We start from the raw sequence: 40,868 nt of genomic DNA, 5'->3' as shown, positions 1-40,868 counted from the left end.
TTGTGAGTAGTGTCTGATTAATCAGAGTGAAAGCATATAGGTTGAAGCAGTAAAATTCTCGATATGGGTATATTTGTCCATATTTCGAGTGGCAGAACACAAATGAGCTATAAAAGATTAACCCCCTGCATTTTCATCGATAAAGGAAAAGCAGTCCGGTGGTTCGACGATAAAGAAGTGATTGCAGACAATGTTATATCACTTGCAAAACACTACGGAGATATGGGCGCAGACGAGCTGATTGTCTTTGATTTGTCCGATTCCGATGAGGAGCATGAGCAGGCCTTTGACTTGATAAAAAGAATCAATCGTGTCATCAGTATCCCCATGATTGCCGGCGGGAATATCAGCAGGCAGGAAGATGTAAAGAAATTTCTGTATGCAGGCGCAAGAAGGGCTATGCTAAACTTTTCAAAGCCTGAGTCTATTGACCTGATTGAAGAGGTTTCCAAGCGGTTTGGCAAAGAACGGATTGCTGTGTCGCTAAATGATTTTGATGCCCTGTTCAAACAACAGCATCTCATAGAAGAGTGTGGCTCCGAAATTATATTCATGCACAGGCTGGATCTGAATTCTGTTATGAATGTGACTCAGGTTCCCTGTGTTGTAGTGACCGACACCATGGAGCAGGACGAAATATTGAAAATATTAAAAAATGAGGGCATAAAAGGTGTTTCAGGACTCTTTATCAGCCAGAAGGACATAGATTATCACGCATTTAAAGATATTTGTCTGGCAGAGGGCATCCATATGACTTCTTTTGAAAGTATGGTAGATTTTTCAGAGTTCAAATTAAATTCAGATGGTCTTTTGCCTGTAATTGTGCAGGACTATAAGACGAATGAAGTTTTGATGCTGGCGTATATGGATGAGGAAGCTTTTGACCACACCGTGAAATCGGGGAAAATGACTTACTATAGCAGAAGCAGAAAAGAGCAGTGGGTAAAGGGCGCCACTTCCGGCCATTTCCAGTATGTAAAGACCCTGACCATGGACTGCGATAATGACACACTCCTTGCAAAAGTAGAGCAGATAGGCGCCGCCTGTCATACAGGAAGCCATAGTTGTTTCTTCCAGCCTGTTGTAGGCAGCGAATATGATGTAAAGAATCCCCTTCAGGTGTTTGAATCTGTCTATGCCACAATTGCAGACAGAAAGCAAAATCCGAAGGAAGGCTCCTATACCAATTACCTGTTTGACAAAGGAATTGATAAAATTCTGAAAAAGGTAGGAGAGGAAGCAGCGGAAATCATCATAGCTGCCAAAAATTCTAATCCAGAAGAAGTTAAATACGAGATGTCAGATTTTCTGTATCATGCCATGGTATTGATGGTTGAAAAAGGAATTACCTGGGAAGACATCACAAATGAACTGGCAGACCGATAGTGATTAGCGAGGTCTTTTACGAGCTTAGCACGTAGGTCGTTCTTTGAGATTAGCGAGGTGTTTTCGAGCTTAGCGAAAAGAACTTCCTTACAGCGATAACGATTAGCGAGGTCTTTCACGAGCTTAGCACGTAGGTCGTTCTTTGAGATTAGCGAGGTGTTTTCGAGCTTAGCGAAAAGAACTTCCTTACAGCAATAACGATTAGCGAGGTCTTTCACGAGCTTAGCACGTAGGTCGTTCTTTGAGATTAGCAAGGTATTTTCGAGCTTAGCGAAGAACTTCCTTACAGTTACAACAAATTGCAGACAAGAAGTTCTAACAACTTCTCTGTGGACATAAGATAGGGTAGATTGATATAGCAGAGGTACATATCTTATGAATGAATCAGAAGAACGGCGCAGGGAACTTCTCCGACAGACAAGAAAACTTTATAATGAAGACGTTGGCATACCTGCAGTACATCCCCGGTATGGACATATTTATCACGACTTATACGGGGATGATGAAGAAAGAAGGCCCAAAAACAGTTTCTACTTTCGGCTGATTCTGGCTGTTCTGTGCTTTGTGTGCTATATATGGATAGATTATGGAAAAATTGATGTGGCAAATGTAAACAGTGAAAAGATAGTGAATCAGATAGAACACCAGCTGGAGTTAAAAGATATCCAGGCGGTGTGGAAAAATCTTTAAAAGGTTCTTCATCTCCGGGTGAAGAACCTTTTAAAAAATTAATTACATGATAAGATGTAGGGGTCAAAAGGTATTTTGCCCCCTCTAGGATAGGTTTAACTAGTGTGATACCAAACAAGCTATAAACTCTTTCGGTTTTTCTATGTGGATGCCATGCCCGCAGTCAAAGTGTACAACGCGGCAATCGGCAATCAGCTCCGTAACCTTTTTCAAATCTTCCTCGCTAAGTGCCGCCATTAAAATTCCGTCCTCATTGATATTGGTCTGCGCTTTCATAAACAGTGTTTGGCATTTTATATTCCGTAAGATGTCCTCATGTGCTATGCCGCAATGGAAACTGTCATTGTAGAAAGTCTCTCCAAATAGCGGATCGTAATGGTCCATGCCCTGAAAGCCGCTGAGTGCGGCTTTCGGCCAGAATGGAACTTTCAAATCTCTGTCCGGGTGCTTCGCTCTATATTTAGCGGCCATTTTTATCATGCTATGCTTTATCTTCTCCCGTGATTTTTCGGGAAAAAAATTCCACGCATATTGATTGCTGAAATAATACAACACAAAATCCTTATTTTCCGTCTGTTTGATAAAGCGGTGGCAAACTGTAGACAAGTCTATGTAATTAAAGCTACTCTTGCGGCGTTCTCCCTGTGAGGAAAAGAACGGTGAATCTTCCAAAACCAAATATCTGCACAGATCAGTCTTTGCAGCAATATAGGCGGTGATCAGACCACCGGAAGAATGTCCGAGAAGATAAACCTTTTCTTTTATGACATCTTCAATGAAGCGGATCACAGCGTTGCCTATATCCTCCACATTATATTTGCCTGCGTCGTGTAGACTGCCACCATGACCATAGCAGTCCACGGAATACACATGATATCTTTCGGAAAGCTGCTCCCATACATTTGCAAAGCTCTTTCCGTCAACGCCTTGGGCGTGAATGAGAAGTAGAGGCGGCGAGCTATTTTCAATTTCATAGTATTTCAGGCTGGCACCTTGATTTTGATAAAAACGTTCTATAATCATTTTGCAGTACCTCCGCAATAGCAGTAGCATTTTCCTCCATTTGGAAAACTTTCGTTACGCAACATATGTTATTTATTATACTCATACAACCCAGTAGTGTCAATAAACTTCAAATCTGCAGCTCTTTTTTTATCTGACGGCTCTGGCCCCAAAGATTGAGCTAATTCAAGATGCGATTGAAGAGAGAAAGCTTTTGCGCTTTCATTACTTTGCACCGAGTGGTTACAGTACCAGCAATGTCCATTGCTTTTTCTCCCCCTACCTTACATACTCCGGATAGTAACAGGATGAACTTATTAATTTTTCATACAGGATGAACTTATTAATTTTTCATATATGGCACAAGAACCGATTTTATGTTATACTTTTACTGTTATTTAGTTCTTTGCCTATATGAACAATAGGAGAATAATGGCAGAATTATACCAAAAAATAAAATAGTAATAATAGCATTAGACTTGAGTATGATTTACTAAGAATATTAAAGAAAGAAAAAGGCTACAACATGCGTAAATTAGCGTTAAATGATGATATATTATTAAAAGTTGAGAAACCGGCGCGTTATATCGGCAATGAGGTGAATTCGGTAAATAAGGATTCATCTAAGGTTGATATACGGTTTGCCATGTGTTTTCCAGACGTATATGAAATCGGAATGTCCCATCTGGGGATTCAGATTTTATACAATATGCTCAATCAACGTGAGGATGTGTGGTGTGAGAGAGTATATTCACCCTGGATTGATCTGGATAAAATCTTGCGTGAAGAGAATATCCCGCTGTTTGCGCTGGAGTCCCAGGATCCTGTAAAACAGTTTGATTTTCTGGGAATTACAATTCAGTATGAAATGTGCTACACCAATATTTTACAAATATTAGACTTAAGCCAGATTCCGATTCACAGTGAGGACCGTACCTGGGAGTACCCGATTGTGATCGGAGGCGGCCCCTGTACCTACAATCCGGAACCGCTGGCAGAATTTTTTGATTTGTTTTATATTGGCGAAGGCGAAACTGTATATGACGAGCTGCTGGATTTATATAAGACCTGCCGCGCTGAAGGGACAAGCCGTGAAGAGTTTTTGCAGAGGGCAGCCTGTATAGAGGGAATTTACGCTCCCGGGCTTTATGAAGCTTCCTACCATAAAGACGGGACGCTAAAGTCTTTTGTGCCCAGAATACCGGGGATACCCACAAAAATTAAAAAGCAGGTTTTCATGGATGTCACGAATGCCTCCTACCCCATGGCTCCTATTGTGCCTTTCATCAAGGCAACACAGGACAGGGTAGTGCTTGAAATACAGAGGGGCTGTATCCGGGGATGCAGATTCTGTCAGGCTGGTATGCTGTACCGCCCTACCAGAGAGCGGGATGTGGAAACCTTAAAGGAATATGCCCGCACCATGCTGAAGAATACCGGGCACGAGGAGATTTCTCTGAGTTCCTTAAGTTCCAGCGATTACTCTGAGCTGAAGGAGTTGGTAAATTTTCTGATAGAAGAATTCCAGGGCGAAGGGATAAATATCTCTTTGCCTTCACTGCGCATTGACGCCTTCTCACTGGATGTAATGAGTAAGGTGCAGGATATTAAAAAAAGCAGTCTTACATTTGCCCCGGAGGCAGGTTCTCAGAGGCTTCGGGACGTCATCAACAAAGGACTGACAGAGGAAAGTATTCTAGAGGGGGCCGGACAGGCTTTTGAAGGCGGCTGGTCTAAAGTAAAATTATATTTCATGCTGGGACTTCCTACGGAGGCGGATGAGGACATGAAGGGAATTGCGGTGCTTTCCGACAAAATCGCCAGAAAGTATTATGAAATACCAAAAGAGGAGCGACATGGGAAATGCCAGATTACCGCAAGCTCTTCCTTTTTCGTGCCCAAGCCTTTTACACCATTCCAGTGGGCGTCAATGTGCAGCAATGAGGAGTACATTCGACGGGCCTATGTGGTAAAGCATGCATTCCAGGAGCAGTTAAATAAAAAAAGCCTGAAATATAACTGGCATGACGCAGATGTCACTGTGCTGGAGGGTGTGTTTGCCCGTGGGGACAGACGTGTGGGAAAAGTCATTGAGGAGGCCTACAGACTGGGATGCCTTTATGATTCATGGACAGAGACATTCTCCAATGAAAAATGGATAGAAGCATTTTGCAATACGAAAACCGACATTGGATTTTATACAACCCGTAAGAGAGACCTGGATGAGTTATTTCCCTGGGATTTTATTGACATTGGTGTAAGTAGGAATTTCCTTAAGAAAGAGTGGGAGAGAGCAAAGCACGGCAGAATTACGCCCAATTGCAGGAGGGGATGTTCCGGCTGTGGTGCGGCACAATTTGGAGGAGGTGTCTGTTATGAAGGCGCGAATTAAATTCAGGAAATACGGAGCCTTAAGATTTATTGGACATCTGGATGTGATGCGTTTCTTTCAGAAGGCCATGAGACGGGCCGGGATCCCCATTGCCTTTACGGGCGGGTACAGCCCCCATATGATTATGTCCTTTGCAAGCCCTTTGGGGATAGGCCTTTCCAGCGATGGTGAATATTTCGATATTGAATTGAAAGAAGCTGTCTCCGGCAAGGAGGCCGTAAAACGTCTCAACAAAGTTATGGTGGAGGGCATGGAGATTATAAGTTTCCGACAGATTCCAGAGGAAAAGAAGCTGACAGGTATGGCAATTGTGGCGGCCGCTGATTACCTTACAACTTTGAAAAGAGGCTCTCTGCCGGAGAATTGGAGGGAAAAAACGTCTGTATTTTTAAAGCAGCCGGAAATCCGCATAGAAAAGCAGACAAAGCGTAGTGTAAATGAGGTGGATATCAGACCTATGATTTATAAATTTGAACCTTCCAAATCCGGCATCTATATGCAGCTTGCCGCAGGAAGTGTCCAGAATCTCAAGCCTGAGCTTGTTATGGAAGCTTTCTGCCGGTTTTTAAGCGTTGAATGGAAATCCGTAGATTTTCATCATCACCGGTTGGAAATGTATGCAGATGTGGGACAAGGCATTGAGAGAGAACTGAAGTCACTGGAAGATATGGGGTGGGAAATGGAGAAAGACACAGTATGATTTCAAGAAAAATTCTTATGATGAAGGAAGAAAATAAAATATGGATGTTCCTGCTGGAAGATGATGAAATTGTTGAGATACACTGCACTCCTGAAAGCAACAGAGGAGAACCCGTACAAACCCTGGGGAATATTTATGTAGGTAAAGTGAAAAATATTGTGTCCAATATAGGAGCTGCTTTTATTGAGATTGGAAACAAAGTGGAATGTTATTATGATATGAGCCAGGCCGACAGAGCCATATTTACTCACAAAAGTGGAAAAAAGGCACTTTGTGTCGGTGATGAGCTAGTTGTTCAGATCAGCAAAGAAGCTGTGAAGACAAAAGCCCCAACAGTCAGCAGTAATCTGAATTTTCACGGGCGTTATGCTATTTTGACTTCCGGAAATACAAGAATCGGAACCTCCGGCAAATTGCCGAAACATTTAAGAACACTGCTGAAAGAACAGCTTCAGCCCCTAAAAAATGAAGAGTATGGGATTATTATCCGTACCAATGCCAAGGATGCGCCCTTTTCTGATATCCTTGAGGAAATCAGAGAGCTGGAAAGTAAGTACTATGAAATAAAAAAAATTGCCCGGACAAGGACATGTTTTTCCTGTTTATCTCAGGAGCCTCCTGCCTATATATCATATTTAAAGAACGTCTACACGGAGGGACTGACAGAGATTATAGTTGAAGGAGATAAACTCTACGGCCAGGTCAGGGAATACTATGAAAAAGAACAGCCGGAATATTTAGTTAATCTCAGAAGGTATGACAGTAGTCAGCTTTCCCTGTCGAAACTATATAGTACCCATACTGTGCTGGACCGTGCCCTGGGACAGCGTGTATGGCTTAAAAACGGTGCCTATCTGGTGATTCAATATACAGAGGCACTGACAGTCATAGATGTGAATTCGGGAAAATTTGTTGCTAAAAGAGCCCCCTTGGAGACTTATTTAAAAATTAACCTGGAAGCGGCACAGGAAGTGGCAAAGCAAATACGACTCAGAAATCTCTCAGGTATCATTATTGTAGATTTTATTAATCTGGACGATGCAGCTGCAACCCATGAGCTGCTGAAAGATTTCCGCCATCATTTATCACAGGATCCCATTCAAACAACCTTGGTAGATATGACAGAGTTACAGCTTGTAGAGGTAACACGAAAAAAGGTCCGCAGGCCTCTCCATGAAAGTATTAAAGAGTAGTTATGTTTTACAAAATTGAACAGCCAGCCAAACTGCAGCAAATTTTTAGGCCTTTTATACAGGCTTGTTTATTTTCATTTTTTGGATTGTATACAATTATACATAAAATTTGGACTAGAGGATTTTTGTTGCGCTCACGCGAATTGGCCTGTAAATAGATTGAATTCTTGTATACAATCTGGCGTGGCGGCCACGTTAAGAGGAAAGATATGGCGCTTTTTTGAAAGTTATCCACAGAAGAATGCTAAAAACAAAATGTTATTCACAAAATGATTTGCTTTATGGAGGAATTGATATTATGAGTAAGAAAGAACTGAAAACAAATGCCATGCGTATTCTGGAAAAGCATAAAATTCCCTATGAATATCAAACGTATGAATGTGATGAGTTTATTGACGGCATTACAATCGCTGATAAAATGAATCTTCCCCACGACAGGGTGTACAAGACACTGGTGACTACCGGAAAGAGCGGAGAGCATTATGTATTTGTCATTCCCATTGAAGCAGAACTTCATCTGAAAAAGGCGGCCAAAGTGGTGGGAGAAAAATCTCTGGATATGCTTCCAGTAAAAGAAATTACCGCGGTGACCGGTTATATACGGGGAGGATGTACAGCTATAGGAATGAAGAAGGCTTTTTCCACCGTCATAGACGAAACTGTGGAAAACCTTGATTATATTTATGTCAGTGGTGGAAAACTTGGAATGCAGTTGAAACTTTCTCCCCAAGATTTGAAAAAGGCAGCAAATGCACAATATGCAGATATAATTGTATAAGTCTTCATAAAAGACAACTTTTTTGATAATAAATAAGAAAATATGCAGGATATCCTATTGAAATATAGTAACAGTTCAGCCATCAGCTCGATTCCGCTGCGCTTCATCTCACTGTGGCAGAGCGCCATATGAATTTTCGACAGCATATGCATACGAGAGCAAGCTTTCTTCTGCTTATGCTGTCAAAAATTCATATGGCTGAACTGTTGCAAAATATGCAGAAAAATGTAAAATAAGAGATTTACAAGAGAGAGTGACTGCGTTATAATAATGAACCAAGAACGCAGAAATCTTGCAAAGATGTTCTTTTGTCTGTATATTTGGAGGAAAATGCAATGAAAAAAGTAGTGAAATTTGGTGGAAGTTCTCTGGCAAGTGCCGATCAGTTCCAGAAGGCCGGCGAAATTATCCGCTCTGAGGAATCCAGAAGATATGTTGTGCCATCTGCTCCCGGAAAAAGATTTTCAAGGGATACAAAAGTGACAGATATGTTGTATAATTGTTATGATGCCGCAATGGGAAAGAAAGATTTTCAGGACATTCTTTCTGCAATTCAGGACAGATACAATGAAATTATAGAGGGACTTGGTCTTACTATTTCTCTGAACGAAGAATTTAAAATTATACGCGAGAACTTCATTAAAGAGGCGGGAAGGGATTATGCAGCCTCCAGAGGGGAATATTTAAATGGAATCATCATGTCTGCATATCTCGGATTTGAATTTGTGGATGCAGCAGAAGTGATCCGTTTTGACGAAGATGGAACTTTGAATGACACTGTTACGGGTAAACTGTTGTCCCGCCGCCTGGACAAGACTGAATTTGCAGTTATCCCAGGGTTCTATGGTGCAAAAAGGGACGGTACAATTGTCACATTTTCCAGAGGGGGGTCTGACATCACGGGTTCTCTCGTAGCATTGGCTATCTCTGCCGATGTGTATGAGAACTGGACCGACGTATCAGGTTTTCTGATTGCAGACCCCAGGATTGTTAGAGATGCAAAATCAATCGAAACTATCACATACAAGGAACTGCGGGAGCTTTCGTATATGGGAGCCAGTGTGCTTCATGAAGACGCAATTTTCCCTGTCAGAAAAGCAGGAATTCCGATTAATATCCGCAACACTAACGCGCCGGACGATGAAGGTACCTTGATCGTGGAAAGTACATGCAGAAAGCCCAAATATACAATTACCGGAATTGCTGGTACGGACGGCTTTGTGGCAGTCACAATTGAAAAGGCTATGATGAACTCTGAAATTGGATTTTGCCGCAAGGTACTGCAAGTGTTTGAGGATAATGATATTTCCATTGAACATATGCCTTCCGGAATTGATACAATGACAATCTTCGTTCACAAAGATGAATTTGAAGAAAAAGAACAGAAAGTCCTTGCAGGGATCCATAGTGCAGCCAACCCGGATCACGTTGAGCTAGAGTCTGACCTTTCCCTGATTGCTATTGTAGGCCGCGGTATGAGGGCAAACCGGGGCACGGCAGGAAGAATTTTTTCTGCACTGGCGCATGCTCATATTAATGTAAAAATGATTGACCAGGGCTCCAGTGAGCTGAATATTATTGTAGGAGTCCGGCATGATGATTTCAGAAGTGCCATAAAGGCATTGTATGAAATATTTGTAGTAACACAAATATAAAAAGAAAGGGAGCAAGTTCGAGATGAACATTTTGTTCTTTCTAAAACCTAAAAGTGAGGTCGCCTATATTTATGATGACTTTACACTTCGTCAGGTTCTTGAAACAATGGAGTATCACAAATATGCTGCAATTCCTATGCTGAACAAAGATGGCGAGTTTGTAGGAACTGTTACGGAGGGAGATTTGCTTTGGGGAATTAAGAGTCATAGAAATCTAAATTTGAAAAGTGCTGAAAAGATTTTTATTCGTGATTTTCCGCTCAAGGCAGGTTTTGATGTGGTAGCAGCAGATGCAGATATGGAGGATCTTGTAAAAAAGGCAATGAATCAGAATTTTGTGCCTGTCGTAGATGACCAGAATAAATTTATTGGCATCATAACACGCAAAAGCATTATAGAATATTGTTACAACAAGCTATTGACATTATAAGACTACATATGCTATACTACACCAGTATGCCGCACAGTGAGGTTTTAAAGTTTTGCCATCCGGCAGACACCGTAATTGGCGAGTAATGATAATAGGAGGTGCCATATGTACGCAATTATAGCAACAGGTGGTAAACAGTACAAAGTAGCCGAAGGCGATATCATTAAAGTAGAAAAACTTGGTGTAGAAGCTGGAGAGACTTATACATTTGACCAGGTACTTGCAGTGAACAATGACAAGCTTGTCGTTGGTAATCCTACAGTCGATGGTGCAACAGTTACAGCTTCTGTAGTTGGTAATGGAAAAGCAAAAAAAGTAATTGTTTATAAGTATAAGAGAAAAACTGGATACCATAAGAAAAATGGTCACAGACAACAGTATACTGCAGTGAAGATTGACAAGATCAATGCTTAGTCGGTGCCGGGATGATTAAGGTAACCATTTACAAGACAGACAGGCATGAATATATAGGTTTTGACGTAAAGGGACACGCAGGATTCTCTGATGAAGGGATGGACATCGTATGTGCCGCGGCATCAGCTCTCATCATTAATACTCTCAACGCACTTGAAAAGTATACATCGGATGAGATGTCTGTTGTTTCGGATGATTCCGATGCACAGGGACGGATTGAATTCCGTTTTACCGGGAGCGCAGGACCTACACATGATGCCGAATTACTGTTAGATACTATGATCCTTGGTTTACAGGAAATAGAAGAAGACAGCGATTATGAACCATACATTGATATTATCTTTAAGGAGGTGTAATAACCATGATGAAATTGAACCTTCAATATTTTGCTCATAAAAAAGGAGTTGGTTCTTCTAAGAACGGCCGTGACTCCGAATCAAAAAGATTAGGTGCCAAGAGAGCTGACGGACAGTTTGTAAAAGCCGGAAATATCCTTTACAGACAGCGCGGGACAAGAATTCACCCGGGTGTGAATGTAAAACGCGGCGGTGATGATACTTTGTTTGCTTTAGTTGACGGTGTTGTCAGATACGAAAGAAAAGGAAGAGATAAGAAGCAAGTTTCTATCTATCCTGTAGCTGAATAGTGCATAAGCGGCCTCAGACCTGATGAATGGTCTGGGGCTTTTATATAATAGAGAACGAATAAAGCGGCCGTGCTTCAGCGCGAGAGTCTGGCAAGCTAAACTCTTTATTCATTTATTAATAGTAAAAACAAAACTCGTATGATATAATAAAAAAGTTGAAAAGTGACAAAGATAGTAATAAGAAAAGGATATAGATTATGTTTGCAGACAGAGCTAAAATTTTTATAAAGTCCGGAAAAGGCGGAGATGGGCACTGCAGTTTCAGACGGGAGCTGTACGTACCTAACGGAGGGCCTGACGGAGGAGACGGCGGAAAAGGCGGCGATCTGATTTTTGAGGTAGACGGAGGGCTAAATACACTGGCAGATTTTCGGCACAAAAGAAAATATGCTGCCGGTGACGGGGAAGAAGGCGGGAAGCGCCGATGCCACGGAAAAGACGGAAAAGATCTTGTATTGAAAGTTCCGGAGGGAACTGTGGTAAAAGAGGAAAAGACAGGCAAGGTTGTTGCCGATATGTCTGGCAGTAACCGCAGACAGGTGATTTTAAAAGGAGGCCGGGGTGGTTTAGGAAACCAGCACTTCGCTACTGCAACCATGCAGGTTCCCAAGTACGCGCAGCCGGGACAGCCTTCCATGGAGCTTGAAGTCAATCTAGAATTAAAGGTCATCGCTGATGTGGGATTGATTGGATTTCCGAATGTAGGGAAGTCCACATTGCTTTCCAGGGTAACCAATGCTGACCCCAAAATAGCTAACTATCATTTTACCACCTTGAATCCAAATCTGGGGGTGGTTGATTTGGAAGGCACCCATGGATTTGTGATGGCCGATGTCCCAGGGCTGATTGAGGGAGCATCAGAAGGTGTGGGACTGGGGCATGAGTTTCTGCGCCATATTGAGCGTACTAAAATGATGATTCATGTTGTGGATGCAGCAGGAACTGAAGGGAGAGATCCCGTAGATGATATCTACAAGATCAATGCCGAACTGACGGCATATAACCCTGAGATAGCTATGCGCCCTCAGGTAATCGCAGCCAACAAGATCGATTTAATTTTTGACGGTGATGAGGACCCGGTGGACAGGCTAAAGGCTGAATTTGAGCCCAAGGGGATACGGGTATTTCCAATTTCGGGTGTGTCCGGACAGGGAATTCAAAAGCTTCTGTATTATGTAAGTGAACAACTGCAGCATATAGGTGAGAAACCTGTTATATTTGAACAGGAATACTTTCCGGAGGATGAGCTGATTTATGAGGATCTTCCGTATACAGTAGAAAAGGAAAACGACTTGTATATTGTTGAAGGTCCTAAGATAGAAAAAATGTTGGGATACACTAATCTGGATTCGGAAAAGGGATTTGCATTTTTCCAGAAGTTTCTCAAAGATGCGGGGATTTTGGAAAAATTAGAAAATGCCGGGATTCAGGAGGGTGATACAGTTAAAATGTACGGATTACAGTTTGATTATTATAAATAACAGTAACAGGAGAAAAAATAATGACCACAAAACAGAGAGCATATTTAAAAAGTCTTGCAATGACAATGGAGCCTATCTTCCAAATTGGTAAATCCAGTATAACACCTGGACTTACCGAGGCCATCTCAGAGGCACTGGATGCCCGTGAATTGATTAAAATCAATGTACTGCAGAACTGTGGAGATAACCCAAAGGAGCTGGCTAGTATGATAGGGGAAAGAACACATTCACAGGTCGTACAGGTGATCGGCAAAAAAATTGTATTATACAGAGAGGGGAAGGACGACAAGAAGAAAATCGTACTTCCGTAGGTAAGTATTATGAAAATTGGTATTATGGGAGGCACATTTGACCCAATTCATATAGGACATCTGCTTTTGGGTGAGTTTGCTTTTGAAGAATTTAATCTCGATGAAATATGGTTTCTTCCTAACGGTAATCCCCCACACAAAGATGCAGAAGAAATGGACACATCTTTGAAGCACCGGATTGAGATGGTTAAGCTCGCCATAAGCGGTTCCCCTCATTTTAAGCTTTCTCTGCATGAAGCGAAGGAGGGGATTCATTCGTATACCTACCAGACAATGCTGGATTTTCACAAGATGTACCCTGGAAATCAATTTTATTTCATCTTAGGGGCAGATTCTCTTTTTGCTATAGAAAAATGGAAGTATTTTAAAGGCATGTTTACCACTTGTACCATACTTGCTGCAATGAGAGATGATAAAGATGTAGGAGATATGAAGAAGCAGATTTCATATCTGAAAAAGAAGTATAACGCAGATATTGAGCTTTTGAGAGCACCGCTGCTTGAAATTTCCTCTACTACAATAAGAAAGCGGGCAGCTATGGGGCTTACAGTTCATTATATGGTCCCGGACACAGTTGCCGATTATATCAAAGAACATCATTTATATATGTAGATAAGCAGGAGGCATTCATGACAGAGGATATTATTACAGGGATTCAGAGAAAATTAGAAAAGCATTTAAGGCCGGAGCGGTACAGGCACACAATCGGTGTCATGTACACAGCTGCATCACTTTCCATGTGTCACAAAGGAAATATGGAGAAAGCTATGCTTGCGGGACTTCTTCATGACTGCGGTAAGGAGTATTCTATAAAAGAACAGAAAAGATTATGCAGAGAATACAAAATCCCTCTCACAGAATCGGAATTAAAGATGCCTGCATTGATACATGCAAAACTCGGGACATATCTTACGGAGCATGAATATAGTATAGAAGATTCAGAAGTTTTAAATGCTATCACTTATCATACTACCGGTAAACCAGATATGACGTTACTGGAAAAAATCATATATATCGCCGATTATATAGAGCCGGGAAGGATAGCAATCCCTGTTCTCGACAAAGTGAGATACGTTGCATTTTCCAACATTGAGGAGGCTGTCGCGTTAAGTGCAGGTTCCACAATTTCTTATCTGAAGAAAATGGGAAGAGATATTGATCCTATGACAATAAAAACTTATGAATACTATACAAAAAAATAAATTACAAGGAGGGTGTTATGGAAAAAGCAAAGGAAATGGCACATATTGCTTACAATGCATTGAATGAGAAAAAGGGTGAAGATATCAAAATCATTGATATTTCCCAAGTTTCCGTCCTTGCAGATTACTTTATCATTGCAAATGGAAGCAACGACAATCAGGTCAGAGCCCTTGTAGACAATGTGGAAGATTGTCTGCATAAGGCAGGGTATCAGTTAAGGCAACGAGAAGGATATGGTACGGGAAATTGGGTTCTGCTTGACTTTGGTGATGTCATTGTGCATATCTTTGATAAGGAAAACAGGCTGTTCTATGATCTGGAAAGAATTTGGCGGGATGGAAAAGACGTAAACATTGAAACTCTATAGACGAGCAGGAGAAGAGAGGCATTACTCTAAAAGCATGTTTCTTTTTCTCCTGCTTTTTTGAATTGCAGCATTTATTGCAGACAACTTGAGGCTTTCTCTACTCTAGAAAAAGCGGAAAACACCGATTACCTTGCCGAGAATTGATACCTCGTTTACAATAATCGGATCCATATCATCATTCTCCGGCTGAAGCCGATAATACCCCTTCTCCTTGTAAAATGTCTTGACAGTAGCCCCATCCTCTATAAGTGCAACTACCATGTCTCCATTGGAAGCCGTCTGAGCCTGCTCCACCAGCACCATATCCCCCTCAAGAATACCCGCATTAATCATACTTTCTCCCTTTACTTTCAGCATAAAGGTCTGATTATTGGGCATAAATTCCATTGGGATAGGAAAGTAATTTTCAATATGCTCCTGGGCAAGCAAAGGCTCTCCTGCAGCAACACTCCCAACGAGTGGAACATTTACCACTTCACGCCTTGTCAGATTGAATGTATCATCCAAAATCTCTATCGCCCTCGGTTTCGTGGGGTCTCTTCTTATATATCCATTCTTTTCCAGGGTTTCAAGGTGAGAGTGCACAGAAGAAGTAGACTTTAGCTCCACTGCTTCACAAATCTCACGTACTGAAGGAGGAAAACCTCTCCCCAGTATCTGCGCCTTTATGTATTCCAATATCTCCAACTGCTTTTTGCTGATCTTGCCCTGCGACATAACTCCCTCCCCGATTTCTATCTATCCGTACAAATTAATCTTGTAAACATATTATAATGTAGGGGTCAAAAGGTATTTTGCCCCCTGATACCTACGGATTGCTCCGCACTTTGTGCTCCCGCAATCCTAAAAACATTCGAAATCCGCCCTGCTCGGGCTACTTTCTCATGTTTTATGGGCCCCAAGGTCATGCTTTTTCATGCAAGCATGAAACGCATGACCTTGGAACCCTGGTATCATATTATCATACTTGAATTAAAAAAGCAAACACTTGTTACGAAAATATGTTCGAAAACCGTATTTAAAGTATTGACAAACATGTGTTCGTGTAATATAATTTATCTCATAGAGAACAAATGTTCGTATTTACTTAGACAAATAAACTTGTAAAATAGGAGAATACCACAGGGGGTGACATAATGGAAAGCAGAAGCAACAATATAAAGGCAGCCGCCCATAAGCGACAACAGAAATTACGCCGGCTCGTTATTATATCAGTTATTACTGTATTTATTGTTTTTGGTGCATGTGCACTGTTCGGAAGCATGCTGAGTTCAGCACACAACAGCAACAATGAGGAACCTGTTAATTTTAAATACTATAAAAGCATTGTGATTCAGCCCGGTGACACATTATGGGATATTGCAGGGACATACATTACCAAAGATTATGACTCTATACCTGACTATATACGGGCGATAAAGGAAATGAATTCTTTGGATTCAGATCACATTCAAGCCGGACAGAATCTAATGATTATGTATAACAGTACAGAATTTGTCAGTAAACAGTAATATTAGCCGGATTATTCTCAGTGATAGATTATTATGGTATCAATATGTAATCCCTACATATATTGATATATAAAACTCACCCAGAGACGCCATAAAGAAGATCAAAGTTTTCTTTATGGCATCTTTTCTATCTATACGACAAATACTGATTTTTCCAATAGATATAGACGAAAAACTTCAGATATGCTATAATAATGCTCAGTAAATGCTAAATTAACGCATGGAGGTGCCAAAATGTCTAATAAAGAAAGAAAAACTTATCATGAGCAGGCCTACATAAAGAATACACTGCGGCTCAGGGAAATTCTAAAAACTATGCCTTCTTTTGCAAAGGATTATTTTCGTGCCATAGAGCCTAAAACTTCCCCAAGAACACGAATATCTTATGCCTATGACATTCGTGTGTTCTTTCATTTTTTATTGGAGAATAACCCTGTATACAAGGACTATACCATGGATATGTTTACTGTAAAGGATCTGGAGCGTATTGAACCGGCCGATATCGAAGAATATGAGGAGTACTTGAAGGTTTATAAAGGTGCTGAGAATAAGCAAATTACAAATACGGAAAAAGGCCTTGCCCGCAAGATGTCTGCACTGAGAAGTTTCTATGCCTACTTTTTCAAGCGGCAGGCCATTTCAAAGAACCCAGCTTTGCTGGTAGATATGCCAAAGCTGCATGACAAAGCAATCATCCGGCTGGATGCTGATGAAGTGGCATCTCTTTTGGAATATGTAGAACACGGCGGTGACGACCTGACCGGTCAGCGAAAGGTTTATTTTGAGAAAACAAAGAACAGAGATCTTGCAATTTTGACTCTGTTGCTGGGAACCGGGATCCGTGTCTCCGAATGTGTCGGACTGGACATCCAGGATGTGGACTTTAAAAATAATGGAGTTAAAGTGACACGCAAAGGCGGAAATGAAATGGTTGTCTATTTTGGAGAGGAAGTTGAAAATGCATTAAAGATGTATATCTATACGACAAGACAGTCTACTGTTCCCCTGCCCGGTCACGAAAATGCACTTTTCTTCTCCTCACAGAGACGCAGGCTGGGGGTACAGGCTGTAGAAAATATGGTAAAAAAATATGCCAGACAAGTTACACCAAATAAGAAAATTACTCCTCACAAGCTGCGCAGCACTTATGGCACTTCGCTGTATAAAGAAACCGGTGATATTTACCTTGTGGCCGATGTTCTGGGCCACAAAGATGTAAATACCACCAAGAAACACTATGCGGCTATCGATGAGAACCGCCGCAGGCAGGCTGCCGGAGCTGTAAAGCTTAGAGAGCCATAAAATGATGTTGGGGTCAAAAGGTCGTGCGTTTCATTCTTGCATGAAAAAGCATGACTTTGGGACCCTGGTATCATAAAATTAGAGTTTTTTATCTTCAGCTTTAATACTTTCCTTGAGCGCTACATATTGTTCAATTGCCTTTGCAGTCCCTTCCACGCCGAGTTCACCGCTGTTCAGGCATAATTCATAACTTTCTGCATCTGACCATTTCTTATTGGTATAATAATTATAATAACTGGAGCGCTTCTTGTCAGTCTTCGCGATCATGTCCTTTGCCTTGGCATCTGTAAGGTCATATTTCCGTGCAATTCTGCGGATTCGAATATCCATATCTGCATTTATAAACACGGTGACCACATTCTCATAGGATTCCAGGGCATAATCTGCACACCGGCCTATTAAGATACATGGCCCCTCATCGGCAATTTTTTTAATCGCGTCAAATTGTGCCAGGAAAACTTTGTGATTAATCGGCATATCTGCATAAGTACTGCCGCTGTACCCCATAGAATAGGTGTCCATTACCAGAGAATACAAAAAGCTGTTAGTAGGCTTTTCATCATGAGTCTCAAATATCTCTTCACTGATTCCGCTTTCCTTTGCTGCACGCGCCAGCATCTCTTTATCATATAACTTAATTCCAAAATCATCAGCAACTTTATAGCCTATTTCACGGCCTCCACTACCGAACTGTCTGCCAATCGTAATAATCGTGTTTGTTTTCATATCAGTCACTCTCCTTCACGTCAAACAGCTTTTCTATTCCACCTATGTGGTCGTTACACTAATTATTATACAAGATGTCGGAAAATTTTACAATGTCTATCTCAGCTTATTCAGCAACTCTAAAAAGTATTCCGGGAGTGGAGCGTCAAATTCCATATATTTTCCGGTAGTTGGATGTATGATGCCAAGAGTTTTTGCATGAAGGGTCTGTCCCTCCAATTTAAACGGACATTTTGCCGGTCCATAGACAGTATCTCCTACTATCGGATGATGGATACCTGCCATGTGGACTCGTATTTGATGTGTGCGCCCGGTTTCCAGTTCACATTCAGTGTAGGTAAAGTTTCCGAAACGCTCCAGGACCCTGTAATGTGTAACAGCACTGCGTCCATGAGGGGCATTTATGCTCATTTTTTTCCGTTCTGTCGGATGGCGACCTATAGGAGCATCGATAGTACCAGTATCTTCTTTCAAATTTCCATGTACAATGGCATGATACTTCCTGGTGATGTTATGTTCCTTAAGCTGAGCTGCCAGTTTTCGGTGTGAGGCATCGTTTTTACAGATGAGTAAAGAGCCTGTTGTATCTTTATCTATCCGATGCACAATTCCTGGTCTTAATATACCATTGATCCCAGACAGATTATCCCTGCAGTGAAACAAAACCGCATTGACAAGTGTATGACTGTAATGTCCGGGTGACGGGTGAACTACCATGCCCTTGGGCTTATTTACAACCAAGATATCATTGTCCTCGTATAAAATATCCAGAGAAATATCTTCCGGCTGAATGTCCAGAATTTCCGGTTCTGGGAGGTACATGGCAATTAGGTCCCCGGAGCTTGTTTTGTAATTGGATTTAATGTTTTTTCCATTCACAGTGACTGCCCCATTGTCAATTAATTTTTGGATATAAGACCTGGAAATGTCGGGAACAGCATTTGAGAGGAACTTATCAATTCTCACCCCTGCTTCTTCTGCTGTAAAAAGTAAATTTTCCAACTGTTTCCCTCCTTTCTATTCTGCGTCTATTCTTTCTTGTGAGTGAAACAGCTTAATTCCTCTTCTTTATAATAGAAAAGAATCGCAAATCCAAACAAAATGCAGGAAACCACAACATAGCAGTCAGCTACATTGAAAATAGGAAAATCTATCAGTTCAAAATAGAAAAAATCCACCACATAATTCTGCCGCACCCTGTCTATCAGATTTCCCACAGCACCTGCGCAAACCATGACTGAACAGATACGAAGCAGATAAAACCGGGGCGTATGCGGCATACGGCCATAAAAATATCCAATCAGGCAGACAATCAGGATGGCTCCCAGACTGAACAAAACCTGTCTGTTCTGCATAATACCAAAGGCGGCTCCTCGATTTTCCAAATACTCCAATTTGAATACGCCTTTCCAGATAATAAAAGGCTCCTGATTTTTCAAGTGCAGGACGGCTAGATGCTTCGTAAACTGGTCTGCTAATATCAGTGCGGCACACCCTAGTACAGCCAGTAAATAACTTTGAATGTTTTTTATTTTCTTATTGTTCATTTTTTCCCTCATGCTTATACTCCTCTTAGTGAGGTTCTTTCGAACCTAGCAGTAAAGTACAACCTGCTGGCTTAGCGAGGTTTTTTCGAGCTTAGCGGCATAGTTGTGTTCTTATATATATTTATGGAGCAAAACAAAAATCCTATTCTTCTTTGTATGTGATACAATTCCTTTATACCTGAATTTTCCCATTCCCCTGACGGAAATAACATCCTCTTCTCTTACCTGGCAGGAGTTAGTTGTCATGAGTTTTCCATTGATGAATACCTTACCGCCTTCAATAAGGCCACTAAGCTTTGTACGTGAAGAAGAAAAAGCCAGTGAGAGAAGGCTGTCCAGGCGGACCGATGCGACAGTTCCCTTGATTTCCTCAAAGCGGGGAGAATACCCATAATCTCTAAGATTTATTCTGCTGAGTTTTACACTGGTGTGGCTTACTCTTCTTAATTCCTCCTGCAAAAAAGAACTAAGCCCGTCATCGATAAAAACAACCGCTTTTTCTCCTTCAATTAGAATATCACCCAATTTAGAGCGTTCAATTCCAAGGTTAAGAATTGCCCCCAGGTAGTCACGGTGTGTGAGAGCCTGCGCAAACTTTTCATGGAGCGGCACTATGCCAACAGCCACAAAGGGAAATCCAAGGTCTGCCGAATCTATCTTCCCGGTTCTACTAAAAGAAAGAGCATCAGGTAGAAATGCTGCCATCTGACGCTCTGCTGAGTCATATCCGCCAAAAGTTACATAAGCTGTATAAAGCTTATCCTTCGGCAGAGAATGCAAAATATTCAGTTCATTCAAATTTAAAAAATCCGAATATGTAATAACATTACGGTAGCAGGCCGTCCTTGACAACTCAATCAACCGCTTTTCCAATAATTGTTCATCCTTCAACATAGCAGACTTAATATCTTCCCCTTACATTAGCCGACTCCATGGATCCCCCCAATAAATCCTGCAAATCACCGGAGATATCCACATTCGTCGGTGTCACAAGAAAAATATAATTAGATATCTTCTGAAGGTTACCGTTAATCGCGAAAGTGGCACCGGAAATAAAATCAATGATGCGCTGTGCTATTTCCAGATCCATACCTTCCAGATTCAGAATCACTGTACGTCCTGCCAGCAATGTCTCTGTAATCTCCCTTGAATCATCCACGGATGAAGGCTTTACTACGCAAACCTCCATAGTGGCACTTCTCCTGGAAACAGGCTGACGCATAGGTGTCACCTTACCGCCCGCCGGTACAGATTTTTTCTCCTCCTGGATATCAAAATCGTCATATTCGTCCCTGCTGGACTTCTTGCCAAACAGCGAATGACGAGGTTTTTCATCAAAGTCGTCATTATCAAATTCGTCATCATAGAAATCGTCATCGTCATATTCATCGTCATTCAATTTCATGATGTCCAGAAATTTATCAAACACACCCATCTTTACACTCCTATCTTATGCACTCCCAATGCATAAATATATTTTTAAAGACACTTTCTGTTCCAGTTTATTATGCACTATATGCCGTAATTCCTGGCACCAAAGATTCCGGTCCCCACGCGAACAAGAGTTGCCCCTTCTTCAATTGCAACCTCGTAATCATTGGTCATCCCCATTGAAAGTATACTTACATTAACATTATCAATGTTTTTCTTCTTAATGTCAACAGATAATTTCTGTAAATTAGCGAAAATTAAGCGATTATCTTCAGGATTTTCAACAAATGGAGCAATTGTCATAAGCCCGCAAACCTTAATGTGATCAAATAAAGCTATTTTTTCAACAAATGGAATTACTTCATTTATTTTAAGTCCAAATTTACTCTCCTCTTCAGCCACATTCACCTCGATCAGGATCTGAGTCACACAATTTTTCTTTGCAGATTCTTTCTCAATAGTCTTGGCAAGCTTCAGGGAATCTACGGAATGAATCATTGCAACCTTACCAATAATATATTTTACTTTATTTGTCTGGAGATGCCCAATCATGTGCCATTGAATGTCTCCGGGAAGGGCGTCATATTTCTCTGTAAGTTCCTGTACTTTATTCTCGCCGAAAAAGCGTACGCCATGATTATATGCTTCCCAAAGGTCAGATACAGGTTTTGTTTTGCTTACAGCAATCAGCGTCACTTCATCCCGCTTTCTTCCGGCTCTCTCACAGGCAGCCTGTATTTTCCTTTCAACCTCTTCCAACTGCTCTTTTATCATTTTTCTCACCTCTCTGTTTAAAATACAACTTCATCTGCCCTGACAGAATTACCCTCCTGTGCAATATGGTCGTAATTGTACAGTCCGTATGGATCACCTTCCTGCACAATGTAATATTCATCACTTTCAGCTAAAATAGTGACCTGCCTGAATACAGCATATCCCTTATTAATGTTATAGACTCCCTTTAAGGCTTTTGTTTCAGACAATTCCATTGTCTCAGAAGATTCAGGTTTTATGAGCACTGTACCGGCCTTTATTTCCAGAGGACTTAAATACACTTTTTTATCCTTTGTGGATTTGTAGATATCAGCTGTCTGAAAAACAGCTGTCCCACCTTTTCCCCGGACCATAACCCCTGAAGACGAACTATTGCCGCCTGAGGTAATATATTCCTGAGGCACTACATAAAACTCCTGCTCTACTACACTGCTCCTGGGAATTTTTAATCCTCGTTCATCCTCCAGTATAAGCTCTACATTCAGGAACCTGTCATCGGCATAACGAATCATTGAGTTATCATAATCCAGCTTTCCGTAATATTCTGCACCCTTCTTCACAATGGAAAAATCAGCCCATATTGACTCACTGTCTTTGTCAATACGCGTTTTTACATAGCTCAAATCGGATAATTTCTTTGCTGTATCTTCATCTAGCTCTATAAGAACGGACCAGTCTTCACTTGCTATAAGCTTGTAGGCCGGCTTGTCCTTTTCAACCTTCATGTTATCTTCAAGGCTTACTTTCTTGTAGCTGCTCTTGTCAAAATCCTTTTTCTGAAAGGAATCTGCAGTCAGAGACTCATACCCGTCGGAATCTAATACAAGAATTCCGTCCTGAGGGGCCCTGTAAATGTTTACATCGCTGCCGCTGTCTGCAATCATTTCTTCTATACGGGAAGTTTGGGTCTGATTGGACGCAAACAGGAAGGCATTTGCAATCTCATTTTTTAAGGAATAAACAGACGAAAATTTTTGTGTATTAAAATTCTCATTAAAATTCTGCGTTTTAATTCTGAGTGTATCCTGCTGTTCCTGACTTAAGGGGACAGCTCCTTCTTTTGCTTTATCATCATAGGACATTTTTTTAGAGGAAACAACATATACATTGGCACCGGATTTTACTTTGCTGCTTTCACCCTGGCAATAATTGATGTATCCCGATTCTTCTGCATTTACTACTGTCTCATCCCTGATAACAAGTCCGTTATAAGAATGATCGTTGAGAATGCTGCCTTCGCGTACTTCATAGATAGATACCCTATCCTGCGTGGCATACATGATAACTGTTATTATAAGATAAATGAACACAATGGCAAAAATAAAAACTCCTATATTCATCTCACGTTTTCTTTTATATTGTTTTATGTTAATGGAAGTAATCTTTTTGGCCCGCAAAATATACCCTCCTGTAAATGGTACAAAATAAAATCAGACTTTAGTATAACATTTTTAAATGTATATTTCCAGTTTTTGTGGCAATAATAAAAGCATCGATATGGAAAAGGAGGAAATAATATGAAGTGGTTTGATTACACTGCTCTAACTCTGGTGATTATTGGAGCGGTCAACTGGCTTCTGGTTGGCATTTTTCGATTCGATTTAGTAGCCTTTCTCTTTGGAAATTTAAGCTGGCTTTCCAGAATAATTTATACGATCATCGGTTTGTGCGGTCTTTATCTAATCAGCCTGTTCGGAAGAATCAAAGGCATGTCAGAGTAATTTCAGAGCAATTGTTATATAAAAATGTATGGGCAAAAAGTAATTTAACACTTTTTGTCCATACATTTTTTAGTCTGCTGATGTACCGTGGATTCCGGCTGTCAGAAGGGACGTCATATCACTGTACAAAATATCTTTGTCAGGCGCACCCATTACAATAGATATGTAAGGGTTATTTTCCATATCCTGGCTGTATAAGATAACACAGGAGCCGGCTTCATCCGTTGTTCCCGTTTTTCCGCCGAATATGTTTATGCCTGAAGGTGCTTTTACCAATCCCTGAGAATAATAGTTTGTCGGCATCCATTCCACTGTGCGGACCGTTCCGTCAGTGCTTTTTAGTGTGCCGGCATAGGAATCCATGGAAATAATATCCAGAAAGCGCTGGTCCTTTGTACAGGCATTAAACATGAGATACAAATCATATGCAGTTGTGTAGTGATTGTCATCCTGCAGACCATGAGGATTGACAAAATGAGTGTTAGTAGCGCCAAGGGCATTTGCCTCCTTGTTCATCATTTCAGCAAAACCCTCTATACTTCCTCCCAGATACTCAGCGATGGCCACGGCACTATCATTGCCTGAATATAAAACAAGACCACAAAGCAGGTCATAAAGAGTTACTGTATCTCCGGCCTGAAGTCCACATACTTGTTCATCATATGAAAACTGAACCGCATCAGATCCCACTGTTACAATGTCATCCGGGTTGCCATATTTTAGAGTGAGATATGCAGTCATGATTTTTGTTGTACTGGCCGGAAAAAGTTTCTCGTGTATCTTATCTGAATAAAGAACTTTTTCATTTTTCAAATCAAAGAGTCCAGCTGCATGAAGACTTTCATCCGTCATGTAACCCTCCAAGGGAACATCTGTATCTGCCACACACAAATCTGAGGCAAATAGCTTGTCCTGATACAATGATTTATTATAATACTGCTGTTCATATTTCTCTGCTGCAGAAGGTGTCCCCCCAAAGGTACTGCACCCGCCTGAAAACAGTGTAAGCACTACACATACTGCAGCAGCGGCTATTCTATTTATACATTTCACGCCAGTCAAGGTCTCCTCTGTCCAGTGCTAAAATCAATGCTTCCGCTGTCGCAATGTTGGTTGCTATGGGAATATTATAAATATCACACAACTTTACAATATCATTGACATCCGGCTCATGTGAACGCGGTGTCAGCGGATCCCGGAAAAATATCAGCAAATCCATATCATTATGCTCAATTTGTGCACCAATCTGCTGATGTCCACCTAAATGTCCCGCAAGATATTTATGGATATTTAAGTTTGTTACGCTTTCTACCAGATTCCCGGTAGTTTCAGTGGCAAACAGGCTATGTTTGCTTAAAATCCCTCTGTATGCAATACAAAAGTTCTGCATCAATTTCTTTTTCGCATCATGTGCGACCAATCCTATATTCATATCTGTTCTCCTCTATTGATATTTATTAGGCTGCAAGCCCACATTCAGAACAAAACCAATTCCCATATAAAAGCACACTATGGAAGTCAGTCCATAACTTACAAAGGGCAATGAGATTCCTGTATTTGGGAACATCTGCGTTGCCACACTAATATTAATAAATGTCTGTATTGCTATTAGTGTGGCAACTCCACCGCAAATAAGCTTTCCTCCCGTGTCTTTTGCTTTAGTACCAATCAAAATGCAGTCAATTACTATTAATAATAACAAAATTATTACAATACAACAACCCACAAATCCTAATTCTTCTCCAACAATTGCAAAAATAAAGTCTGTCTGGGGTTCTGAAATAAAATTTCCGTTTTTTACAGACGTTGTTGTGTTATTATTATATCCTTTGCCTGTCAGCATTCCGGAGCCAATAGCCATGACAGAATTAATCTGCTGGTATGCTTCATCCGTAGCATACTTTTCAGGTTCCAGCCAGGCGAGAATACGTTTCTGCTGATAGCCTTTTAAAAACGGCTGGTTTGGCTGCACCGCCGCCGCCAGAAGTAAAATGGAAGCGGGAATCACTATCGCAAGCACCGTTCCAATGAACTTGTAACTTAAGCCCCCCATATATAACATAATACAAAACAATGCGGCCAGACAGATTGTATTGGAAAGGTTTGGCTGCTTATAAATCAAAAACAATGAAGGAAAAATAAGAGCAACCGCCTGTATAATCGTCATTTTATTGTTTATTTTCTGCTTTCGCTCCATAAGGAATTTTGCAAAAAACAAAATAGTAATTATTTTGGTCAGATCCGAAGGCTGAAATTGAACAAAGCCCAGATCCAGCCATCTGGTTGCTCCATTCACCTTTTCACCAAAAAACCGGACTGCCAGAAGCAGGATAAGATTGAGCCCGTACAGCGGCCAATATAAATTCAGTACCCACTCATAATCAATTAAGGAAATAACAATCATGACTATGGTTCCGAGTATGACCCCTGCAATCTGCTTTCCCTGAACGGCGGCCTGTGCACTTCCCACCACAAAAATACCGATAATGGAAATTGCAGTCACAAGTGCTGCCAGACCGAATTTATAGTCTTTTAAATGATATCTTTGCCTGATATTCTGAAAAATAAATTTCAATGTTTCTCTCCTGTAATCTTAATATGTATATCTGTATGTGTTATCTGAATGTTAAAATCCTTGGGGTTAATTTCCAAGTACTTCGATATTGTATGATAAATATCCGCGGAAAATTTTTCCGCCGTTTCGGGTGTGCACTGCATTCTGTCTGCCAACAGCAGAGTTTTCAGTCTCTCTTTCGCAACATCAACAGATGGTACACTCATAGCATTTCCCTCCTAATTTCTTTTAAACAGGCTGGAAAATCTTGCAAGAAATCCTTCCGTCTTACCAAAATCCATGGCCGGAACTTCTTCTCCCAGAATGCGTCTGCAGACATTTGAATACGCCTGACCTGCCATACAATCCGTACCGACGATAGGCTCTCCCTGATTCGTTGCTATAACTACATGCTCGTCATCAGGAATCACCCCCAGCAGATGAATTGCCAGAATCTCAGTGACATCCTCCACGGACATCATATCCCCGTGTTTTACCATGTCTATCCGAAGCCGATTAATAATCAAATCATTTTTCTTGATTCCGTGGATCTCCAGAAGACCGATGATACGGTCTGCATCCCGGATAGCCGATACTTCCGGCGTAGTAACGATAATTGCTCTGTCAGCCCCGGCCACAGCGTTTTCAAAGCCTTGCTCAATTCCGGCAGGACAGTCCAGAAGGATATAATCAAATTCATCCTTCAAGTCTGCAATAAGCTTTCGCATCTGTTCCGGTGAAACTGCAGTCTTATCTCTAGTCTGGGCAGACGGAAGCAGATACAGTTCAGGAAAACGCTTGTCCTTGATCAAAGCCTGTTTCAGGCGGCAGCTTCCTTCTATCACATCAACCAGATTATAGACAATCCTATTTTCAAGCCCCATGACTACATCCAGATTCCTCAGACCTAAATCTGTGTCTATGACAATAATTTTCTTGCCAAGCTGTGCCAGGCCGATTCCTATATTCGCTGTCGTGGTCGTCTTCCCGACCCCGCCTTTTCCGGATGTAATGACAATAACTTCTCCCATGGTTTTCTTCCTCCTACTTGTGTTATGCCTAATCTATTAGCGGATCCACATATATACGGCTCCCATCGACTACTGCTATCTTTGGACCTTTGATCCCGGTGTTTTCCTGATAAATAATTTGGCGCTTTCCGTCTATATCGCCAATTCGAAGACGCTTCGGCTGCATGGTCAAAGAAACAATATACGCCTCTTTGTTTCCTGCCGCCCCCGCATGGACTGAGCCATACAGAGAACCAACGATAACAACATTTCCTTTTGCAATTACCCTAGCGCCCTGCTCCACATCACCAAGTATGATGATGCTCGCATCGGATTCCAGCACCTGTCTTTTTCTTAAAGTACCTCTGTAGAACTGCCCATCCTTTTTCTGAATATTAGTGAGTGTATTCTCTACAATGCTTTTGTATGTCATTTCATTGTCTTCATCACAGTCAATGACGCAGACAATATCAATTTCGGTAATTTCAGTAATCAATTCCAGGATTTCCTTTTCCTGTTCACTTGACAGTTTTCTGTCCAGGAATGTAACTGCCATCTTAGAGCCTTCAAAAAACCTTGCAGAGTCACTGAATTTGGAAGCTATACCTTCCAACAGGACATCAAATGGAACCTCCGGGTTCAGATGAACCTCAATCCCATATCTGCAGCTCTTAATTCTTACCAGCTTGTCCATGTGTCTCACATCCTTTTCTGTGGATATAAGGAAGTTCTTTTCGCTAAGCTCGTGAAGGACCTCGCTAAGCTCAAAGAACGACCTTACTAAGCACTATCGGTCAGTCCCCGGCTATAGCGCTGCCTAGTTCTGCGGCGGCTCCGGTGATTAATTCATTCTTGTCGGCAAGCTTGAAGTTTGCTCTCACAATGTCTCTTCCTATCTCAGCCGCATAGGATGAACTGTAGCCATTTGCTATACGAACCGCGATTGCAATTTCCGGTGCTTCGGCAGGCGCATATCCGACAAACAAGCCGTGATCCGGATGTACGGCACTCTGTTGTGCGGTACCTGTCTTTCCGGCCATGGAAATCTCCAGTCCGGAAAAAGTTGTTGAGTTGTAGCCAATCACGGCCTCCATGCCCTGATGCACCAGATCCCATGTGTTGCTGCTCACATCTTTCATTTCATGGTCAACAACAGGCTCATATTGTTTAATAAGTTTCCCATTTACATCAGTGGTCTTGCCCAACAGTGTAAGGTTGTAGACCGACCCACGGTTGGCCACTGCCGCAACGTATCTGTTCAGCTGACTGACTGTATAGTTGTTGGTTCCCTGGCCAATAGCCGACTGGACGGAATATTCGTCCGAAATCTGAGGTTCTGACTCAGGAATTTCCAGACCTGATTTTTCTCCAAGACCAAAGTCTTTCGCATATTTTGCCAAAGCCTCCACACCCTTATCACTGTCGTAACTTCCTCCTGAGTCTGTGCCTAAATCATAGCCCACCTCATAAAAAAAGTCATTACAGGAAACTTCCAGGGCATTTACTACGGTTAAAGAACCGTGATACCCCGGATAAATCCAGCATCTGGGACTTGGTGTAACCTTATCAAACTCCCCGGCACAGTTGATGTATGTGTCTCCTGCGATAATACCTTCTGTCAGCCCGGCTACAGCGGACACCATTTTGTAGGTAGAACCAGGTGCTGTGCGTTCCTGCGTTGCATTATTGTAGAAAGGACGGGAAAGTCCGGTTACAAGCTGATTGTAATACTTGGAATCCATAGTGTTGGACAGCCGGTTATTATCATAGCCGGGATAGGATACACATGCCAGCACCGCCCCGGTGTTAGGGTCACTAACTACAGCCGAGCCTGTACATGGCTCCAAGGCAAGCTGACCGGGCGTAATTTCCAGACTCTGGATTTTCTGATACAACCAGGTATAAGAATCCACAGCACCGCTGACCAGGCCGTTATATGCTGCCTCATCCATGGGCAGTACACCTTGCTCATACACCATGGCGCAAATCTGTCCACCACTAATACCTCCTGATTTTATAAGATATTTGTAGAGAAGTTTGTCGAAATTGATATCCGAACCTAAATAATCTTGTAAAAATGTTAAAATCCCCTGATAAATTTCCTCGGAATCAGAATATTTTTCTGCAGACACATAATCAGAGAGTTTTGAGGTATCTATCCAGTTCTGTGAAATTGCATAATTCAGATACTGATGCAGGCTGATTGTCTCATCTTTTGTCCATTGCTGATAAGTCTCATCACCTGTATTTATTGCATCCTTCATCAGGATGCCCGTGTCGTTCTGAAGTACGTTGATGGAAATGTAGTCCATATATGCCTTCATTTCATCCGGCAGGTCCTTATAAGCGGCGGCACCGCTGTTATTCATCTCATTGATAATCGCTTTAACTGCCGCTGCCTTTTTATCTGTGAAGATGGAATAAACCTGTTTTTCCACCGGCTTGGCTTCATCTGTCCCAAAGTGTGACTCATCTATAATTTCATTGCCGATAAACGCATTATAGGCATCATCCACAGGAATAATAATCTCTTTAGCATCAGACGTGGTGCTGGGGTCATAATTCATTACATTTCTGAGCTTGTTCAATACGATACCTGCCAGTTTTTCTTCAAGCAGCTGATAAGTCTGTTCCTGCAAATCCTTGTCAATGGTCAGGTGAACATCATTTCCTGCTTCCGGCTCCTTGTTGCTTACAGTCTCCGTAACCTTGCCTACACTATCCACATACAGCTCTGTCTCCCCCTTTTTCCCCTGCAGGACCTCATCCATTGTCTTTTCCAGACCTGCCTTTCCGATGATATCCGTCTTGGTGTACTGCTTTTTTTTATCCTTATCCAAATCATCATATTCTTCCTGAGAAATCTTGCCTGTATAGCCTATAATGGAAGCGAAAAATTTACTGTCTGTATAGCGGCGCATAGAATCTTCTGCCACATCTACTCCCTCAAGCTTGTCCAGGTTCTCCATGATTGCTGCCACCGTCTCATCACTGACATCCGTCGCAAGTATTGTGGGAATGAATTTTTGGAAACTGTTCAGGTTAATGGCATAGCGAAGATTCACCATCTTCAAAATGTATGGCTTATCGGATTTTTTCACATTTAGTCCATAACCGTATGTTTTATCCGTACACAAATAATTAATGATGTCTTCTGCTGATGCGTTCTTCTGCTGTTCATCAAGTTCCTCAATCGTCTTCAGTCCATATACATCTGCCACAAAGCGAAGTCTCAATGTTTCATTTGTCTGAGAAAATTCATAATTTCCGGCAGAATCCAGAACAATGCCAAAATCATTGATGACAGAATCCCCGTTGGATTCTACAATAGTAATTACTTTGTCTAAAATGTCATTTAGAATTTTATTCTTCTGCGGGCCATCGGGGATATTATCTTCCATAGTTACAGAATAAGCAAGCTCATTATAAGCAAGCAGGTTTCCATTTCTGTCATAGATGTTCCCTCTGGTTCCGGGTATTTCCCGTGTTTTTCTGATCTGAAGCTTATAGTTGTCCAGATAATATTGCCCCTTCACAATCTGTAAATAAAATACACGGTTGATTAATATTGCAAACAGCACACAAAACACAAGAACCAGGACAAACAGCCGGGATTTTACTATTCGATTAATGGCATCTTTTATACGCTCAAACAAATTTACTTGCACTCCTTTTTTCTTCTGCTTCCAATTTATGGTTCAAATATAAAATCAACGGGTATATTCCCAGCGCAGCAACAATAGTATATATGAGCTCAGGTATAATATTGTGACTCAGGTAGTAGGTGAAATGAAATTCACTGCGCAGCATGAACATCAAAAAGTAAATAATCAGACCATAAAGGAATTCACTTGCCGCAATCAAGGCCAGCGGAAGTTTAATGTCTTCATCATAATATACATGCTGGAATAAGCCGTTGATAAACCCTATGAGCAGGTATATCAGGGCATAAAATCCTAAAATATTTCCAAACTGTATATCCATCAGGAGCCCGGAAAAAAAGCCCACAAACATTCCCTCTCTGGAATCTCTCATAAATCCAAAGGAGGCGGTAACAATAAGCATCAGATTCGGTTTAATAGAAGCCAAAGTCAGGTGTCCAAATATAGTACATTGCAAGAGATAGCATACAATCAATATGACTACAGTCACAACAATTCTTTTGGCCCTTTTCATCTTCATTTACACAGTTCTCCTTTTCTCTACTTTACTTCTTTACCGGTCAGATCAGCTTTTGTAGTCGTAATGACCAACACCTCCTGCAGGTTTTTAAAATCAACCACAGGAGTGATATATCCAGAGCGGGTAAGATTATTAGAGTCCACAGTAATTTCACTGATATAACCGATTAAAATTCCCTGCAGGTATTTATCGCTGATATGGGAAGTTACAATCTGATCTCCCACCTGTACCTTATTCTCATTATTCTCCATCTGTTCAAACCGGATTCTTCCGTCATTAATCAGCATCAGGTCCCCCCGCACCATACATTTATCGGAAGTGGAAAGAGCCATGCCACTGACATTGCTGGAATCATCAATAATGGAGCGGACCGTGGACCATGTCGGTCCGGTCTTAGTAACAATTCCGACCAGTCCGCTTCCCGCCATAACGTTCATATCTACCTTAATTCCGTCATTACTGCCCTTGTCGATGGTAAAGTTACTGAACCAGTTTCCAGAATCCTTTCCGATAACATGGGCCCCAGTCTTTTTGTAATCTGCATAGTTCTGATCCAGTTTATATAACTCCTGTAATCTTTCCAGTTCATATTTTTCTTCCTGCAGATTATTGTTTTCCGTTATCAGCTCGTCTACCTTTTTTTGAAGCCGGTCATTTTCCTTCTTCATATCCTGCAGCGTATCAAAGTTATCACTGATATCCCCCAGCCAGATTCCTACCTGATTAATGCCTTTTTGCATGGGGATCACAGTTATGCCTGCAATACCTTTTAACGGGCCCTCTGGCTTATCTGAAACCAGAGACAAGACCATCAGCAGAATACAGAACAAAGAAAGTCCCGCAAGCCAATATTTATTTGATGATGAGGTTTGATTTTTCTTTTTCATATTATCTCAGCCACCTGTAATCTTCATCTAACATAGAATATGTCAACTTCCTGTAATCCTTATTTGATATAATCTTCTTTAATCCCGTTACCGCACAGAGCTCAGGAATCTGTGCCATCGTCACCTTAAGGCCAGTACTCTCCTCAAGATATGTAGAGAGGCCTTCCAAATTCGCCAGTCCCCCAGTCAGATAAATTCCATTTTGTTCAATCCTCCTGTGTACATCCGGAGGGGTTCTGTCTATCATAATTTTAATAGCATGAACGCATTCTGCCAGAGGTTCTTTCATGGCCGCCCGCACGAGACTGATGGGAATACTCTCCTGCTTCGGAACACCTGTAATAAGATCTCTCCCCGCAACGGTTAAAGACGTGTCGGTATCCTGCTCAAATACACCGAATTTCTTTCTTAATTTTTCTGCCGTAACCCGGCCTATCAGAAAGTCACGGTTGTGTCGGACCAGATTGACAATTGCTGTATCAAAATGAATCCCGCCGACTTTTACCAGACGGTTCAGAACCATTCCTCCGGATGCCAATACAGATAATTCAGTTGTCTCCCCTCCAAAATTGGCCACGAAAATCCCCTTCTCATTCCAGATATCCAGGCCCATCCCTACAGCATCAGCAATTCCCCGTTCCACAATGCGGACAGACTTTGCCTTTGCTGTGGAGTGGGAAACCAAATCATAAAATGCGCGTTTTTCAACTTCTGTCACATCTGTGGGAACGGCAATCACATACTGAGCGCCCCGTGAAAACTGCTTTTTAGGCCCCAGCAGATTCTGCAGCAGATACTGCATATCATTAAAATGTGCGATCACACCATTGTGCATAGGGAATACAACCTGTATGTTGTCAGGGGCCTTCTCATACATCTCATAAGCCTCGCTGCCTACGGAAAAAATATGCTTTTTATCATGTGTCGCAATTACATTTTTTATCTTCCATATCTGTTCTTTTTTCTTGTCATATATTTTTATCTCATACGTTCCCAAATCAAGTCCGTATACATTTCTTGCCATATCTGCAATCTTCTCCCCCCGGCACGCTTTGATTAAAGGAGGCCGCAGGTGCCCCCCGGACTCAAAAAAGCAGGCCCTTCTCTTTCATACTGGTATAACAGTTGTTCCCGATGATAATGTGATCCAGCAGTTCCACACCTATCAGCTGTCCCGCATCCCGGATTCTTCTGGTAATGAGAACATCCTCTTTACTGGGAGACGGGTCACCACTTGGGTGATTGTGAAGCAGGATAATAGACACTGCGTTTTTCTGCAGAGCCTCCACGAATAATTCCCTGGGAGAAACCACTGCAGAATTAATCGTTCCTTTAGAAATATCAGTTTCCCCAATCAGGCGTGTCTTTGTGTTCAAAAGTAGAAGTTTCATCGATTCATGGCTGCCATGTCTCATATCTTCCATATAATATTTTGCAATGGTGGACGGCGTTGTAAAGCTTAAACCGGGCTGTGCAGTTGCCTTGGAGAGCCTTTTTGAAAGCTCAGAGAGGCATAAAATCTGAACTGCTTTGACTTTGCCTATTCCCTTAACCTGAAGGAGCTGCTCCAGCGTCCATTTATGAATGTTGAGAATTCCTTCCTGGGAAAAAACCGGATGCAAAAGCTTTTCGGCCAATTGCAGGGAATTCTCTCCTCTGGTTCCTGTACGCAGCAAAACAGCCAGTAATTCAATATCCGTTAAATTACTCGCTCCAAATCTCATACACTTCTCATAGGGGCGTTCTTCTTCCTGTATTTCTTTTATTCTAATGTTGCCTTTCATATAGATAGTATCCAACTGTACATGTCACAATACAATGATTTATTTTAGCATAAATTAAAATCCATGTACAGGGGCTGTAATATTAAGTTTCTGTGAATATTTCCTAATAATGGCTTCGGCAGTCTTTATTCCGTCCATAGCAGCGGAAGTAATGCCCCCTGCATATCCGGCCCCCTCCCCACAGGGGTATATACCAGATACTGTACTTTCAAAATCTGCGCTCCTCAAGATTCTTACAGGAGAAGATGTGCGGCTTTCAACACCGGACAAAACAGCGTCTGCCCTTGCAAAGCCATGAATTTTATGCTCCATCAAAAGAATCCCCTCCTCCAGAGAGTCACCCAACTCTTTTGGAAAAATGCTCCTTACATTTGCCGGAGTAAAATCGCCTTTTATCTGAGGTGTCACACCCCCAAGTTCCTTTGTGGGTTGGTTTTCCCTGAAATCTTTAAAACACTGTATCGGAACCTTTCCCTGCCCCACTGTATATGCACGTTCCTCCAGCATACGCTGAAATTCCATACCTGACAGGGGGCCTGTGCCTTTATAATCTTCCGGAGTCACCGTAACAATCACTGCACTGTTGGCATTGATGCCATCCCGTTTATGATAGCTCATCCCATTGACTGCAAGACGTTTGTTCTCGGAGGATGCATTTACCACATACCCTCCCGGACACATACAAAAGGTATATGCACCACGTCCATTCTTAAGCTTTGCCGTCAACTTGTAGGAAGCGGCAGGAAGCCCGCTGTATATGGTTTTCCCATACTGGCTTTGGGTAATCATGGACTGGGGATGTTCAATTCTGACACCCACCGCAAAGGACTTTGTCTCCATGGGAATCTGCCGGGCACAGAGCATTTGAAAGGTATCTCTTGCACTGTGCCCCAATGCAAGTACACAGACATTGGCAGCTATTTCTTCCCCGCCGTCCAGGACAACACCGCTAATCTTTCTGACGTTCCCTTTATTCCCGTCATCAATCTGGGCGATGTTTTCTAATCTTATATCTGTCATCTGACTGTGAAAGCGAAACTCTCCGCCCATATTCTGGATGCTCTGTCTCATGTTTTTTACTACGTTCATCAGGATATCTGTTCCGATATGAGGTTTCTGCTCATATAGAATATCGGCGGGAGCGCCGTGTTCTACAAAAGTCTGCAGTACAAAGTGATTTCTCCCTTTTGCATCCTTTACAAGTGTGTTAAGCTTGCCATCTGAAAAGGCTCCTGCTCCTCCCTCTCCAAACTGTACATTAGAAGACAGGTTCAGGTGCCCGCTTCTCCAAAACTCTTCCACATCTGCGAGGCGCTCCTCCACTGGGTTTCCTCTCTCCAGAATAATAGGAGAATAACCGGATTTTGCAAGCAGATAGCCGCAAAACAGGCCTGCAGGACCGCTCCCCACAATAATCGGGCGACGCATAAGGGGAACGGCGCCGGGAGTGGGAGCCTGATAAGGTAATCTACTGACCTTCTTCGCCTTCCCCCTGGTCTTCTGCAGCACCTGTCTCTCATCCTTCACTTTCACATCTACTGTGTAAGAAAAAAAAATATGCGGCTTTTTCCGGGCATCAATGGACTTCTTTTGAATCTCATAATCCAGTAGGTCTGTTCTCCTTACACGCAGGAATTTGCAGATTTTATCTGTCAACTCTTCCATACTGTGCCCGGGAGGTAAGTTTAACTGACTGATTCTAAGCACCTGCGGCCTCCTTTCCCGCTGTGTGCCCGCTGGACCAGGCCCATTGCAGATTGTAGCCCCCACAGATACCATCCACATCCAAAATCTCTCCCGCAAAATAAAGTCCGGGAATCAAAAGGGATTCCAGTGTATCCGGGTTTACCTCTTTCGTGTCAATTCCTCCCCTGCAGACTTGTGCCTGTTCAAAAGAATTTGTCTGCACAACCTTTGTAGAGAAATTTTGTATGAGATGGGCCAGCCGCTCAATCTCTTTTTCTGTACAATCTTGCATTATCTTCGTTCTGTTTATATGTGATAATTTTATCCATAAATCAGATAGTTTTTTATGAAACAGCCCTGTCAAAAATTCTTCTGCTGATTTCTGAGGGCGCGTTTCTATCCTGTTTCTGAGAAAAATTAAAAACTGTTCTTCTGTGAAATCCGGCATAAAATTCAGCAGTGCGATGACCTGCTTTCCCTCATGCAGTCCGATTGCAGCATATCTGCTCACCTGAAAAACAGGAATCCCTGATATTCCATAATTTGTAAACTGTATTTCTCCCTGCTCTCTGGCATAACATTCCCCGCCCACGCAGAGAGAAACAAGTCCTTCTGCACGGACTCCTGCAATTCCTTTGTAAAACCCTTCCTCACACCGAAGCTGTACAAGGGAAGGGAGGACTGGTACCAGCCGGTGCCCAAGGCTTTCGGCAATCCGGTAACCGGAGCCGTCTGAGCCGGAAGAAGGTGCCGCCATGGAGCCTGCCGCCAGAATTACCTTCTGTGCAGAAAAATCCCCTGCTTCTGTGCGGATCAGAAACCCCTCCTTTACAGGAGAAATCTCCTTGCATTTAGCCTCTGTCTTAACCTGAATCCCGAGCCTTTTTACTTCCATGCGGAGTACATCTAAAATTGCGGATGCCTGGTCGGACTGAGGATACAGATAACCGTTCCTGTTTTTGGAATATATCCCCAGTTTCAGAAAAAATGCAACCGTATGCTGAATATCAAATTTCTTCACAATCCTCCAGGGGAACAAAATATTCTCAGAATGATAATGGATCGGCTCCTGATTTAAATTTGTAAAATTGCATCTTCCGTTTCCCGTGGAAAGAATTTTTTTGCCGATTCTGTCCTTATGTTCATAGATACAGACATCAGCACCCTCTTGAGCAGCTGAGATAGCAGCCAGCAGTCCTGAAGCGCCGCCCCCGATTACAGCAATTTTATTCATAACTTTCCTCCCTTGTTATTTCAAAAGCACATCTCCAGAAATGACTCCTGCATTTATCAGACTCTGCAGAGATTTCAAAATCCCCAGTTTCGCATGGGGCCAGGTAAGCCCTCCCTGGAAATAAACGGCATATGGCGGTTTTATGGGACCGTCTGCACTTAGTTCGATGGACGAACCCTGCACAAAAGCCCCCGCCGCCATAATAACATCACTGTCATAGCCCGGCATAGCCCAGGGCTCCGGACTTACGTAGCTGTCCACGGGGGCGGCCGACTGAATTCCCTTACAGAAAGCGATAACTCCCTCTGGCGTCCCAAGTTCTACAGCCTGAATAATATCATGACGGCTTTCTGTCCCATTTGGAATTACCGAAAAGCCTAGTTTTTCATAAATATTCGCGGCAAACACTGCTCCCTTTAACGCGCTGCACACAACAGTGGGCGCCAGGAAAAATCCCTGGTAAAATGACTGCATCACTCCCAATGAGGCCCCCACTTCTTTCCCCAGTCCAGGGGCAGTCAATCTGTAGGCACAGTTTTCTATCAAATTTTCCCTGCCTGCAATGTATCCTCCGATAGGTGCCAGTCCGCCCCCCGGATTTTTGATCAGGGATCCCACAATCATATCGGCCCCCACATCGCTTGGCTCCGCTGTTTCTACAAATTCGCCATAGCAGTTATCTACCATACAGATGACATCCGGCTTTATACCTTTGATGAAGGAGATCAGCTCTCCGATTTTTCCTACAGAGTAGCTTGGGCGCGTCTGATAGCCTTTGGAACGTTGAATCGTTACGAGTTTTGTCCTCTCATGTATGGCGTTTCTGATAGCGGAATAATCAAAACTACCATCCTCCAGGAGCTCCACCTGGCTGTATGTGATGCCGTACTCCGCAAGAGAGCCTTTTGACTCTCTGATACCGATAACTTCTTCCAGCGTATCATAGGGTTTTCCTACCGGGGAAAGCAACTCGTCCCCGGGTCTTAGGTTTGCCGCCAGTGCCAGTGCCAGTGCATGAGTCCCGCAGGTAATTTGAGGCCGCACTAGCGCGGACTCTGTGTGGAAAGCAGAGGCATATACCGCTTCCAATGTGTCCCGTCCCAAATCATTATAGCCATAACCACTTGCATACTGGAAACATGCCTCACTGACACGGTTTTTCTGCATAGCCTGAAGCACCTTTAACTGATTGAATTCCGCTGTTTCCTCAAATTTACGGAATCGCGGGATAAGACTTTCCTCTACCTTTCTTCCAAACTGACAGACATCCTTTTCGATTCCCAGTTTTTCGTATATCTGATTAATTTCAAAACTCATACAATTCTCCTTGTAAATTAAAGTATATTCCTATTTGTCAGTTCCTCCTGCATTCTTGCAAGGAGGCGGTGCCCGTTATTTTCAAAATCTTTTTTATCCAGCCATATAGCGTCTTTTTCCCGTTTGAACCAGGTAAGCTGACGCTTAGCAAAATGGCGGGTATCACGCTTAATCCTGCAGACTGCCTCCGAAAGGGCAATATTCCCGTCCAAATAAGCAAGAATTTCCTTGTATCCAAGGCCCTGCATAGAAACCATATCTCTGGTACAGCCCCGTTTTTTTAAAGCCTGTACTTCCTCTACCAATCCTTCTTTTAGCATTTGATCCACACGGCAATTAATTCTTTCGTACAATCTTTCTCTGTCATCATAAAGTACAAAATAAGCAAAACGGTAGGGAGACTCTTTTTGCCGTTCCTTCTCGTTGTGCTCTGATATCCTTTTTCCTGTCTGATTATAGAACTCCAGCGCCCGGATAACACGTTTACTATTGTGGGCGTGAATTGATTCTGCGGATTTTGCATCCACTTTTCTTAACATTTCATGAAGATAACCGGAGCCTTTCTGCTGCACAAGTTCTTCCAGATATTCTCGGTATTTTGAATCTCTTTCATTGTGAGTAAAATCGATATCATACAGAAGGGCCTGAATATAAAATCCGGTGCCGCCCACAAGAATAGGAATCTTTCCTCTTTCGTAAATCTTCTCCATGGCTGCTTTAGCCATCTGCTGAAAACGTACTACATGAAATTCCTCCTCCGGCTCCAGCACATCTACCAGATGATGTACAACTCCCTCCATCTCCTCGGGATGGATTTTTGCTGAGCCAATATCCATATGTCTGTAAATCTGCATAGAATCTGCTGAAATAACTTCGCCCCCCACTGTTTTTGCAAGACCGATCGACAGCCTGGTCTTTCCGACAGCAGTGGGACCCGCCAAAATAATCAATGGCTTTTTCATTTATACAATCCTCTTAAATTTCTTTTCCAATTCCCGCTTGGTCATGGCTATAATTGTAGGCCTGCCGTGGGGACAATGATATGGATTCTCCAACAAAAGCAATTCCCCGATCAATGTATCCACCTCTCCAACGGACAGCCGGCTGTTTCCTTTGACGGCAGCCTTGCAAGACATAGAAGCCACTTTTTCGTCAATTAACTCCGGAGTCATGGGGGTGTTTAATCCATCGGCCAGGCCGTCCAGCATCTCAATCAGCAATTCCTTTTTTGCAATGCTAAACAGGTTGTCAGGAACCGCCCTGACTGCATATCCATCACCGCCAAAGGGTTCAATTTCAAAACCGATTCTCTCAAACCGCTCCATGTTTTCTTTTAGTATTTCTTCCTCCTGCATGGACAATGTAAGTATGATAGGAGGACTCAAATATTGAGAAGTAAACTCTCTGTCCTTCATTCCTCTTAAAGTTCTTTCATACAAAACCCGTTCATGGGCGGCATGCTGATCGATAATATAAAGATTATTTTGAAATTCCACCAGCCAGTAAGTGCCAAACACCTGCCCAATCAGTCTGTACTCTGCTTTCACATCCCTTTTCAGAAGCTTTTCTTCAAAAAGATCCATTTGTCTGGCTTCCTCAGTCTCGGGGGCAACAGCCTCTTCTGCATGATAGCTTCCTGTTTCACGTACAGTAGTGTACTGGGAAGCTGTCCGGTGTATATTTCCGGTATCAGATACCTCGGCAGAGGAAGCACGATTGTGATAAGATAAGACCCGTTCCCTCATTTTTCTAAGAAAATACTCCTCATCCTTTACCTCTTCTGCTTTTACTGTGTGCTCCGGCATTTCTGTTCTGGGTTTCAGAAGGAATGGGCTCTCCTCCCTGTCCTCCTTCACTTTTGGGGGTTCAGGTGCCTTCACCACCGGAATCAGTTCCGGCTCCAGAAGGGTTCTGTGTACACCTTCATATACCAAGTTATAGACCTGCTGCTGTTTTTGAAAACGCAGTTCCATCTTAGTGGGGTGAACATTCACATCTATATCTTCTCCATTTATGTAAAAGTGTAATACAAGAAACGGAAATTTGTGCTGCATCATAAAATCCTTGTAGGCATCTTCAACCGCCTTAGAAATCATAGCACTTTTTACATATCTTCCATTCACAAAAAAATTCTCGAAATTACGGTTTCCCCTGCTGACTGACGGGCGCCCAAGATATCCTGCAATTCTGACACCCTCCTTCTCGTAATCCATATCAATCAGATTAGAGGCTGCTTCTCTTCCATAAATACTGTAGATTACATCCTTTAATTTACCGTTTCCTGATGTCCTCAATTTTTCCTGTCCGTTGTTGACAAACTGAAACGAAACTTCGGGGTGGGAAAGTGCAAGCCGCATTAAAAGATCCTGTATATGTCCGGCTTCTGTCATGGGTGTTTTTAAAAATTTTCTTCTGGCGGGAACATTATAGAACAACTGACGGATTAGAAAAGTGGTTCCGTCAGGAGCCCCTGTGTCCTCCAGTGACTGTTCTTTCCCGCCTTCTATAACGTACCGGGTTCCAAATGGTTCATCTTTTGTTTTTGTAACCAGTT

Annotated in this window: 44 protein-coding genes (1 of these 44 only partly in view); 19 read left to right on the top strand and 25 right to left on the bottom strand. The window is 42.2% G+C overall.

Annotation, left to right across the window (positions count from 1 at the left end; translation table 11 throughout):
- The first annotated feature begins 102 nt into the window (after window positions 1-102).
- Together hisIE and EDD59_RS01575 are read left to right on the top strand one after the other, a co-directional pair.
- Complete coding sequence (hisIE, locus tag EDD59_RS01580) at window positions 103-1,386, top strand: bifunctional phosphoribosyl-AMP cyclohydrolase/phosphoribosyl-ATP diphosphatase HisIE (protein WP_132378211.1); 1,284 nt, start codon at window positions 103-105, stop codon at window positions 1,384-1,386.
- Between the two features lie 375 nt (window positions 1,387-1,761).
- Window positions 1,762-2,076, top strand: a complete 315-nt coding sequence (locus EDD59_RS01575; RefSeq protein ID WP_132378209.1) for a hypothetical protein — start codon at window positions 1,762-1,764, stop codon at window positions 2,074-2,076.
- A gap of 99 nt (window positions 2,077-2,175) precedes the next feature.
- Here EDD59_RS01575 and EDD59_RS01570 read toward each other — a convergent pair whose 3' ends face one another.
- Complete coding sequence (locus EDD59_RS01570) at window positions 2,176-3,099, bottom strand: alpha/beta fold hydrolase (protein WP_165920829.1); 924 nt, start codon at window positions 3,097-3,099, stop codon at window positions 2,176-2,178.
- Window positions 3,100-3,604: 505 nt separating this feature from the next.
- On the opposite strand from EDD59_RS01570, the gene EDD59_RS01565 reads away from it, so the two are divergent.
- From EDD59_RS01565 to rsfS, 14 genes are all read left to right on the top strand, one after another.
- Window positions 3,605-5,470 (top strand): TIGR03960 family B12-binding radical SAM protein, encoded by a 1,866-nt coding sequence (locus tag EDD59_RS01565; RefSeq protein WP_132378207.1) that lies wholly within the window; start codon window positions 3,605-3,607, stop codon window positions 5,468-5,470.
- Window positions 5,454-6,170: a TIGR03936 family radical SAM-associated protein gene (locus tag EDD59_RS01560; RefSeq protein WP_132378205.1), complete on the top strand. Its 717-nt coding sequence runs from the start codon at window positions 5,454-5,456 to the stop codon at window positions 6,168-6,170. Before EDD59_RS01565 ends, EDD59_RS01560 begins: the two co-directional genes overlap by 17 nt.
- Window positions 6,170-7,363: a ribonuclease E/G gene (locus EDD59_RS01555; RefSeq protein ID WP_132378227.1), complete on the top strand. Its 1,194-nt coding sequence runs from the start codon at window positions 6,170-6,172 to the stop codon at window positions 7,361-7,363. Before EDD59_RS01560 ends, EDD59_RS01555 begins: the two co-directional genes overlap by 1 nt.
- Window positions 7,364-7,661: 298 nt before the next feature.
- Window positions 7,662-8,141: a Cys-tRNA(Pro) deacylase gene (ybaK, locus tag EDD59_RS01550; RefSeq protein WP_132378203.1), complete on the top strand. Its 480-nt coding sequence runs from the start codon at window positions 7,662-7,664 to the stop codon at window positions 8,139-8,141.
- A gap of 335 nt (window positions 8,142-8,476) precedes the next feature.
- On the top strand, window positions 8,477-9,796 hold the full coding sequence (locus EDD59_RS01545) for an aspartate kinase (protein WP_132378201.1): 1,320 nt from the start codon (window positions 8,477-8,479) through the stop codon (window positions 9,794-9,796).
- Between the two features lie 22 nt (window positions 9,797-9,818).
- Complete coding sequence (locus EDD59_RS01540) at window positions 9,819-10,226, top strand: CBS domain-containing protein (RefSeq protein ID WP_132378199.1); 408 nt, start codon at window positions 9,819-9,821, stop codon at window positions 10,224-10,226.
- 105 nt (window positions 10,227-10,331) lie between these two features.
- A complete protein-coding gene (gene rplU, locus EDD59_RS01535; protein WP_089985546.1) occupies window positions 10,332-10,640 on the top strand; it encodes a 50S ribosomal protein L21 in 309 nt (102 codons plus the stop codon).
- An 11-nt stretch (window positions 10,641-10,651) separates the two neighbouring features.
- Window positions 10,652-10,996: a ribosomal-processing cysteine protease Prp gene (locus tag EDD59_RS01530; protein ID WP_132378197.1), complete on the top strand. Its 345-nt coding sequence runs from the start codon at window positions 10,652-10,654 to the stop codon at window positions 10,994-10,996.
- Window positions 10,997-11,001: 5 nt separating this feature from the next.
- Window positions 11,002-11,286, top strand: coding sequence for a 50S ribosomal protein L27 (gene rpmA / locus EDD59_RS01525; protein ID WP_132378195.1), 285 nt, complete (start codon window positions 11,002-11,004; stop codon window positions 11,284-11,286).
- Window positions 11,287-11,483: 197 nt separating this feature from the next.
- Complete coding sequence (gene obgE, locus EDD59_RS01520; protein ID WP_132378193.1) at window positions 11,484-12,767, top strand: GTPase ObgE; 1,284 nt, start codon at window positions 11,484-11,486, stop codon at window positions 12,765-12,767.
- Between the two features lie 20 nt (window positions 12,768-12,787).
- Entirely contained in the window at window positions 12,788-13,078 is a 291-nt protein-coding gene (yhbY, locus tag EDD59_RS01515) for a ribosome assembly RNA-binding protein YhbY (protein ID WP_132378191.1), read from the top strand.
- 9 nt (window positions 13,079-13,087) lie between these two features.
- On the top strand, window positions 13,088-13,690 hold the full coding sequence (gene nadD, locus EDD59_RS01510; RefSeq protein ID WP_132378188.1) for a nicotinate-nucleotide adenylyltransferase: 603 nt from the start codon (window positions 13,088-13,090) through the stop codon (window positions 13,688-13,690).
- 17 nt (window positions 13,691-13,707) lie between these two features.
- Window positions 13,708-14,280, top strand: coding sequence for a bis(5'-nucleosyl)-tetraphosphatase (symmetrical) YqeK (yqeK, locus tag EDD59_RS01505; RefSeq protein WP_132378186.1), 573 nt, complete (start codon window positions 13,708-13,710; stop codon window positions 14,278-14,280).
- Window positions 14,281-14,297: 17 nt separating this feature from the next.
- A complete protein-coding gene (gene rsfS, locus EDD59_RS01500) occupies window positions 14,298-14,648 on the top strand; it encodes a ribosome silencing factor (protein ID WP_132378184.1) in 351 nt (116 codons plus the stop codon).
- Window positions 14,649-14,750: 102 nt separating this feature from the next.
- Here rsfS and lexA read toward each other — a convergent pair whose 3' ends face one another.
- On the bottom strand, window positions 14,751-15,365 hold the full coding sequence (gene lexA / locus EDD59_RS01495; protein WP_132378182.1) for a transcriptional repressor LexA: 615 nt from the start codon (window positions 15,363-15,365) through the stop codon (window positions 14,751-14,753).
- A gap of 419 nt (window positions 15,366-15,784) precedes the next feature.
- Here lexA and EDD59_RS01490 point away from each other — a divergent pair, with 419 nt between their 5' ends.
- A complete protein-coding gene (locus EDD59_RS01490) occupies window positions 15,785-16,159 on the top strand; it encodes a LysM peptidoglycan-binding domain-containing protein (protein WP_132378180.1) in 375 nt (124 codons plus the stop codon).
- Between the two features lie 234 nt (window positions 16,160-16,393).
- On the top strand, window positions 16,394-17,461 hold the full coding sequence (locus EDD59_RS01485; RefSeq protein ID WP_132378178.1) for a tyrosine-type recombinase/integrase: 1,068 nt from the start codon (window positions 16,394-16,396) through the stop codon (window positions 17,459-17,461).
- Between the two features lie 78 nt (window positions 17,462-17,539).
- On the opposite strand, the gene EDD59_RS01480 is transcribed toward EDD59_RS01485, so the two are convergent.
- From EDD59_RS01480 to EDD59_RS01450, 7 genes are all read right to left on the bottom strand, one after another.
- Window positions 17,540-18,187 (bottom strand): cytidylate kinase-like family protein, encoded by a 648-nt coding sequence (locus tag EDD59_RS01480; protein ID WP_132378176.1) that lies wholly within the window; start codon window positions 18,185-18,187, stop codon window positions 17,540-17,542.
- Window positions 18,188-18,283: 96 nt separating this feature from the next.
- Window positions 18,284-19,189 (bottom strand): RluA family pseudouridine synthase, encoded by a 906-nt coding sequence (locus tag EDD59_RS01475; protein WP_132378174.1) that lies wholly within the window; start codon window positions 19,187-19,189, stop codon window positions 18,284-18,286.
- A 26-nt stretch (window positions 19,190-19,215) separates the two neighbouring features.
- Window positions 19,216-19,734: a signal peptidase II gene (gene lspA / locus EDD59_RS01470; RefSeq protein ID WP_132378172.1), complete on the bottom strand. Its 519-nt coding sequence runs from the start codon at window positions 19,732-19,734 to the stop codon at window positions 19,216-19,218.
- Between the two features lie 111 nt (window positions 19,735-19,845).
- Complete coding sequence (locus tag EDD59_RS01465) at window positions 19,846-20,628, bottom strand: YlmH/Sll1252 family protein (RefSeq protein WP_132378170.1); 783 nt, start codon at window positions 20,626-20,628, stop codon at window positions 19,846-19,848.
- Window positions 20,629-20,635: 7 nt separating this feature from the next.
- Window positions 20,636-21,169, bottom strand: coding sequence for a cell division protein SepF (locus tag EDD59_RS01460; RefSeq protein ID WP_132378168.1), 534 nt, complete (start codon window positions 21,167-21,169; stop codon window positions 20,636-20,638).
- Between the two features lie 77 nt (window positions 21,170-21,246).
- Window positions 21,247-21,939 carry a YggS family pyridoxal phosphate-dependent enzyme gene (locus tag EDD59_RS01455; protein WP_132378166.1) on the bottom strand — a complete coding sequence of 231 codons (693 nt, stop codon included), beginning with the start codon at window positions 21,937-21,939 and terminating at the stop codon, window positions 21,247-21,249.
- A gap of 17 nt (window positions 21,940-21,956) precedes the next feature.
- Window positions 21,957-23,336, bottom strand: a complete 1,380-nt coding sequence (locus tag EDD59_RS01450) for a biotin/lipoyl attachment domain-containing protein (protein WP_207670354.1) — start codon at window positions 23,334-23,336, stop codon at window positions 21,957-21,959.
- Between the two features lie 120 nt (window positions 23,337-23,456).
- Here EDD59_RS01450 and EDD59_RS01445 point away from each other — a divergent pair, with 120 nt between their 5' ends.
- The gene (locus EDD59_RS01445) at window positions 23,457-23,660 is read left to right on the top strand and encodes a DUF378 domain-containing protein (protein WP_089985519.1); all 204 of its coding nucleotides are present in this window, start codon (window positions 23,457-23,459) and stop codon (window positions 23,658-23,660) included.
- A 69-nt stretch (window positions 23,661-23,729) separates the two neighbouring features.
- On the opposite strand, the gene EDD59_RS01440 is transcribed toward EDD59_RS01445, so the two are convergent.
- The 16 genes from EDD59_RS01440 to mutL all read right to left on the bottom strand — a co-directional run.
- On the bottom strand, window positions 23,730-24,713 hold the full coding sequence (locus EDD59_RS01440) for a D-alanyl-D-alanine carboxypeptidase family protein (RefSeq protein WP_330571843.1): 984 nt from the start codon (window positions 24,711-24,713) through the stop codon (window positions 23,730-23,732).
- The gene (locus tag EDD59_RS01435) at window positions 24,697-25,092 is read right to left on the bottom strand and encodes a methylglyoxal synthase (RefSeq protein WP_132378160.1); all 396 of its coding nucleotides are present in this window, start codon (window positions 25,090-25,092) and stop codon (window positions 24,697-24,699) included. Before EDD59_RS01435 ends, EDD59_RS01440 begins: the two co-directional genes overlap by 17 nt.
- A gap of 12 nt (window positions 25,093-25,104) precedes the next feature.
- On the bottom strand, window positions 25,105-26,235 hold the full coding sequence (locus tag EDD59_RS01430; protein WP_132378158.1) for an FtsW/RodA/SpoVE family cell cycle protein: 1,131 nt from the start codon (window positions 26,233-26,235) through the stop codon (window positions 25,105-25,107).
- Complete coding sequence (locus EDD59_RS01425; protein WP_132378156.1) at window positions 26,232-26,441, bottom strand: cell division topological specificity factor MinE; 210 nt, start codon at window positions 26,439-26,441, stop codon at window positions 26,232-26,234. The genes EDD59_RS01430 and EDD59_RS01425 overlap by 4 nt, the downstream gene beginning before the upstream one ends.
- A 12-nt stretch (window positions 26,442-26,453) precedes the next feature.
- The gene (gene minD / locus EDD59_RS01420) at window positions 26,454-27,245 is read right to left on the bottom strand and encodes a septum site-determining protein MinD (RefSeq protein WP_132378154.1); all 792 of its coding nucleotides are present in this window, start codon (window positions 27,243-27,245) and stop codon (window positions 26,454-26,456) included.
- Window positions 27,246-27,273: 28 nt separating this feature from the next.
- A complete protein-coding gene (locus EDD59_RS01415; protein ID WP_132378152.1) occupies window positions 27,274-27,918 on the bottom strand; it encodes a septum site-determining protein MinC in 645 nt (214 codons plus the stop codon).
- Window positions 27,919-28,018: 100 nt separating this feature from the next.
- Complete coding sequence (locus EDD59_RS01410) at window positions 28,019-30,880, bottom strand: penicillin-binding transpeptidase domain-containing protein (RefSeq protein ID WP_132378150.1); 2,862 nt, start codon at window positions 30,878-30,880, stop codon at window positions 28,019-28,021.
- Entirely contained in the window at window positions 30,873-31,406 is a 534-nt protein-coding gene (gene mreD, locus EDD59_RS01405; RefSeq protein WP_132378148.1) for a rod shape-determining protein MreD, read from the bottom strand. The genes EDD59_RS01410 and mreD overlap by 8 nt, the downstream gene beginning before the upstream one ends.
- A gap of 20 nt (window positions 31,407-31,426) precedes the next feature.
- A complete protein-coding gene (mreC, locus tag EDD59_RS01400; protein ID WP_132378146.1) occupies window positions 31,427-32,293 on the bottom strand; it encodes a rod shape-determining protein MreC in 867 nt (288 codons plus the stop codon).
- Between the two features lies 1 nt (window position 32,294).
- Complete coding sequence (locus EDD59_RS01395; protein ID WP_132378144.1) at window positions 32,295-33,317, bottom strand: rod shape-determining protein; 1,023 nt, start codon at window positions 33,315-33,317, stop codon at window positions 32,295-32,297.
- A 61-nt stretch (window positions 33,318-33,378) separates the two neighbouring features.
- Window positions 33,379-34,077, bottom strand: a complete 699-nt coding sequence (gene radC, locus EDD59_RS01390) for a RadC family protein (protein ID WP_132378142.1) — start codon at window positions 34,075-34,077, stop codon at window positions 33,379-33,381.
- Window positions 34,078-34,131: 54 nt separating this feature from the next.
- Entirely contained in the window at window positions 34,132-35,784 is a 1,653-nt protein-coding gene (locus tag EDD59_RS01385) for an NAD(P)/FAD-dependent oxidoreductase (protein ID WP_132378140.1), read from the bottom strand.
- A complete protein-coding gene (locus tag EDD59_RS01380) occupies window positions 35,777-36,997 on the bottom strand; it encodes a BaiN/RdsA family NAD(P)/FAD-dependent oxidoreductase (RefSeq protein ID WP_132378138.1) in 1,221 nt (406 codons plus the stop codon). The genes EDD59_RS01385 and EDD59_RS01380 overlap by 8 nt, the downstream gene beginning before the upstream one ends.
- Before the next feature lie 15 nt (window positions 36,998-37,012).
- Window positions 37,013-38,314, bottom strand: coding sequence for a methionine gamma-lyase family protein (locus EDD59_RS01375; protein ID WP_132378136.1), 1,302 nt, complete (start codon window positions 38,312-38,314; stop codon window positions 37,013-37,015).
- A 17-nt stretch (window positions 38,315-38,331) separates the two neighbouring features.
- Window positions 38,332-39,276 carry a tRNA (adenosine(37)-N6)-dimethylallyltransferase MiaA gene (gene miaA, locus EDD59_RS01370; RefSeq protein WP_132378134.1) on the bottom strand — a complete coding sequence of 315 codons (945 nt, stop codon included), beginning with the start codon at window positions 39,274-39,276 and terminating at the stop codon, window positions 38,332-38,334.
- Window positions 39,277-40,868, bottom strand: partial view of a DNA mismatch repair endonuclease MutL gene (gene mutL, locus EDD59_RS01365; RefSeq protein WP_132378132.1) — the 3' portion only. Its footprint extends 328 nt past the window's final position; only the last 1,592 of its 1,920 coding nucleotides appear in the window; the start codon falls outside the window, past its right edge — the gene reads right to left on this strand; its stop codon occupies window positions 39,277-39,279.

Origin of the sequence: Muricomes intestini, from assembly GCF_004346165.1 — a bacterium.
In the GTDB taxonomy this organism is placed as follows: domain Bacteria; phylum Bacillota; class Clostridia; order Lachnospirales; family Lachnospiraceae; genus Muricomes; species Muricomes intestini.
The sequence above is the reverse complement of the archived record's forward strand: the minus strand, read 5'-3'. Positions and strand labels throughout refer to the sequence as shown.

What these genes read in the sequence shown, in the direction of transcription:
- EDD59_RS01570 (WP_165920829.1), bottom strand. Translation starts at nt 3,099, where the DNA reads ATGATTATAGAACGTTTTTATCAAAATCAAGGTGCCAGCCTGAAATAC.
- obgE (WP_132378193.1), top strand. Translation starts at nt 11,484, where the DNA reads ATGTTTGCAGACAGAGCTAAAATTTTTATAAAGTCCGGAAAAGGCGGA.
- EDD59_RS01435 (WP_132378160.1), bottom strand. Translation starts at nt 25,092, where the DNA reads ATGAATATAGGATTGGTCGCACATGATGCGAAAAAGAAATTGATGCAG.
- rsfS (WP_132378184.1), top strand. Translation starts at nt 14,298, where the DNA reads ATGGAAAAAGCAAAGGAAATGGCACATATTGCTTACAATGCATTGAAT.
- EDD59_RS01455 (WP_132378166.1), bottom strand. Translation starts at nt 21,939, where the DNA reads ATGATAAAAGAGCAGTTGGAAGAGGTTGAAAGGAAAATACAGGCTGCC.
- nadD (WP_132378188.1), top strand. Translation starts at nt 13,088, where the DNA reads ATGAAAATTGGTATTATGGGAGGCACATTTGACCCAATTCATATAGGA.
- EDD59_RS01395 (WP_132378144.1), bottom strand. Translation starts at nt 33,317, where the DNA reads ATGGCAAGAAATGTATACGGACTTGATTTGGGAACGTATGAGATAAAA.
- EDD59_RS01415 (WP_132378152.1), bottom strand. Translation starts at nt 27,918, where the DNA reads ATGGACAAGCTGGTAAGAATTAAGAGCTGCAGATATGGGATTGAGGTT.
- mreC (WP_132378146.1), bottom strand. Translation starts at nt 32,293, where the DNA reads ATGAAAAAGAAAAATCAAACCTCATCATCAAATAAATATTGGCTTGCG.
- EDD59_RS01445 (WP_089985519.1), top strand. Translation starts at nt 23,457, where the DNA reads ATGAAGTGGTTTGATTACACTGCTCTAACTCTGGTGATTATTGGAGCG.
- EDD59_RS01375 (WP_132378136.1), bottom strand. Translation starts at nt 38,314, where the DNA reads ATGAGTTTTGAAATTAATCAGATATACGAAAAACTGGGAATCGAAAAG.
- miaA (WP_132378134.1), bottom strand. Translation starts at nt 39,276, where the DNA reads ATGAAAAAGCCATTGATTATTTTGGCGGGTCCCACTGCTGTCGGAAAG.
- ybaK (WP_132378203.1), top strand. Translation starts at nt 7,662, where the DNA reads ATGAGTAAGAAAGAACTGAAAACAAATGCCATGCGTATTCTGGAAAAG.
- EDD59_RS01575 (WP_132378209.1), top strand. Translation starts at nt 1,762, where the DNA reads ATGAATGAATCAGAAGAACGGCGCAGGGAACTTCTCCGACAGACAAGA.
- minD (WP_132378154.1), bottom strand. Translation starts at nt 27,245, where the DNA reads ATGGGAGAAGTTATTGTCATTACATCCGGAAAAGGCGGGGTCGGGAAG.
- EDD59_RS01540 (WP_132378199.1), top strand. Translation starts at nt 9,819, where the DNA reads ATGAACATTTTGTTCTTTCTAAAACCTAAAAGTGAGGTCGCCTATATT.
- EDD59_RS01530 (WP_132378197.1), top strand. Translation starts at nt 10,652, where the DNA reads ATGATTAAGGTAACCATTTACAAGACAGACAGGCATGAATATATAGGT.
- EDD59_RS01545 (WP_132378201.1), top strand. Translation starts at nt 8,477, where the DNA reads ATGAAAAAAGTAGTGAAATTTGGTGGAAGTTCTCTGGCAAGTGCCGAT.
- EDD59_RS01380 (WP_132378138.1), bottom strand. Translation starts at nt 36,997, where the DNA reads ATGAATAAAATTGCTGTAATCGGGGGCGGCGCTTCAGGACTGCTGGCT.
- EDD59_RS01490 (WP_132378180.1), top strand. Translation starts at nt 15,785, where the DNA reads ATGGAAAGCAGAAGCAACAATATAAAGGCAGCCGCCCATAAGCGACAA.
- lexA (WP_132378182.1), bottom strand. Translation starts at nt 15,365, where the DNA reads ATGTCGCAGGGCAAGATCAGCAAAAAGCAGTTGGAGATATTGGAATAC.
- lspA (WP_132378172.1), bottom strand. Translation starts at nt 19,734, where the DNA reads ATGAACAATAAGAAAATAAAAAACATTCAAAGTTATTTACTGGCTGTA.
- EDD59_RS01565 (WP_132378207.1), top strand. Translation starts at nt 3,605, where the DNA reads ATGCGTAAATTAGCGTTAAATGATGATATATTATTAAAAGTTGAGAAA.
- EDD59_RS01560 (WP_132378205.1), top strand. Translation starts at nt 5,454, where the DNA reads ATGAAGGCGCGAATTAAATTCAGGAAATACGGAGCCTTAAGATTTATT.
- rplU (WP_089985546.1), top strand. Translation starts at nt 10,332, where the DNA reads ATGTACGCAATTATAGCAACAGGTGGTAAACAGTACAAAGTAGCCGAA.
- EDD59_RS01485 (WP_132378178.1), top strand. Translation starts at nt 16,394, where the DNA reads ATGTCTAATAAAGAAAGAAAAACTTATCATGAGCAGGCCTACATAAAG.
- rpmA (WP_132378195.1), top strand. Translation starts at nt 11,002, where the DNA reads ATGATGAAATTGAACCTTCAATATTTTGCTCATAAAAAAGGAGTTGGT.
- EDD59_RS01460 (WP_132378168.1), bottom strand. Translation starts at nt 21,169, where the DNA reads ATGGGTGTGTTTGATAAATTTCTGGACATCATGAAATTGAATGACGAT.
- hisIE (WP_132378211.1), top strand. Translation starts at nt 103, where the DNA reads ATGAGCTATAAAAGATTAACCCCCTGCATTTTCATCGATAAAGGAAAA.
- EDD59_RS01465 (WP_132378170.1), bottom strand. Translation starts at nt 20,628, where the DNA reads ATGTTGAAGGATGAACAATTATTGGAAAAGCGGTTGATTGAGTTGTCA.
- radC (WP_132378142.1), bottom strand. Translation starts at nt 34,077, where the DNA reads ATGAAAGGCAACATTAGAATAAAAGAAATACAGGAAGAAGAACGCCCC.
- mreD (WP_132378148.1), bottom strand. Translation starts at nt 31,406, where the DNA reads ATGAAGATGAAAAGGGCCAAAAGAATTGTTGTGACTGTAGTCATATTG.
- yqeK (WP_132378186.1), top strand. Translation starts at nt 13,708, where the DNA reads ATGACAGAGGATATTATTACAGGGATTCAGAGAAAATTAGAAAAGCAT.
- EDD59_RS01480 (WP_132378176.1), bottom strand. Translation starts at nt 18,187, where the DNA reads ATGAAAACAAACACGATTATTACGATTGGCAGACAGTTCGGTAGTGGA.
- EDD59_RS01425 (WP_132378156.1), bottom strand. Translation starts at nt 26,441, where the DNA reads ATGAGTGTACCATCTGTTGATGTTGCGAAAGAGAGACTGAAAACTCTG.
- yhbY (WP_132378191.1), top strand. Translation starts at nt 12,788, where the DNA reads ATGACCACAAAACAGAGAGCATATTTAAAAAGTCTTGCAATGACAATG.